This window comes from Pantoea sp. USHLN256 (assembly GCF_037149875.1).
Lineage (GTDB): Bacteria > Pseudomonadota > Gammaproteobacteria > Enterobacterales > Enterobacteriaceae > Pantoea > Pantoea nemavictus.
Window position 1 is genome coordinate 1 of record NZ_JBBCQO010000018.1, and the last position, 47,351, is coordinate 47,351.

Sequence of the window (47,351 nt, forward strand, 5' to 3'; positions counted from 1 at the left end):
ATACTGGCGTATTATGACCAGGCAGAAAAACGTATTATCCGGATAGACTGAGCACAAATGTGTTACCTATGTGCCCGGTCTGATCTGTTACCTATGTGCCCGGTCGTACCTGAATGGCGACCCTAAAAACGGGCATTGCGTAGGGTCGCCATTCATGGCGACCTCTCACCAGACAGCAGAGGACTAAGACACCAGCTCCTGCGCATACAAATACAGCGCCTTCAGCTGCGCCATCTTCTCGCTGTTATCCTCATGCAAACTCGCCAGCGACTCAAGCTCCTGCAGGAACGCCTGCACACGATCGGCATTAAGCACTTCGCGGCGATGTTGCAGCCAGCGCTGCTGCTCTGCGTCATCCAGCGTGCCGGGGAAATTACGTGCACGATAGCGGAACAGCAGTTTGCCAATGCGCTTATCTTCGAAGGTCAAATCCAGGGCCGGTAAGTTCTGCGGCGGCGTCTGGCGCAGAATATTCATGCCCGCGCGATCGGCATCGCTAAAGAATCCGTCATACAGCTGCGCATCCACGTCATCTGTAGGTTTAAACGGCTCCGCTTCGGCAAACAGCGCCACCACTTTTTCCCGTACTTCCGCATGCTCGCGCAGCACCTTGAGGTTCGCCAGGCAGCGTTGGCGATCGATACCTAAGCGCGCAGCATCTTCCGGACGCAGCGTGCTCGCCGGCGCCAGCACCGGACATTTATTGATATGCACCAGCTTAATCGGCACCGCTGCCAGATCGCCTAAATCACTGTGGCGCGTATACAGGCGCTCACGCAGTTCCTCTGATTCCAGCTCAAGCAGCGGCGACATATCACCGGCCAAATCAGCGACAATCAGCGCATTGCGGTTATCCGGATGCCACGCCAGCGGCACAATCCAGCTGGTGTTGCCGCGCGCTGCGCCGAACATGCCGGAAACGTGCACCAGCGGCTTCATCTGCGGGATATCAATCAGCGTCATCAATTTCTGCTTGTTGCGATGGGTAAACAGAAACTCAAACAGCTTCGGCTGCTTCTCTTTCACCAGTTTCGCCATCGCCAGCGTGGCGTAAACGTCGGACATCGCATCATGCGCCTGTTCGTGCGCCACGCCGTTGGCCTTAGTGAGATGCTCTAGCTTAAAGCTCGGGAAGCCATCATCATTCTCTGGCCACACAATCCCTTCCGGACGCAGCGCATAGCAGGCGCGCATCACGTCGAGCAGATCCCAGCGCGAATTGCCGTTCTGCCAGCTCCAGCCATAAGGATCGAAGAAGTTGCGGTAGAAAATATTGCGCGTCACTTCATCATCGAAACGCACATTGTTGTAACCAATCACACAGGTTTGCGGTTCGCTAAACAGGCCATGAATGCGTTCAGCAAATGCCGCTTCTGCAACGCCGCGCGCTTTGGCGGTTTGCGGCGTAATGCCGGTGATCATCACCGCTTCTGGCTGTGGCAGATAATCGTCGGCGGGCTGGCAATAAAAGACCTGCGGTTCACCTACTGCATTGAATTCTTTATCGGTACGCAGGCCGGCAAACTGCGCCGGACGGTCCAGCGACGGACTTTTACCGAAGGTCTCATAATCGTGGAACAAGAAGGTGAACTCAGAGGCGGGCACGGCGTTATCCTGGCTAGATAGAATCAACGCACAGGATAGTCGTCCCTGGTTAGCAGTACAACCTTCATCCTGTTCGCTGCGAGCGGGCGCGCAGCATTTATGCGCAGTTCATACTTTTTTTCAATTTATTCAGATCTGTAAGCGCTATTTGCCGTAAAACGTGCGGCGGTAAATTCATTTTTTGATTTCGAGGAAGAAGTGTTGAAAAGGCGTCTGCTGGTTACTGTATCTGGAATGATTGTTTGGGCATCGTTGGCGCAGGCTGACGACAGCATGCCGTTTCCCCTGACGCCGCCGCCGATTGATGCGGCTTCGTGGGTGTTGATGGACGCCACTACCGGTCAAATTTTGACAGCCGGTAACCCGGACGAAGAGCGCAACCCGGCGAGCCTGACAAAATTGATGACCGGCTACGTCGTTGATCGCGCCATCGATCAGAACAAAGTCAGCCGCGATGACAAAGTCACCATCGGCAAAGATGCATGGGGCGCGGGCAATCCGGTGTTCAAAGGCTCTTCACTGATGTTCCTCAAACCGGGCGATCAGGTCACGGTGCGCGATCTGATGCGCGGCGTGATCATCGATTCCGGTAACGATGCCTGCGTGGCGCTGGCGGATCACGTGGCCGGCAGTGAAGGCAGCTTTGTCACCATGATGAACAACTACGTGCAGAAGCTCGGTCTGACGCATACCCATTTTGAAACCGTGCACGGCCTTGATGCGCCGGGTCAACACACCACGGCACGCGATTTGGCGGTGCTGTCGCGCGCGATTATCAGCGGCGAGCCCGATTTCTACGCCATGTACGGCGAGAAAACCCTCACGTGGAACGGCATCACCCAGAACAACCGTAACGGTTTGCTGTGGGATCAAAATCTGCACGTCGATGGCCTGAAAACTGGTCACACCGAAAGCGCGGGCTTTAACATCATCGCTTCCAGCGTGGTGGGACGTCATCGCCTGATTGCGGTGATCATGGGCGGCAAGAGCCCGAAAGGCCGTGAAGATCAGGCGCGTAAGCTGCTGGTGTGGGGCCAAAACACCTTTGATACCGTGCAACTGTTCCACGCCGGCAAAAAAATCGGCACGGAAAACGTCTGGTACGGCAATCCGCATAAAGTCGATGTTGGCACCACGCAGGATATCTACCTGTCGCTGCCGCGCACCGAAGTCTCTAATGTGATGGCGAAGTACGTGATCGATCGCAAAGACCTGGAAGCGCCGCTCAAAGCGGGTGAGCAGATTGGTGAAATTCAGGTGATGGACAAAGATAAGCAGCTGGCCAGCTATCCGCTTTATACCCTGCAAGCGGTTGAAAAGGCTGGCATCATTACGCGCATCAGCGATTACGTGAAACAGAAACTGTAATCCATCGCGTATTTCAGCGCCGTCACGCGTGCCGTGGCGCGCTGGTGATGGCACAATCGTGCTTTCGGCGGCTGAATTGAGGCAAGGTATGAAAGCATCGATTGTTGAACGTAATCCGCAAAGCTGGCTGGGCTACTCTCTGCAAGGCCCGTGGCAGGAAACCGTGCCGCGCGGCTTTAACCGGCTGAAACGCTGGGTGAGCCAGCACCAGGCAGCAGGCGAATGGCTGGCGATTTATTACGGCAATCCGCAGGAGTTGCCGCCTGAAGCGCTGCGCGTCGAGACGGTGATTACCGCAGCGGAGGACGCAATCCCTGCGGTGGGCGACGATATCGAAAAAGGATTATTGCCCGGCGGACGCTATTTCCATGCGCGCATCGAAGTACTCGAGAATGATTTTTTCAGCGCGTGGCACAGTTTGTTCGACAGCTTAAAAGCGCAGGGCGGCTGGCAAGTGGACAATCGTCCCTGTTTCGAACACTACCTTACTGATGGATCTGACAGCGGCACCTGGCTGGTGGATATGTACATTCCGGTGCGCGCGGCTGAATAAATACGCGGTCACTATAAATGGCGACCGATTCAATCACCGCACAAAACCCGATGCGTTACATCAATGTTTCTATTGAGGAAATTAGATGTAGCGCGCATGTTGAATTTCAGCCAAAGACGAAAATAATTGCGTTCAACCCTAATGGTTCGCGCATCGCCAGGGTAACATAGCGCGCAAATTTGTATCGTTCCCGGACAACCATGTTACGCGCTGACAAGCCCATCTCGCAGATTGAGTTCTGGTTCTACCGCCACTATCGCGCCGTACACGGCGTGCGCATCGCCATCGCCTTTGTACTGTGCTTCCTGTTTGTACGCCTCACCGACATTCCTGAAGGCACCTGGCCGCTGATTACGCTGGTGGTGGTGATGGGGCCGATTTCAACCTGGGGCAATGTGCTGCCGCGCGTGGTGCAGCGCATTAGCGGCACCTTCGCCGGTCTGATCTCCGGTTTGATTGCGCTGAAGCTCGAACTGTTTTCGCTGCCGGTGATGCTGGTGTGGTGCGCCATCGTTATGGTGGTCTGTGGCTATCTGACGCTGGGAAAACATCCCTATATGGCGTTGCTGATTGGCATTACGCTCGGTGTGGTGGTCGGCGCGCCGGCGGGCGATTTCACAATCGCTATGTGGCGCGGCGGCGATGTGATTCTGGGTTCGCTGATGGCGCTGCTGTTTAGCGCTATCTGGGCGCAGCGGGCTTACACCCATTGGCGCATCCAGCTGTCGGACGCGTTTATTGCCATGGCCAAGCTGCATCACACCGGTTTCTCTGCCAACCTGCTGGAAAAACCGCGGCTGAATAAGCCCTTTCAGAAGCTGCTGAGTAGCGTGATTAAAATGCGCTCGCTGCTTGATCCCTCCAGCAAGGAGACGCGTATTCCGAAATCGGTGTTTGAGGCCATTCAGACCATCAACCGGAATATGGTCAACACCATGCAGATGCAGATTGATGCGTGGTGGTCATCGCGCGAGAGTCATCTGATTATGCTCAACGCGCCGACGCTGCGCCGCACCCAGCAGATGACGGAAGACACGCTCAATGCGCTGGCGACGCTGATGGTGAAAGGCGAAACCGAGGAGATAACCGCTAACAGTCACGCGCTGGAAGAGATCACCCAGGAACTGGAGCAGCTGATTGCCAATCGCAGCGGCCGCTCTGAAACCACGGCGATCTACGGCTATGTCTGGCTGAGCCTTGAACAGGCGCGTCAGCTGGAGCGTATGACGGATTTAGTGCGTCTGGCGCTGCGTAAATAGTTTTCTCAGGCAATGACTTAATGTGAATCACGCTTTCTTTGCGCTAAGATAAGCGCCAGTCCGAATTTAGCTGTGAGAATTGCAACCCTTGCGGCCAACCCGCTAAGCTAAACGTTATGACTATTCCGCCTGCCGATGCAGGCCTTAAGAAAGGTGCCAACATGGAAAATGCCAAGCAATCATTTCAGGACGTACTGGAGTTTGTGCGTATGTTCCGTCGTAAAAACAAACTGCAGCGCGAAATCGTGGATAACGAGAAGAAAGTCCGTGATAACCAGAAACGTGTGTTGCTGCTGGACAACCTGAGTGAATACATCAAGCCCGGCATGAGCATTGAGGCGGTTCAGGAAATCATCGCCAGCATGCGTGTCGACTATGAAGACCGCGTGGATGAGTACATCATCAAAAACGCTGACCTCTCTAAAGAGCGTCGCGAGCTGTCGAAGAAATTGAAAGCGATGGGCGAGCCTAAACCGCAGTAATTCTCGTTTTAGCTTCCACACTGAGGTCGTCATTTATGACGACCTTTTTTATTTCTGCATCCCGTTCAACGTAACAGCTGACGCGCCAGCGCCTGCAGCTGCTGTGCAATCTCAGTCACATTCACCCGATCCTGCTGCGGTGCCGCCGTGGTCTCACGCAACACCAGCTCGGTCTCCAGTGTTTTCTCAGCGGCATTGCCGCCTTCCAGCTGCGCCAGTAATCGCTCGACGCTGACCGCGCCTAACTGCTGCAAATCCTGACGCACGGTGGTTAACGGGGGCTGATACCACGCGCTTTCTGCCGTGTCGTCGTAGCCAATCAGCGAAATCTCTGCGGGAATCTTCACGCCGTGCTGATGCAGGGCACGCATCGCGCCGAGCGCCATCTGATCGTTGGCAACCAGCAGCGCCTGTGGCAGCCGATCGGGCAACTGCGTCAGCAGCGCCTGATAACCGGATGCCGCGCTCCAGTCGCCGCTCAGCACGCAGCAGGGCGCCAGCTGGTGTGCGGCCAGCGCCTGCTGCCACGCCGCATAGCGCGCGCGGGCTGAAGCGGAACTGGCGGGGCCATTCAACACGCCTATCTGCCGATGGCCGAGCGCTACCAGATGATCCACCGCCTGCTGCGCGCCAGATTCGCTCTGATATTGACACTGCGCGACTACGGCGTGGCGCTCAACATCAAGAAACAGCACCGGTTTGCGATCGCACTGCAGCTGAATCTGCGCCGCTTGCTCTGCATCCAGCGGCAGATTAATCAGCAGCGCATCAACCCGCTGCGCCAGCAGCTCATTGACCGTATCCTGCGGCGCGCTGCCCGCATTCGCCATGGCGATCACCAGATGATAGCCCTGCGCTGCGGCACGTTGCTGAATTGCCGATGCAATTTGCGCCGGTGCCATCAACGCCAAATCGCTGGTGGCGAGACCCAAAGTGCGGGTGTTTTTCCCCGCCAGCTGCTGCGCTACGCGATTTGGCACATAGTTGAGCTGCTGCATCGCCGCTTCCACTTTGGCGCGGGTACGCGGCGAAACCTGCTCAGAATGGTTAAGTACGCGGGAAACGGTTTGATAGGAAACCCCAGCCAGATGAGCGACATCGTCAAGGGTTACGGAACGCGCAGTCATTGATCTCTCCTGAAGATTGAGCGGCGAGTGTAGCAAATTTTTCCCTGCTGCCGCGCGCTTAAGCCGCTACACTGCCAGAGGAAACGTGAGGAGAATGGGATGCAGCTCAACAACGATCAGATTCAGGATATCAACACCCTGGCGGCCTGGCTGGCACTGGATCACATGCCTGCCGACGGCACGCTCGATATCGATTTAGCGATTTTAGCCGGTCACGCGGTACTGCCGAATGTGGAAGCGGTGATTGCCGTAGCGAAAAAGTATCAGCTGCCGCTGTTAATCAGCGGGGGTATCGGCCACTCAACGCCGCTGTTGACGGAGATGCTGGCGGCACATCCGCTGTATCGGCAAATCGACAGCAACGATAAAAGCGAAGCCGCCTTGCTGGCCGACGTAGCACGCGTATTCGCCGCGCTGCCGGACGATCAGCTGCTGCTGGAAACCGCATCGCGTAACTGTGGCGAAAACGCCGCCTTCAGCCAGGCATTACTGGATGAACATAACTGGCAGCCGCAGCGCGTGCTGCTGGTGCAGGACCCGCTGATGCAGCGTCGCACCTGGGAAACCTTCCGCTACCAATGGCGCGATCGCGCAGATGCACCGGAATTTATCAGCTGGCCGGTGTTTAAGCCGCAGGTGATGATGGATGCGGGCATGCTGCGTATTATCGGCGCGCCGCCGCAGGGCTTGTGGTCGATGGAGCGTTTTCTGTCGCTGCTGATGGGGGAAATCCAGCGACTGCGTGACGACGAAAGCGGTTACGGGCCGCGCGGCAAAGGTTTCCTCGGTCACGTTGAGGTGCCAGAGGAAGTCGAAGCCGGCTGGCAGCGGTTGAAACAGCTGCCGGGCGTGCAGTCACGTTTATGATGTTTCGGTCGCCATTAATGGCGTAATGCTCGTCAGTTAAGCAGCGTACTGGCTCCGCGGGGGTTCCGCCCGCTAAGCGTATGGCAGTTTCAGAATGTGTGAAGCAGGCGGCCGGGCTAAGGTCCGAAGGCGCGGACCTTAGCAATCCGCGCCTGCGCCGTCCTCGCTGTTCCCTCGCTTATCACTCCGGCCTGACGGACCGCGCGGATTCGCCATCCCTGGCTCATGCCGCGCTTTCGCCGACGTCGTGTCGGCTCATCCTGGCCGTCACTCTGCGCTCGGCGCTGCGGATAGCGCCCAACACCGTCGCCTGTCATTACCGCATCTGATTTGAAATTTTGCTGGCTGAAGATTTAGGGCTACCTGGTCGCCATGAATGGCGACCCTACAGGCGTTCCAGCGATGGTGATTCAGGAATAGGCATTGATGCTGCAGCGCGGGTGTTGAGGCGACATCCCAGCCCGCTGAGCGAGAGAGGGATTCCAGGGCGAGCCGCAGGGATGCGGCGAGAGGCGGCGCTGAGCAGGAGCGAATCGCCGCCGGTCCGTCAGGAATCGTGAGGGAGCGAAGGCACCGCGTAGCGGCGGGATGGGCTGGCGCAGGGCCGGGGAGTGAAGAGGGCGTGGCCCAGACGCCCTCTTCTCGGTCGCCGCACGGCATAGATGAAACTGCCTCAGCCGATGGCGAACGAAAGTCGCTCGACGCTTAACTGATCGGCATTACGCCATAAATGGCGACCGTTGTTACCGGTTCTGCACATACACCTGCAAATTGACATACACCGCGTTAAGCAACGGCGTTACGATGCCGCTGCGCGCGCCGCGTACCAGCAAATCACCAATCACCTGATCGGCTTCAATCTCGAAACCCTGGGTTAAATCGCGATACATCGACGAGGTCATCGCCGCCTGAGAATTGTTCAGCGTCTCATAAATCTTTGCCGTTACCGCCGGACGCTGTTGATAACCTTCCGCACTCAGCACCGCCAACACTTCGCCAAAAATCGTTTGCAGCAGCGCTTCGCCGCCGTTTGAGTTCAACACCTGTTGCGTATTACCGCGCGCGATGCAGCACACGGCACCCAGCGTGCTAAGCAGCAGCCATTTTTCCCACAGCTCGCTGTTAATGTTGTCGGAAAAAATGGTATCAAACTGCGCCGCGCGCAGGGTTTCATCTATCCGCTGCAAGCGCGCATCGTTATTGCCGTCCAGCGCGCCGTAATAGAGCCTATGCAGCGGCGTCATCTGCATCACTTCGCCATTCTCACCCAGCGTGGCGTTAATTTTGCACAAGCCGCCAATCACCTTGTCGCTAAAACGTGCGCGCAGCGTATCAATATGCCGCATGCCGTTAAGGATCGGCATGATCAGCGTGTCAGGACCGACTGCGGGCGCGATATCGTTCATCGCCTGATCCAGACCGAAGCTTTTCACCGTCAAGATAATCAGATCAAAGTGACCATTCAGCGTGCTGGCCTGCGCCAGCTGCGGTGATATTACTTCCGTGCCGCCCGGCGTTTTCAGCACCAGACCGGTCTGCTGCAGCTGCTGAAAGCGGCGCTCGCGCACCAGAAAGGTTACATCACGTCCTGCTTGCGCCAGACGCGCGCCGAAATAGCCGCCGGTTGCGCCGGCGCCGACTACCAGAATGCGCATGGTTATTCCTTATCAGAGTGAAAGCCTTACCTTAAAGTGCCGGGCGGCGGCTTTCCAGCCCGTAAATGCTGAATCGGTTACAAGGTTTTAACGATGTTTAAAAAAGGCTCAAACTGTTCGTATTTATTCGTACAATTGGTTTAGGCTGTTACGCAGCGGCGGGCAATGGTGCACGCCGCATTTTCCAGTCGAATGACTAAGGACGCATCATGCCCCGAACCCTCCCCATCGAACGTTATCGCAACATCGGCATCTCCGCGCACATCGATGCCGGTAAAACCACCACCACTGAGCGCATCCTGTTTTACACCGGAATGAGCCACAAGTTAGGTGAAGTGCACGATGGCGCGGCAACCACCGACTGGATGGCGCAGGAGCAAGAGCGTGGTATCACCATTACCTCGGCGGCAGTAAGTTGCTTCTGGCCCGGTATGGACGGCAGCTTCACGCCGCACCGCATCAACATCATCGATACGCCCGGACACGTTGACTTCACCATTGAAGTCGAGCGCTCAATGCGCGTGCTGGATGGCGCGGTGATGGTGTATGACGCGGTTGGCGGCGTACAGCCGCAGTCGGAAACCGTGTGGCGCCAGGCCAACAAATATCATGTGCCGCGCATCGCCTTCGTTAACAAAATGGATCGCCAGGGCGCAGATTTCTTCCGCGTGGTGCAGATGATGAAAGATCGCCTGCACGCCAATCCGGTGCCGATTGTGATTCCCATCGGCGCCGAGGAGCATTTCAGCGGCGTGGTCGATCTCAATAAAATGCGCGCCATCTACTGGGATGACGCCAGTCAGGGCATGAGCTTCAGCTATGCGCCGATTCCAGAGGAGCTGCAGGTGCTGGCGGCCGAATGGCGCGAGAACATGCTGGCAGCGGCAGCCGAAGCCAGCGAAGCGCTGATGGAGCGCTATCTCGAGCAGGGCGATCTCAGCGAAGACGAGGTGATTGCCGGTTTGCGTCAGCGCACGCTGCTGGGTGAAATTCAGCCGATGCTGTGCGGCAGCGCCTTCAAGAACAAGGGCGTGCAGCGCATGCTTGATGCGGTGATTGAGCTGATGCCATCGCCGCTCGATGTTCCGGCGGTGAGCGGCGTTAACGAGCAGGGCGAACATGACGAGCGCCATGCCGATGACAGCGAACCCTTTTCCGCGCTGGCGTTCAAGCTGATGAGCGATCCCTATGTCGGCCAGCTGACGTTTGTGCGCGTCTATTCTGGCGTGTTGCGTAAAGGCGACAGCGTGTGGAATGCGGTGAAAGGGCGCAAAGAGCGCATTGGCCGCATCGTGCAGATGCAGGCGAACGATCGCATCGAAATTGAAGAGATTCGCGCCGGTGATATCGCCGCCTGTGTCGGCCTGAAAGAGGTCACTACCGGCGAAACGCTGTGCGATCCTAATGCGGTGATTACGCTGGAGCGCATGGAATTTCCCGAGCCGGTGATTTCGCTGTCGATTGAGCCGAAAACCAAGAGCGATCAGGAGAAAATGGGGCTGGCGCTGCAGCGTCTGGCGGCAGAAGATCCGTCGTTCCGCCTGCAGACCGATGAGGAGTCGGGTCAGACGATTATTTCCGGCATGGGCGAGCTGCATCTGGAAATTATCGTTGACCGCATGAAGCGCGAGTTTGGCGTGGAAGCCAATATCGGTCGACCGCAGGTCACCTATCGCGAAACCATCCGCAAAACCGTGCGCGAGGTAGAAGGCAAATTTGTGCGCCAGTCCGGCGGGAAAGGGCAGTATGGTCATGTGGTCCTGACGCTGGAACCGCAAGCGGCGGGCGCCGGTTTTGCCTTTGAAGATGCCACCAAAGGTGGCGTGGTGCCGCGCGAGTTCATTCCTTCGGTGGAGAAGGGGATTCGCGAAGCGCTGAACAGCGGCGTGCTGGCCGGTTATCCGGTGGTGGATATCAAAGCCACGCTGACGTTTGGTTCGTATCACGATGTCGATTCATCGGAAATGGCGTTCCGCATGGCAGCGATCTTTGGCTTCAAAGCCGCCGCAAAGTTGGCCGATCCGGTGATCCTCGAACCGCTGATGCAGGTGGAAGTGGAAACGCCGGAAGAGTATGCCGGTGGCGTGATGGGCGATCTCTCATCACGACGCGGTACGCTGCAGGGCATGGATGAGCGTTTTGGTGCGCGCATTATTCGCGCTGAAGTGCCGTTGTCCGAGATGTTTGGCTATGCCACCACGTTGCGATCGATGTCGCAAGGCCGCGCAACCTACAGCATGGAATTTGCGCACTACGCGGAAGCACCACGTAATGTGGCTGAAAGCATCATCGCGGCTCGCGCGTAACTCACTTAGCACCAAAAATGGACAGTTAATTTCCGCCGGTTAGCCGCTACTATTTGCAGGATGAGGGATAATTAGCGGAAATTAATCATGGATGTGTTTTATCTGGATCAGTCCTGCTTTCACCAGCAGGGCTTATCTTCGCTTCTGAAACAGTTAAATATTACCTGCTGTAAAAATATCGCTGAATTGAAAAGTCGACTCAGTGAGCGGGATAAAATCACCTGTCTTTCACCCGTAATTATTTTTGATTTACCTGCAAACTTCCGTACGGCGCTGACTTATATTCATTATCTAACCAGAGTAAAAAACGCTCGCAATGCGACGCTGATTTTCTTTTCTGATTTAGAGAAAAACAAGATTAACTATAGCAGTCATGCCATCAAAGCTGATTGTTTTATCGATAAAAAATCTTCTACCGACATCATCAGTAGCAAACTCGCTATCATGCTTTGCCATCACAAAAACGGCCGGTCATTCGCCTCTCCCGTCGTCAATAATCATTTAACCCGCAAAGAGTTTAACTTCCTCTGTTGTTTATTCACTTACCAATCAATTGAAGGTATAGCGAAAATAACCGGTGAAAACAAAAAAACACTTTACAGTCATCAGAATAAGATTGTTAAAAAGCTGAATCTGAAAAACAGCCTGCATCTCTATCAGCGTTTCACCAATAATTTTTAAACCACCAATCTATACCGTAATGCCGATAATTTGATAACCGCATCAAATTATTGCACATTCCGTAGCGGCGCGATTTATCGCGCAATAAATTGCGCCGCTACCGTGTGTGCGCTCGGTAATTTCGGTTTTTATGACATCACTACTGGCGCTGTTACTGCGTCGTCGGGGTATAAATAATTCTCAACGTACCCTGATAACGGCCCGCTGTTTTTGATGATAACGTGAAGGCCGGTGTAATAAGCTGCATCGGCGCGGGAACGCACAGCACCGAATTGCTCTGGCCCGGCAACACCACACGCCTTAGCACTCCTCTGTTGGTGCCGCTCCAGATAATTTCACTGCCGTTCTCAACTGCCTGGCGCGCTTTAGTCAGCGGATTAATCACTTCAATCGCATAATCGAGACGATTTTGCGCCAGATTTTTGTCCGCGCCATTGAGATATAGCGAAAACAACCCCGTGGCTCTGGCGGGCGCGGCGGCACCTTCATCCTGAAAGATCAGGCTCACCCGGTTACTGTCTGAATTATTGCCGTCGTACAGGCACATATCCAGCGAACGGCTGCCGCTAACGGTGGTAGTGGCGCGCGCACCGGGGAAGGTTTTCAAACCGAGGTCAACGTTGGCGGCCGCATTGCCAAACTCTGGCAAATAGATCTGCTGATTGCCGTAGTCCGTTACCTTAAACGTCATGGTGGCGATCCAGTCACCGAGTTTCGTCACATTGGTACATCCCACGTTCACGTTCTGCGAATTTCCGGTGCAGGAGGTAATTGGCCACTGCATCAGCGACATTTTTAGCGTTGCGCTCCAGCTGCCGGCCGACGGGAATTTACTCAGTTCGGAGGAGGGGAGATAGGCTGAATAATCTGTACCATCCCCACGCGGGGTGACCGCGCCGCCGAAGGCGTTCAGCGGCACTTGGTTAGTTGCTACCACCACATTATTCAGCGAACGCCTTTTGGTGAGGTAGACATTCAGTACCTTCGTCTGCCTGGTGCTGCTTTCAGTAAACAATACCGGCACGGGATAGGGTGACGGAGACGCCTCCAGCCAGACTGGAAACGTCAGGCAGGCACCGTACTGATTGCTGGTGCGCGACTGGCAAACCAGCGTATTTCGCCCCCATTTCGGCGCGTCGTTGGAATCGTAACCGCCGCTTTCATTGGTCCAGATCGGCAATTGCGCCGGCACTGACATGCGATCAAAAGTGACGGCAACGCTGGTGTTGCGCCCTGAAGGTGTGAGCAGGGCGGCCTGCGCCTGCATGGCCACCATCAGCCATAACAGTGTTAATGCGGTGAGAAATCGGGTTTTCATCGAATATCCCTATTGTTGTTGCGGTGAAGTAAGCGCGGTGCGCGCCAGTGGCACCTCTTCTGACCGGCTGCGGACGATCAGCATTTTTGCCCGCTGCTGCACGTCTTGAGGTACTAAGGCAAGTTCGATGGGTTGACAGGCGCTATCGCCGACGTAACGCACCACGTCGTGGGTACTTTTCACCTTTATTTCACAGCGGTACATCTGCATGCCGCGCACCATGTACAAATTTTTGATGCGGTGATCGGTTTCTGCGCTGAATCCGCCCTGACCTAAACCTGACCAGCTGGCGACATTGAGCGGCGTGGCCCCTTCCAGCGGCATCTGTTGATTGATCATTAGCCGTCCGAGCCAGGTGTAGCGCGAGACAATATTCACCTTGCTGACCAGCATGCGCCCCGGTGCGATAAACAGCGTGCGTCGTCCGGCACCCTGGGTGATTTCGCTGCGCATCGCGTGGGAGGATTCGATGGAGTCATTGATGCTGAGCGTGCTCTGGGTATAAGCCGGCAGACTGAACAGCGTGCGGCCAGTACCGTGCAAGCTGGCGCTGCCTGCACCCTCAACGGACACATCCACTCGCGTATCGCGACTCTCATCACTGCTCGCGACCTGTAGACCAACAGCCGCACCGGGCAGCCCGTTCCCCCATTTTCCCCAGTACAAGCCGGAGCGCGCCACGGCCAGCGAAGAGTTGTAGCTACCGCTGCTGCTAAAGCGCTGGCCCGATGAACCCGATGATGCTGAGCTGATCGCCAGGCTACCGCTGCCGTATTCGCCGCCGGTTTTGCCGTAAAGGGAGGCATTCAGGGTATTGTCCTGATTACCGGTGAGATTGACGCCGATTTCCTGCTGATTCTGCGCATCGAAATACCAGTTTTGCGCCACGTTATAACCCACCTGATCTTTACTGTTGCGGTCGGTCTGGTAGGTCATGCCGATTGAACTGTAATTCGAACGTGAATTCATGGTTGGCGTGCTGACACGCGAAAGTGAAACGGAGAGGAAGCCGCCGTTATCGCGCTTGATCCCGCTACTGCTGGTGCGCGTAAAGAGGTTGGCACTGGTATTAACATTGATGCCGTTGAAGCTGAAGCCACGCCCAAGGCCAGCCTGCCATGTGGTGGTCTGCGTTTTGCTGTAGGTGTTACGGCGCGCCCATAGCGGCACGACAGCGTTATCATCCAACTGGACCGGGATCACATTGCGGCCTTCATTCTTGCTGGTGCTGTAACCGGCATTCAGATACCAGCTGTTCACTGGCACGCTAAACATCAGGCTGCTGCTCAGGTAGCAACCGCTGAAACCGTACTGACCGCCGTTGCTGCTGTAGCAATCTTGCGCATACAGGGCGCTGCGGTAAAAACTCAGGGAGAAGCCGTCGTTATAAGAGACTTGCTGGATATTACCGCGCGAGCCTTCACTGCCTTTGAGATAGCTAAAGCGGGTAGTGAGAATGCCGTCGAGCAGTGGGTTGTCGAATCCATGACTCCAGTCGAGTGCATTTTCGATAAAGTGGTTGCGGTTGGTCACGGCAACACCGCCAGTCAACGCGGCGTCCTGCGTGACAGGGACTTTAATACCTGCCTGCATGACGCGGCGGTCGGCACCCTGTTGCGACGCTGCGCCGTTGCCCTGCACTTCGCCATCGGGGATGGCACCGCCTTGCACAAACCACTCCATGTTCTGACTGGTGGTATTGCCGGTGCGGCTGAAAGGAACCTGTTCGGTACGCGACAACTGATTATCTTCATAGATGCGTAACGTCACGCTGTAGCTGCCATTGGGAAAGGCGCTGGTATCAAGGTTTTGCGTACCCGCATTCAGGTAAAATGTGCCCAGTAGTTGTTGAGCGCGGTAGGCATCAACACGTGAAGGACGCGTAATAAACACCGTCACCGGCGTGCCCTGGGCAGCCAGCGCCGTGTTCATCCAGGCGAGCGTTGAGCCGATACGTGCGCCTTCGATAGTACTGAGCGGCAGCTGGCTTAAGGTGATGTTGCCGCCAGCGTTACTGAAAATGTCCCGCGCATCCATGCGCCCGGCCTGCACGTAATAGCGTTTGCCGAGATCGCGGCGCAGGAAGACGTTATTGAAGCGCACTTCCTGATGATTTTGCTGACGGTATTTCTGTGCGAGATAGTCCCAGTCAATACCGGCATAACTGTTTTCAGTTAACCCGAGCGCGCCTGCGCCCTGCAGGGATAGCGTCTGGTCATCGCGGTTGGTGACGAAATTGATATTCTGCTGATGAATAAATGCCGCTTGCGTTTCTGCGGTCTGTTCGTAATAGGGCGAGTGAGATTTTGCGGCCAGTGGCACAAACTCTGGAGCGAGAAACAGCGACACGTTGGCACTGTTTTCGTCATAGATAAGCGCGACCGAATCTGTTTCAAGATAGTCACACCCAGCCGCGCCGCCATTGCTACTGCAGGCCTTATTGCCATGACGTGCCAGAGGTGCACCGATCAGGCTTGCTAACCGCTTTTCCTGCTGCGCATCTTTTTGATAATGCTGCATCACCGCCCGGGCTACGTCTTGCGGCTTAAGGAAGGTGACACTATCAAGCGAGACCGAGGCTTCAAACAGACCGAGCGACTGCCCATAGACAGAAAGGTTAACCCAGAGCGTTTGGCCGGTGACCAGCGATTCAAACCCAGGCGGAACCTGTGTAGTGGCACGGGCTGAAAGAGAGGGGATCAGGGTAATGAAAGAGGCTATTAAAACTACGCGAATATTGACCTTCATTACAGCGTCCTGCTGAAAAAGAATAACAAGGGGGCGAACCGCCCCCCGAAATAATCGATCAGTCAATTACGGCAAATTAACTCTGCGTGGTTGCCTGGGTAATTAACAGGCTAACGACACCGGAATAGGTGCCGGTTGCCAGCACGCCCGGCGTGGTTTGAGAGATTTTCAGCGGCAACACTGAGGAACCGTTCGTTGTGCCTGCTGGGAACAGCGAAGCATACGTCAATGGCGTCACGGTAGTGGTGATCGGTTTTAAATCCGCGCCCAACGTTACCGTTAATGGCACCGCCGTACCGGTGACGGTTTCGTTTAACTGCGCGGCGCTTACCAGCGCCACGTTAATATTGGCCGTTTGGGAGTTCGACCAGATTTTAGTATCCAGCGAATAGGTAGACAAACCACGACCCGGAATATATTGCATATTAATGGTGCCCGGTAACGCGGTGCCGTCCGCCTGCGTCATGTCTACTGTCGCATCGACGTTGGCATTCACCGTAATATCTTTTTGCACAGCCTGTGCGTTAAATGCAGCCGTTAACGCAGCAGCGATGACAAGTGGTTTAATTAATTTTTGCATTTGTAGCTCCATGAAAATCCGTGTACTGGCCTTAAATGACCGTCTCGATGGGAATAAACTGCTTCATAACAACCGGGTTGTTATTCGGTTACAACAGGCCGATCATTTACCGAGAACGTATTCGTTCATATTTCTCGTTTTTTGATCAACATATTTTATTCTGACTTGCTGGGCTAAGTTTAACTCTGCCGGCGTCCATGCCTTGAATTGCAGTGACTCATCGGGATAAACCGTGGCATGTTCTTTTCTCCACTGACAACTGTGGCTGGATTGTGGGTCAGAGCAAAGCGCGACCTCACGAATAACTACGCGCACCGTTCCTGAGTTTTTAATTTCACCCTTTGCTAAACGGCTGAGAGATAACAGCGGCGTTTGCGGTGGAATATGAACCAGCAAGCCCCAGACCAAACTGATGCCTAGCTGATTACTGATTTTATTTTGCTGGTGCATTTTATCTTTCAATTCGTCAGGGGCACCAACCGCCTCGAAGTACACACGCCAGGCGGTCTCTTTTTCCGGCGGTTGTAGTGAAATAAGGCGAATGATGCGTTGCGATCCTGAAGCCAATGCAAACTTATCCGGAGTGGCAATAAGTGAGTGTGAAATGGCATCTTTAACCAGCGTTTCTTTTTCGAACGGTGTTGCGGGACGCTCTATTCGCTTGATGCTGACGCGAATAAATTGCGCTTCACTGCTTTGCGATAACGTCTGAACCTGAGCCGCGCCTTGATTATTTAGCGTGACTTCCATCGGATAGACACTCATATTTGCCCATGCTGATGTGGCGAACATAAAAACTATGCTTATCAGAGGGTAAGTGAGTTTTTTTACGATATGACTATTGGAGAATATGCCAGTCATCACACCGCGACGCAGAGCCTGAAGAAGTGAATCGTCCATGATAAATCCTTATACAATCCATTAAACAATAGAGCGGAAATTCCCCATCCTGTACGGCTTGTCTATAAGCCAGGATGTGAAGATTAAACGGAATAACCGTGCGTTAAGAAAGTTCTCATACGCGCTTTGTTTAGTCACTGTCCATTTTTGTGGTTAATTTTTTTAAGATTTTTTGCAAGGTGAAGTTTTTTGAAAATAAAGTGGCCTAACGTAATGAATTGGCTGTAAAAACAGAAGGCTGTTTTGCCTTTCAGGAATTCATTAATCTTGCCTGAATAAAATCAGGCTTTACAAAAAATAGTCCGTTGATGTTAGGATTATGCTTAGAAGGGCAAAAAGACCCTCGCGGATATTTGAATATTTGCAACGTTTCGAATGTTGCCATATAGCAGGCTGAACGGTTATTCAACAGATCGCGAATAACCCGAAAGGCGTATGGTGATTATTTTTAAGTAAATAACCGGGCACGCAGAACAGCAATATGAAAAGCAAACAACAACTCACGCAGTTGATTTTTCAACGAGCGCAAGAGATAAAGTCGCATAAAAATATAGCGTTAGTCATGCAAAAGCATTACAAACTGCTGTTCAGGCTTTACCTGACTAAGCCACTCTATTTCAAAGCTATTTTTAAAGCGAATCGCTTTATTATTGGTTCGGCAATTATGGCGTACTTTTTCACTACCCATAAGCCAACGCTTTGTCAGGTAAAGGACTTCTGTAAGAAAACCGGACTAATCAGCAATAACACCATTGACTCGTTTTTACTCTTTATTCGGGTAAGTGGACGTATGGAGGTGGAAAAAGATGCGCAGGATAAACGTAAGTTAACCTACAAAGTGACAACGAAAGCGCTGGATGAAACCCGAGCTTTAATTAATACCATGATGATCCCCTATGGCATGTTGTATGAAGATTTTGATGTCTCAGCTTGCTTGAAAATGAAAACCTTCAAAACCGAGTATTTTAAAAAATACGCGGACATTACCCTCAATCATGTCTACTTATTCGATATGGTGCCGGAGAGCAAAGCATTCATTTTCCGCGATGCCGGGCATATGTTGCTGATGGATCTGTACATCGAAACCCTCAAGCAACAGAGTAGCGTGATTGAATACAACTACCTTAAAGCCTCCCTCAAATGCGGAGTGTCACGTTCGCATATAAAACGTTGTCTGCAGGCAGCCGAGGCTGTTGGCTTGCTGACGCTTGATGCAGCGAACAACAGTATTATTTTACATCTCTCGTTCATGCAGATGGCGCTGGATTATTTTGCCGTTTATATGGCCATGGTGGAGTATGGATTACGCGGTTTATCGGGCGTGCCTCCGTTAGCGGCGCGCTGATGCTGTAGCCGCTAAAGCCCAGACAACGCTATTATTGCTGAATTGCCATATTCAACAAATCGATTGCCACTATTGTCGTTTTACTTTTATTTGTCCGAATTTTAATAATTCAGCGGGAATTAAATCAGGCTTGCTGTTGGCCATTAATAAAATTTACCTGCAATCACCAAGGATAATATGAAAATAAATACAATAGCTCTGGCGCTGGGCTTCAGCCTGCTGGGAAGCGCGTTTAGCGTTGTGGCTGCCGATCGGCCCGTTAACGGCGGCAGCCTGACGGTCGGCGTCGAAACCGAACCGACCACCTTTAATCCACAGCTCAACGGCCAGGATAAGGCCGAAATTACGCTGCGTAACTTCTGGGAATCGCTGCTGGCACGCCGTCCGGACGGCAGCTTTGTGCCCTGGCTGGCGGAAAGCTATCAGGCCAGCGAGGATGGCAAAGTGCTTCGCTTTAACCTGCGTCGCGACGTCACCTTCTCTAACGGTGAAAAATTTGATGCCAACGCCGTAGCCGACAATTTCCGCCAAACCCAGGTGGCGCAATACTGCGCCGGCACCAGCTTGTGCCTGATGGGTTCGCACATTGATAAGATTGAAACGCCTGACGATCACACGGTGGTCATCACGCTGAAAGCGGTCTATTCGCCGTTCCTCTCCTTCGCTGCGGGCTTGCAGATTCTGGCACCGGCCAGCTGGAAATCGCCGCAGCTGAAATCGGGTGGCAAAGATCTGGCGGGGACCGGGCCGTTTATTCTCGACAGCTATGAAAAAGGTCAGCAGGTCACTTACGTTAAAAACCCGAAATACAACTGGGCGCCCGCCACCGCTAAACATCAGGGACCGGCGTATCTCGATCGCGTCACCTATCGCTTTCTGCCGGAATCGTCGGTGCGCACCGGGGCGTTGCTCTCCGGCCAGGTGGATGCCATTGAAGGGATTTCGGGCAACGATGCTGGAGAGTTCAAAGACAATGCAGACTTCACCTATCAGCATGCACTGAATACCGGCACGCCCTATTCGCTGTTCCTCAACGTGGAATATGGCCCGACGCAGGATGTCAAAGTGCGCCAGGCGCTGTTGCAGGGATTGGATATTGATCCGCTGCTGAAGTCGGTGTATCGCGGTGAACGCACGCGCGCGTGGGGCATCACTTCGCCTATTGATCCGCTCTACAATAAAGAGCTGGAAGGGAAGTACGGCAACAATCCGGCGGCGGCCAACAAGCTGCTGGATGACGCCGGCTGGCAAACGCGCGATGCCGAAGGCTTCCGCAGCAAAGAGGGCCAGCGTCTGCGCATTGAGCTGATTCAGGCGCAGGCGACAGTGCGCGATCAGCGCGATGTGCTATTGCAGGCGATTCAGGCGCAGGCGCGTCAGCGTCTGGGCGTGGACCTCAAGCTGAACTATGTCGACTCCGGTACCTACGCCGACGTGCGCAAAAGCGGCAAGTTCGGCACCATCGCCAACTCCAACACGCCGACCGATGGCGTGGACATCGAAAACCACTATCGTCCGATTGCGCAAGGCGGCGCAATTAACTACAGCCGTGTCAACGATGCGCAGATCAATGGCCTGCTGGATCAAGCCGCCAGCACGCTGGATCTTAAACAGCGCCGCGATTTCTATAGCCAATTGCAGCAGGTGGCGTTGCCGCAGCTGGCGCTGGCCGTGCCGCTGTATGAACCGGAAGATCAGTTAGCCACCGCCAGCTACGTGCACGGTTACGGTTTCCGCAGCTACAAGCAGATGCCAGAAAGCGTTTACGATGTGTGGCTGAGTAACATTAAATAATCGCACCTATTCGTAGCGGCGCAAATTATTGCGCTCAGTTGATTTTAAAAGTCAAAACAGCGCAATAAATTGCGTCGCTACGATATGGGCATTAATTAACTATTATCATTTCCCGCTAAATAATTGCATTGCCATATTCAACAAATCGATTGCCGTTATTCTCGGTTTACTTTAATCCGCCGGATTTTAATACTTTCCGCAAGATTGATTAAGAGAACGGAAAATATGAGCCAGCTGATTGAAGTCGCTAAATCTGAAGACGCCGAAGAGGTTTTTGCCCTGCTGCAGCGTGCCTATGCCGCGCTGGTGGCGCTGGATGTGCATTTCACCATTTCGCAGGGCAACGTCGAGCAGGTTCGCCGCGTCATTGAACAGGAAACGGTGCTGGTGCTGCGCAAGTGGAAACGCGCGGTCGCCACGGTGACGGTGCGTTTTCCGTGGCAGCAGGATGAACATGCGCCATCAACGTTGCCGTTCATTCACTGGTTCGCCGTCGATCCCGATTACAAAGGTCAGGGTTATGGTCGTGACATCATCACCTACGCCGAAGAAACCTTGCTGAAGCAGATGCTGAAAGCGCCCGGTGTCTATCTGGCCACCGCCACTAAACATCCGTGGCTGAGCGAACTCTATCTGCGCCGTGGCTATCAACCTTTCCATCACCGCACCAATCCCTTAGGCGAAGCGCTGGTATTTCTGAAAAAGGAATTCAACCCGCCAGCCGAGCAACCCATCGCCAAAATCGCCTGAACAACTAAAAAAACACCTGCAACCTTCAAGGATCTTATGAAAGCGAATTCAATCACTCTCGCGCTGGGTGTGGCCTGCCTACTGGGAAGCGCATCATTATTGGCTGCCGAGCAACCCCGCAGCGGCGGCAGTTTGACGTTTGGTGTGGAAACCGAGCCGGTGCCGTTTAACCCGCAGCTGAATGGGCAATCGAAAGCCGAAGTCACGCTGCGTAACGTCTGGGAATCGCTACTGGCGCGACGTACTGACGGCAGCTTCGTGCCGTGGCTGGCGGAGAGTTATGAAGTAAGCCCTGACGGTAAAACCTATCGCTTTAGCCTGCGCCGCGACGTTACCTTCTCCAACGGCGAGAAGCTCGATGCCAACGCGGTAGCCGAGAACTTCCGCCATGTGCAGGACGCAAAATACTGCGCGGGCAGCAGCATCTGCGCCCTGGGCGCGCGTATTGCCAGCGTGGCGACGCCGGACGATCACACCGTGACCATCACGCTGAAGCAGGGCTATTCGCCGTTCCTGTCGTTTGCCGCCAAACTGCAGATTCTGGCACCGGCCAGCTGGAACTCGCCGCAGCTGAAAGCGGGCGGCAAAGAGATTGCGGGCACCGGACCGTTCATTATCGAGAGCTACGAAAAGGGCCAGCAGGTCACCTTCGTGCGTAATCCTCACTACAACTGGGCGCCTGCCACCGCAAAGCACCAGGGCCCGGCCTATCTGGAACGCGTGACTTATCGCTTCCTGCCGGAATCCTCGGTGCGCACCGGCGCGCTACTTTCTGGGCAACTTGACGCGATTGAGGGAATTTCGGGCAACGATGCCGGCGAATTCAAAAACAATCCTGACTTTACCTATCAGCACGCTCTGAATACCGGCACGCCGTATTCGCTGTTTCTCAACGTGGAGTATGGCCCAACGCAGGATGTGCAGGTGCGCCAGGCGCTGCTACAGGGATTGGATATCGATCCGCTGCTCAAGTCGGTGTATCGCGGTGAGCGCACCCGCGCGTGGGGCATCACCTCGCCGGTCGATCCGCTCTACAACAACGATCTTGAAGGTCAGTACGGCAACAATCCGGCGGCGGCCAACAAGCTGCTGGTTGACGCTGGCTGGCAAACGCGCGATGCCGAGGGTTTCCGCAGCAAACAGGGCCAGCGTCTGAGCATTGAGGTGATTCAGGCCCAGGCGACGGTGCGCGATCAGCGTGATGTGCTGCTGCAGGCGATTCAGGCGCAGGCGCGTCAGCGACTCGGCGTGGAGATTAAACTGCGCTACGTCGATTCCGGCACCTACACCGAGGTGCGCAACACCGGCCACTTTGGTTCAATTGCCAACTCGAATACCGAAACCGACGGCATCGATATCGAAAATCACTACCGTCCGGTGACAGCGGGTGGACCGATCAACTACAGCCGCGTCAACAGCCCGCAAATCAACGGCTGGCTCGACCAGGCCGCCGCCACGCTGGACATCAATCAGCGCCGTAAATTCTACAGCCAGCTGCAGCACTATGCGCTGCCACAGCAGGCGCTGGCGATTCCGCTGTATGAACCTGAAGACCAGATCGCCACCGCCAGCTATGTGCACGGTGCCGGTTTCCGCAGTTTTAAACAGATGCCGGAGAACGCGTACGACATCTGGCTCAGCGACCACTGATCAGGAGGCGAAGATGAGTCTGGAAAGCATTGTCACCCGCACGCCACGCGCGCGGCGGCCATCGGTGTGGCGTAGCGATTTAACGCGCCGCATTGTCAGCCGTCTGCTGGGCGGCGTACTGGTGCTGTGGGCGGCGGTATCGCTGGCTTTTCTCGGCGTGCATCTGGCGCCGGGCGATATTGTCAGCCTGCTGATTGGTGAGCAGCTGCGCACCCCGGCAATTGAGGCGGCGATCCGCGCCGAATGGGGCCTGAACGAGCCGCTGTGGTGGCAGTATCTGCACTACATGTGGCGCGTGCTGCACGGCGACTTTGGCCGTTCTTATATGCTCAACACGGAAGTCAGCCATCTGCTGGCAACGCAGTTATGGCCCACCATCAAACTGACGCTGGCAGCGCTGCTGGTCAGCATCCTGTTTGCGGTGGTGATTGCCGTCGGCACAGCGCATCGGCGCATCGGCCGCCGCATCGCTAACGCGTTTGAACTGCTGTTGGCCTCCACGCCCTCGTTCTGGATGGGCATTGTGCTGCTGTTTATTTTCAGCTTTACGCTGCGCTGGTTCCCGGTGGCGGGCGATCGCTCGCTGTCGTCGCTGGTGCTGCCGGCACTGGCGCTTGGCCTGGCGCAGGGCGCCGTGATTGCCCAGCTGCTGCGCCGCGAACTGGAGCGCGCGCTGGATGCGCCGTTCACCTTGACGCTGCGCGCGTGGGGCGTAGGTGAAAGCACCATCCGGCTGCGTCACGCGCTGCGCCATGCGGCGCTGCCGGCAGTGACCTTAACCGGCTGGCTGGTGGGCGGCTTACTCAGCGGTGCGGTGATCACCGAGCAGGTGTTTGGACGTCCCGGGCTCGGTAAATTAACGGTGGATGCGGTGTTGGCGCAGGATCTACCGGTGGTGTTGGCGGTGGCGATTCTGTCGGCGCTGATCTACGTGGTGATGAGCACCTTAGTCGACATCCTGTCGCTGTGGATCGATCCCCGTCTTCGTGGGGAGAGCAAATCATGATTGCCGCGCTGCAACGCCTGCCGGTTGCTCTGCCCGCCGCGGTATGGGCTGCCATTCTGTTTCTGCTGGTGCTGGCTGTCGCGGTGATCGCGCCGCAGTGGCTGGCGCATAGCGATCCACTGCTGGCCGATCCGGTCAACGCCCAGCTGCCGCCGTCGGCGCAGCACTGGCTCGGCACCGATCAGCTCGGACGCGATCTGCTCACGCGCGTGATTTATGGCAGCCGCTATTCGCTGCTGATAAGCGTAGCGGCAATGGCGCTGGCGGTGGTGTTCGGCACCTTGCTCGGGCTGGCGGCCGCGCTGGCGCGTGGCGTGGTTGATGAGCTGCTGAGCCGCGCAGTGGATGTGATTTCCGCCTTTCCCGATCTGCTGCTGGCGCTGATGCTGATCGCCTTTACCGGCCCCGGTACGAATAACCTGATCATCGCGCTCGGTGTGGCATCGGTGCCGCGCTTTGCCCGCGTGGTGCGCGCCCAAACCTACAGCGTGATGACGTCTGGCTACGTCGAACAGGCGCGCACCTTTGGTTTGTCACGCTTTACGCTGATCACCCGCCATATTCTGCCGCACGCCATTGCGCAGGTTCCGGCACTGGCGACGCTCGGGCTTGGCACCGCGATTATCGGCACTGCCGGCTTGAGTTTTCTCGGCATGGGGCCGCAGCCGCCAACCGCTGAATGGGGCCTGATGCTGGCGGAAGGGCGCAACTATCTGCGTAATGCCTGGTGGATTGCGGTGTGGCCGGGCGTGTTCATCACGCTGACGGTGATTGCGGTTAACACGCTGGGCCGTTACTGGCAGGCACGTTTTGAAGGACGCTCAGCATGAGTCAGCCATTTATTGATATCCACAATCTCTCGATTCGCTTCGGTCCACAGCAGGTGGTGAAGAATCTCAGCCTGCAGGTGGCGGCGGGAGAATCGGTGGCGCTGGTGGGGGAGTCCGGATCCGGCAAAACCCTCACCGCGCGCAGCCTGCTCGGCCTGTTGCCGGAAGGGGCCATCGTCACGGCCGACCGATTCACCATCGACGGGCGCGATATGCGCCATGCCAGCCGCAGCGACTGGCGCGCGCTGCGCGGTCGCCGCATTGGCTATGTGCTGCAGGATGCGCTGGTGTCGCTCGATCCGCTGCGCCGCATTGGTCAGCAGCTAAGCGATGCGTTAAGCGCCGTCGGACATCGCGGCAATCTGCAGGATAAAAGCATCGAATTGCTGAAGGCGGCGGGCATTCACGATGCGGAGAGCCGACTGGAACGTTATCCGCATCAGCTTTCGGGCGGCCAGCGTCAGCGTGCGCTGATTGCCACCGCGCTGGCGGGTACGCCGACGTTATTGATTGCCGATGAACCGACCACCGCGCTGGACATGACGGTACAGCGCCAGATTCTGCAGCTGCTGGCGCAGCGGCGGCGTGACGGGCACGGCCTGCTGTTGATCAGCCACGATTTGGCGGTGGTTGCCGAGTTGGCGGATCGCGTGCTGGTGATGCGTGATGGCGAAGTGGTGGAGCAGGGCCACAGCGGCCCGCTGCTGCAACGCCCGCAACACGCCTGGACACAGCGTCTGCTGCGTGCGGTGCCGACGCCCGCCACGCGCGGTTTACGCCTGAGCGCCGCCGAGCCAACGCCGCTGCCGCCACGGCCGCAACGCAGCCACGCGCCGCTGCTGGAAGGCATCGGCCTGCACAAAGCCTACGGCGATCGACTGGTGCTAAATGACATTAACTTCACGCTGCATGCCGGCGAAACGCTTGGCGTAGTCGGTGAATCCGGCTCGGGTAAAACCTCGCTGGTCAAAGTGGTGATGGGCTTAACCGAACCCGACAGCGGCACGCTGCTGCTGGAAGGTGAACGCTGGGATCGTCTGCCGGAGAAAGCGCGCCGCGCCCGGCGTGCGCGCCTACAGCTGATCGCGCAAGACCCGTTCAGCTCCTTCGATCCGCGTTACACGGTGGAAAAAATCATCGGTGAAAGCCTCGACAGCGTCGGTATTTATGGCGATGCGCGACGTCAGCGCGTGCGCCAGCTGCTGGACGAAGTGCAACTCGGCGACCGCTTTCTGCAGCGCTATCCGCAGCAGCTGTCCGGCGGGCAGCGCCAGCGCGTGGCAATAGCGCGCGCTTTTGCACCTAATCCGGCGCTGCTGGTGGCCGATGAGCCGGTAAGCGCGCTGGATGTTTCGGTGCAGGCGCAGGTGCTGGATCTGCTGGCCGATATGCAGGCTGAGCACGGCACCGCGCTGCTGTTTATTTCGCACGATCTCGGCGTGATCCAGCACCTCGCGGATCGCGTGCTGGTGATGCAGAACGGACAAGTGGTGGAGAGCGGGGCGCTGCAGCAGGTATTCGCCGCGCCGCAGCATCCGTGGACGCAAAAACTGTTACAGGCGCTGCCGGTGATTCCCGACTGGCAGCCCGCACACGCATATTAAGGAGAGCAGAATGAGTCAAACACAACGCCAGCTGCGACTGGGCGCGATTATTCAGGGCGTATCCGGCAACATGTCGGCATGGCGTCATCCCGATGCGGTGGCGGATGCCAGCATCAACGTTGATTACGTGCTGGATCTGGCGCGTAAAGCGGAGCAGGCAAAGATCGATTTCCTGTTCGTCGCCGACGGCTTGTACATTACGCCGCAGTCGATTCCGCACTTCCTCAATCGCTTCGAACCCATCACTTTGCTGTCGGCGCTGTCGCTGGTGACGAAAAACATCGGTCTGGTCGCCACGCTCTCCACCTCCTACAGCGAGCCGTTCACCGTGGCGCGCCAGTTCGCCAGCCTTGACCACCTTAGCGGCGGTCGCGTCGGCTGGAACGTGGTGACATCGCCACTGGAAGGTTCGGCGAAAAACTTCTCACGCAGCAGCCATCCGGAGCACGACGAGCGCTATCGCGTGGCCAGCGAATATTTGCAGGTGGTCAAAGGGTTGTGGGATTCGTGGGAGGGCGATGCGTTTGTGCGAGATAAGCACAGCGGCGAGTTCTTCGCCGCCGACAAGCTGCATACGCTGAACCATAAAGGCCAATATTTCTCGGTGCAGGGACCGCTGAACGTCGGGCGTTCGCCGCAGGGACGTCCGATTGTGTTCCAGGCGGGCGCGTCTGAAGCGGGTAAAGCTTTCGCCGCCGAAGCCGCCGATGCCATCTACACGCGCCAGGAAACGCTGGAGCAGGCGCGTGAGTTCCGCGAAGACGTGCGCCGTCGTCTGGTGGCGCGCGGCCGCGATGCGGATGATATTCGTGTGTTTCAGGGCATCAGCGTGATTATCGGTGAAACGGAACAGGATGCCGAAAGCCGCTATCAGCAAACTGCCGAGCTGGTGACCATCGATAAAGCGCTGGAGTATCTTGGCCGCTACTTTGAGCATCACGATTTCAGTCAGTACGCGCTGGATGAACCCTTCCCGGATATTGGCGAATTGGGCGCGAACAGCTTCCGCAGCACCACCGATAAGATTAAACAGAATGCGCATGCTCGCGGCTTAACGCTGCGCCAGACGGCGCTGGAGGAGGCCACGCCGCGCCCGAGTTTCCTTGGTACGGCAGAGCAGGTGGCGGACGGGCTGGCAGACTGGTTCCTGGCCGGCGCCACCGACGGCTTCATCGTGCGCGGCGGCACGCCAACGGCGTTTGATGATTTTGTGGCGCAGGTGATTCCACTGCTGCAGGCGCGCGGTATCTATCGCAATGAGTATGAAGGCGAGACGCTGCGGGAAAATCTCGGGCTGGCCGAGCCAGAGAACCAGTTCGCGGTGCAGCGCGGAAGTCAGCAGGTGGCGTGATGTTTGCCCGGTCGCCATAAATGGCGTAATGCTCGTCAGTTAAGCAGCGTACTGGCATCGCAGGGGTTCCGCCCGCTAAGCATCCGGCAGTTTCAGAATGTGTGAAGCCGGCGGCCGGGCTAAGGTCCGAAGGCGCGGACCTTAGCAATCCGCGCCTGCGCCGTCCTCGCTGTTCCCTCGCTTATCACTCCGGCCTGACGGACCGCGCGGATTCGCCATCCCTGGCTCATACCGCGCTTTCGCCGACGTCGTGTCGGCTCATCCTGGCCGTCACTCTGCGCTCGGCGCTGCGGATAGCGCCCAACACCATCGCCTGTCATTACCGTTTCTGGTTTGAAATTTTGCTGGCTGAAGATTTAGGGCTACCTGGTCGCCATAAATGGCGACCCTACAGGCGGTACAGCGATGATGATTCAGGAATAGGCATTGCTGCTGCAGCGCGCGCGTTGAGGCGACATCCCAACCCGCTGAGCGAGTGAGGGATTCCAGGGCGAGCCGCAGGGATGCGGCGAGAGGCGGCGCTGAGCAGGAGCGAATCGCCGCCGGTCCGTCAGGAATCGTGAAGGAGCGAAGGCACCGCGTAGCGGCGGGATGGGCTGGCGCAGGGCCCGGGAGTGAAGAGGGCGTGGCCCAGACGCCCTCTTCTCGGTCGCCGCACGGCGTAGATGAAACTGCCTCAGCCGATGGCGAACGAAAGTCGCTCAGCGCTTAACTGATCGGCATTACGCCATAAATGGCGACCCTACTGTAGGGTGCGCATTCATGCGCACCTGGACATTACAACGTCGTTACGCCGTGCACCTCGGCGTAATCTTTCCACGCTTTTACTTCAGCATAAAACGCCCGATCGGTGACGCTAAACCCGCCAATCAAACTCTCATCCAGCAGATCCTGATAACGCCGATCGCTGGTCAGTTCCTTCAGCGCACTGCGCAGTTTCACCAGCGTTGCCGCATCGGTTTTGGCGGAGGTAATCAGCGGCAGCGCGGCGCACAGCGGCGTTTCGCCGATAATCTCCAGTCCCGCCAGCTCCTCCGGGAAATTGCGGCGCAGCAGCGCCCAGGTGATGCAGTCGATGGCGGCGATATCCGCCTGGCCGCTACGCAGCGCTGCCAGCGATTGCCGATGGCTGCCGCTAAAGTGGGTTGCGCTAAAGAATCTGCCAGCGTGCGCGAGCGGCGCAATCACGTAGCGCAGCGCATTAAAGCCGGAGTGAGAATCGTTGCTGTTGCACACCGCGCGCCGTCCGCGAAAATCACTCAGCATCAGCTGCTCGTCTTCGCGGCGCGCTACCAGCCAACTGCGATAGCGCAGTCCGTCGCAGCCTTGCGCGCTTGACTGAAAGGTACCAACCAGCTGCACATCCGGCAGCAGTTCGACCAGCGGATAGCCGCAGGTTTGGCTCAGCAACACATTGTCATCACGCCAGTGCGGCAGTAAATCCTGCGGCCACGCGACCTCAGCCGGCACGTCGCGTTGCTGCAGCAGCGTCGTTAGCGCTGCGGTCAGGCCGACGGTAGCCTGATGATTGATGTCGTACATCGGTAACGAAATGATGGGCATCCTGTGCATCCTTTTGCGTGCCCGGATGGGCATTAACCTCGACCGATTTGCGCCAGAAGCGCGTCAACCATTCGCCATAACCGGCGACGCGAAAACCGTGATTACGGACATGGTAGCCATCGCGATACAGCAAATAGACTTTGCGCAGGCCATACCACGGCAAACCGGGCAGATCGTGATGTACAGAATGATAGTTGAGATTGAGGAACAGCAGGCGCCACGGCAGCGCAGCTTCGTTATTCACCGACCGTGCCAGCGGTTCTTCTTCTGCGCGATGTTCGTAGAATGAGCGCACTTTGGTCAGCATCAGCGCCGGATAACTTACTGCCAGCACCAACCACAGCGGCGAGAAGCCCTGCTGCATCATCCAGTAAAACAGTCCGCTCAGCAGTGTGAAATGGCTGATCCACATCGCCATGGCAGGCTTATCACGTTGACTAAAGGCGTTTACGCAGGTTTTGATGGTCGCGGCCATGTCCAGCAGCGGACCCAGCAGCAAACGCCCGGGAAAGGTATTGCGTAGATGAATCACCTGCTGCTGCCACGGCTTGAGCTGCGCCCAGCGTTGCGGCGCAAGGTAATAGGTTTCAGGATCTTCGTCGGGATCGGTCAGGGTGTGATTACGATGATGCGCCAGATGCGAATCACGATATAGACCATAGGGATACCACACCGCCAGCGGCAGCGTGCCGAACAACTGGTTGAGGCGGGGAAAGCGCGTTGGATGGCCGTGAATCAGCTCGTGCTGCAGCGACATATACCAGGTAGTGAAAAGGATCAGCAGCAGCGTGCTGGCGGTTAATCCCAACGTTTGCCAGTAGATGACGCTGGCAAACCAGCCGCTATAGATCACCACCATTAATAGCCATGTCGGCAGCTCGCTGCGCCACAGCCAGCTGCGCGCCAGTTGATGTATCACCTCGCGCTGTTGCGTATTGAGATAAGCCGCTGTCCCTTTACTCATACCTACTGAACCTGCTCAAGTGGGAATATGCCGCCAAAGATGATTGATAACGGTGATCATCACAAAGAATCTCTTTTTCTTACTTATGCAAAAAAGTTGATGAAGCGCGCGAAATCTATTGGCTATCAGTCATCTCGGGTCTGGCGTAACCTTGCTGCATTGAAAACGTTCGGGCCTGCGTGGCTCACGAGGAGAATTTCAGCATGAAAAATATTGGCTTTTTATCCTTCGGTCACTGGACGCCGTCATCGCAGTCCGCCACCCGCTCGGCGCAGGACGTGCTGCTGCAATCGATTGATTTAGCGGTCGCTGCCGAAGAGTTGGGTGCCGATGGCGCCTATTTCCGCGTGCATCACTTTGCCCGGCAGCTTAGCTCGCCGTTCCCGCTGCTGGCGGCGGTGGGTGCGCGTACTAAAAAGATCGAAATTGGTACCGGCGTTATCGATATGCGTTACGAAAATCCGCTGTATATGGCGGAGGATGCGGGCGCGGCGGATCTGATCTCCAACGGTCGTCTGCAGCTTGGTCTGAGCCGTGGTTCACCGGAGCAGGTGATTGAAGGTTATCGTTACTTTGGTTTTGATCCACAGAACGGTGAAAGCGATGCCGATATGGGGCGTCGTCACACCGAAGAGCTGCTGGAAGTGCTACGCGGCGAAGGTTTTGCCAAACCCAATCCGCAGCCGATGTTCCCGAATCCGCCGGGCTTGCTGCGTCTTGAGCCCTTCTCGGCCGGTTTGCGTGAGCGTATCTGGTGGGGATCCGGTTCCAACGCGACATCGATTTGGGCGGCACAGCAGGGCATGAATCTGCAAAGCTCTACCCTGAAAGATGATGAAACCGGCGAGCCGTTCCATGTGCAGCAGGCGAAACAGATTCGCGCCTATCGCGCAGCCTGGGAAGCCGCGGGACATCAACGCACGCCGCGTGTCTCGGTGAGCCGCAGTATCTTTGCGCTGACCAACGACACCGACCGCGCCTACTTTAGCCGCAGCGGACAGGATCAGGATTCGGTTGGTTTCCTCGATGAGAAAACCCGCGCCATCTTTGGCCGCAGCTACGCCGCCGAGCCCGATAAGTTGATCCAACAGCTGGCGCAGGATGAAGGCATTGCCGAAGCCGATACGCTGCTGTTGACCATCCCGAATCAGCTCGGCGTGGATTACTGTGCGCACGTGATTGAAAGCATCCTCACCCACGTCGCGCCCGAGTTAGGCTGGCGTTAAGTCTCCAGGTGCGCAGCAGTGCGCACCTGACCTGAAACTGCGCTGTGTTGCGTAGGGTTGCCATTCATGGCAACCCGATGACGTAAAGTGCCACTATTTATAACCCCAATAACTCTTAACTTGTGTTAAAGAGTTATTGGGGTTATTTTTATGCTTTCAGGACGCAGTAAGGCAAGCGCATGGATAGCAGATCATTAATGGCCGAGATTAAGGCCGATGGTTGGGAACTGATACGCGTCAACGGTAGCCATCACCATTTTGTTCATCCGGTTAAAAAGGGACTGGTGACGATACCGCATCCGAAAAAGGATTTGCCCATCAAGACGGTGAAAAGTATCAGGAAACAAGCCGGCCTGACTGTCCATTAAATTGAAAGAGGTTACGTATGTTTTATCCGATTGCGATTGAAGCTGGCGATCACACGACTGCATTTGGCGTTACCGTACCGGATTTACCCGGCTGTTTTTCTGCGGGTGAAACGTTAGAAGAGGCAGTGAAAAATGCCAAAGAGGCGATTATCGGTCATTTGGAGTTGCTGGTGGAATTAGGCCAGGATATTCCGGCAGTTTCCGATCTTAAATCACTGATGAAAGATGCGGAGTATGCCGGTTATGTTTGGGTGCTGATTGATGTGGACGTCACGCGGATTCTTGGTGGGTCTGAGAAGATCAACGTTACCTTACCGAAGTTGCTAATTGATCGTATTGACCGTTGCGTGGCAACACATCCGGAATTCAAAACCCGTTCCGGTTTTCTGGCGCAGGTGGCGCTGGAACGTATTGCGAAAACTCGCTGAACGTAAACGGCATCGGGTCGCCATTCATAGCGACCCGATGCGCGTCCTACAACAGCAGAATTATTCCGCTGCTAACTCCCACCACAGCTTATCCAGCGCGTAGTAACGGTCGCGCTCAGCTTCGGGTTGATTCAAATCGCGCTTCCACGGTTTGGCCAGAATGAAGTGCAGATTCTTCACATCTTCTTCGCGCCACATCGCGCTGTGCTGGAACGGCAGGGTTTTCAGCGCATTGTAGATGTAGGGCAGCGGCAGCCAGCGATTTTCGAACACTTCATTGAGCAAATCCTGCTCGGAGAAGGGATAACGGCGCAGATCGCTAATCTCCGCCACTTTCTCTTGTAACCACTTAAACACCGACAAATCAGGCTTCAGCACCAGGAAGCCGCCGTTGAGATAGCGATCGAGCGTGGACGGGGCCGGTTCGCCGCGATCCTGCCACGTATAGTGACAATTCTCCGGCTGCCAGCTGGCCGGATAACTGGCGATTTTATTCGGATTGCAACGACAGGCGTGACAGGCCGCCAGCGCATGCTTGCCGAGATCGAGCGTGAACAGCTCGTCCATATTGCGCAGCACCAGCATATCGGCATCCAGAAACACCACGCGCTCGCAGTCGACCAGCTCCCACGCGCGCAGCTTGCTCCACACTTCGCCAAATTGCGCCGAAGCGTAATGCTGCTCTAGCTCGGCATTGGGCATCAGCGGTTCAACCGGATGGATCACGCAGCCAAGCGCCTGTAACGCTTCGCGCGTTGCCAGATCGATAGCATCTGTCACCATCACAATCAGCGGCCAGCGTGTTTCGCTGCGTTTCAGCGAACGATGCAGCGCTTTCACACCAATAAAATAGTCAGGCTGCGTTAACAGCGTTACCCATGCAAACATGGTTTCTCCCCTTCAAACTTAATCAAACAAAGCAGTGACATAGTCATTGCTAAAACGGCGTTGTGGATCGAGCTGGTTACGCACTTCACGGAAAGCGTCCCATTGCGGATAGATATCGCGCCACTGGTAGCGCTGGGGATCGTAATATTTGCCCCAGTGCGGGCGTCCACCTTCGGCCGCCAGCAGCTTCTCCACTTCGGTAAGAAAGTGCAGGCCATCTTCCGACAGCGAGCCATCATCGGCGTAATAGACCACAAAGCCGAAGAAGCAGGTGGCATGCTGGTAAGCCGGGCTGAGCCAGGCTTCAGACGCGCCGGTACAGCGCAGGATAATCGGGTAGTGCATATGCGGATGGTTCTCGGCATACCACGCTTTAATCTTGCTGATAATCTGCGGCGTTTTCTCCAGCGGCACGCCGATCTCCACGTTGATTTGCGGCACGGCAATGCCACGGCAAAACAGCTGATAGATATCGCCGCTGATGTCGGTAAAGTCGCGGAAGCGCGTTACGGTGCGGAATTGTTTGCCGCCTTTGCCGTGAATCTGCGTGTCACGATGCATCTGCGCCAGCGTCTGGTCGATGGTGTCGTTCAGGCTGCTGTCGGTATCGTCGCCGTGCTCAATCACGTCGCGCTGATTGGCATACCAGGCTTGCGTCTCTTCATCGCTGGCCTGCTGTGCATTCCACACATGCATCAGATTGTCATCAACAAACCACCAGGCTTTGCTCATCTCATATTGCTGATTCCACGCGACCAGATCCTGCTCCAGCGTATCGGCAGGAACAGCGAACTTGTGGCAGGTAAACAGGCGGAAAGGGCGCGTACGCAGCGTAACGGCGGTCACGATGCCCAGCGTGCCGAGTGAAACCTGTGCCGCCGCGAAATCAGGCTCGCCGCGTACAAATTCACGCACGCTGCCGTCAGCCAGCACCATACGGATGCGCAACGCTTCATCGGCCAGCGAGCTTTGGCCTAAACCCTGGCCGTGGGTGCCGGTCGCCATTGCGCCCGCCAGCGTTTGCACCGCAATCACACCAGGCGAGGACGCCAGCATGCGATCCATATCGGTCAGCGCGCTATAGACCTGCTCCAGCGGGGTGCCGGCAGCAAAGGTCACGCTATCCGCATCTTGCGCCATCACGCCGTTAAAGGCGCTGAGATCCAGCAACAGATCCTGCTCATCCACGCCCAGCATACGACCGGGTGATAGACGACTGCCCAGCACGCGCACGTTGCCATTGGCGCTACGCAGCAGTTGTTGTAACTCCGCTTCGTTTTGCGGCTGCTGTAACTGACTGCGCTGACCAACCACCGTGTTCTGCGCCCAGTTCCACAGAGCGCTGTCCTGGTCGGTGTTGTGCGTATGGCGTAAGGGATAAAGGTGGGGGTCTTTGTTCACTACGGCGTTCCTTAGTCTGAGGTCTGTGACGGTCCCAAGCTTTTAAGCGTAGACCATCACAGCGAGGCCGCAGACTACGGGGCTTTGCGCACATACCGCAAGGTGGCGGTGACCGCTAACTGCCGATTACGGCGGATGCTGTCCTCCTCGCTATCGTTTGGCGTGAACAGCGTATGAAAGGTGTAGCGATTGGAAACGTGATGCACACAAATGCTGCTGAGCAGGCGGTGCACATCGACGGTATCCAGCTCCTGAATAAACAGCCCCTGCTGCTGACCGCGCGTCAGGATGTCGTCGAGCACATCAAGCGCACTCTTATTCAGCGTTTTAATGCGTTCCGATTGCATGATGTAGCGGCCGCGCAGCAGGTTTTCGGTACACACCAGCCGCATAAAATCCGGATGCGAAACATGATAATCAAAGCTGGCCTCCACCAGTTTGGTCATCGCCAGCTCCGGCTCCATCGCCGCCAGGTTCAGGCCGGTTTCATGCTGACGAATCGCCTGATACACCTGCTCCAGCACCTCGATATAGAGCTGCTCTTTATTGCCGAAGTGATACACCACCATGCGTTTGGTGGTTTGGGCGTGCTCAGCGATCTGCTCCAGCCGCGCGCCCTGCATGCCGAACTCGGCAAACATTTTCAGCGCACCGGCGAGGATGCGTCTCTTGAGCCCTTCAGGGTCATTTTTTCGTTTGGTTATGGTGTCCGACATAGCGCTCAGTAACAGGTCAATCAAAAGGGGAAGGATAACACAGCCATTTTCGCGCTTGTGGCGATGCGAGCGGCGTTATGCCTTTATGCATTTCAGGAATAGCATTCCCGAATAAATCATAATGCAGGAATAAGCAACTGCGTATACTGCGGTCATCTGTCGTTACGACAGCTTATTTTGACTCGCGCAATTATAACGATTGGGAAACATTTTATGCACACACGTTTGGCCTCGGTAAAAAATAAATTCCTGTTAACCGCCAGCGCTTTGCTGCTGGCGAGTGCGGCGCTGTCGCCATTGTCCATCGCGCATGCGGCGGATAAAACCTCAATCAAAGTCGGCATTATGAGCGGCGAAGATGAAGATGTCTGGCGCGAAGTCATCAAGCAGGCAGCCAGCAAAGGCCTGACGGTGAAAACGGTCATCTTCAACGACTACAACCAGCCGAACGAAGCGCTACAAAACGGTGAGGTGGACGCCAACGCCTTCCAGCATCAGCCGTTCCTGAATAACCAAATCAAGGTGAATCACTACGATATCGTACGCGTGGGCGATACAGCCGTCTGGCCGATTGGTCTCTACTCGAAGAAAGTAAAAACGGCCGCCGAGCTGAAAGAGGGCGCGGTCATTGGCGTGCCAAACGATCCCTCCAACGAAGCGCGCGGCCTGGTGCTGCTGGAGCAGCAGGGGCTGATCAAACTGAAACCGGGCGTGGGCATCGCGGCGACCACCGCTGATATCACCGCTAACCCCCATCACCTGCAAATCAAAGAGCTGGATTCCGGCATCATTGGCCGCTCTGTTCCCGATCTGGATGCTGCGGTGGTGAACACCGACTGGGCGCTGAAAAGTGGCCTGACCGCCGCAGACCGCATTGCCCAGGAGCCGGTAAAAGATAACCCGTATAACAACTTCATTGCGGTGAAGAAAGAGAACGTCAGCGCGCCATGGGTGAAAACGCTGGTCTCTTCTTATCAGAACGATGCTGTGAAGACCGTGTTTGACAAGGTCTACAAAGGCACCGGTGAGACAGCCTGGTAAGGAACAGAAAGATGACGCTATTCTCAGCAGCCGAAACGCCCTTTAACGCTTTAACGCGCGGCGTGGCCGACAGTACGCATGATGAGGCGCAGGTGACGTTTCGCAACAGCACCAGCGTGGTGCGCCTGCAAGGTGTGTCGCGGCGCTTCGGACAGACGCAGGCGCTACGCGATATTTCGTTAACGGTGCAGAAAGGCGAAATTCTTGGCCTGATTGGGCGCAGCGGGGCGGGGAAATCCACGCTAATCCGCTGTCTTAACGGGCTGGAGCAACCTGATGAAGGCGTCATCGAAATCGAAGGCCGGAACATCACCGGCCTGTCAGAAAAACAGTTACAAACGGTGCGCAGCCGCGTCGGCATGGTGTTCCAGCACTTCAATCTGCTGTCGGCGAAAACCGTGGCGCAGAACGTGGCGCTGCCGCTGAAAATCGCTGGCATGGATAAAGCGCAACGCCAGCAGCGCGTGGCGGAACTGCTGGAATTGGTGGGATTAGCGGACAAAGCGCAAAGCTATCCGGCGGCGTTATCCGGCGGTCAGAAACAGCGTGTCGGCATTGCGCGTGCGCTGGCGGCCAGTCCGGCGCTGCTGCTGTGTGATGAAGCCACTTCCGCACTCGATCCGGAAACTACGCGCTCAATTCTGGCGCTGCTCAAATCTCTTAATCAAAAACTGGGCATCACTATTCTGCTGATTACCCACGAGATGGAGGTGATCAAATCTGTCGCGCATCGCGTGGCGGTGATTGATGCCGGGCACATTATCGAACAAGGTCCGGTGTGGCAGGTGTTTGCTCATCCGCAATCGGCGCTGACGCGCACGCTGCTGCGTGGCTTGTTGCCGCAGCTACCGGAAAACCTGGCCGCGCGCGTGAGCGATCAACCGCAGGGTGAAGCCATCTACAGCGTGCACTTTGCCGGCGACGATGCGCAGGGCGATCTGCTGACGCGTTTTGCCGCGGCGCTGCCGGGCAAATTCCGCCTGCTGCAAGGCGGTGTCGATCATATCCAGCACTACGCGGTGGTGCGTTTCTTTATCGCGCTCCCGGTGGCGAATACCGCCGATGAGCAACAGATTCTCAGCTGGCTGCACGCGCAGCAGGCACAAGTGGAGTTGGTAGGTTATGTCGCCAGTCATGATTGATTTACTGCTCAATGCGCTGGGCGAAACGGTATTGATGACCGCCATTTCCGGCCTGTTTTCGCTGCTGGCGGGCTTGCCGCTCGGCCTGATTCTGGTGATGACCAGCCCCGGCGGCATTGCAGAACACCGGGCGATCAATCGCGTGCTTGGCCTGGTCATCAACAGCTTCCGCTCGCTGCCGTTCATTATTTTGCTGGTGGCGCTGATTCCCTTTACCCGCTTCCTGGTAGGGACGTCGCTCGGCACCTGGGCGGCGATTGTGCCGTTGTCAATTACCGCAACACCGTACTTCGCACGCGTGGCGGAAGTTTCGCTGCGCGATGTCGATCGCGGCTTGATCGATGCGGTACGCGCCATGGGTGCCAGTAAACTGCGCATCGTCTGGGATGTGCTGATCCCGGAAGCGCTGCCCGGCATTCTTTCCGGCTTTGTGGTCACGCTGGTGGCGCTGATTGGCGCTTCAGCAATGGCCGGTGCGATTGGTGCGGGCGGGCTGGGCGATCTGGCGATCCGTTACGGTTATCAGCGTTTTGAAACCTCGGTGATGATCGCGGTTATCGCGGTGTTGATTGTGCTGGTATGCGGCATTCAATGGATCGGCGACCGCCTGGTGCAGCGCATTGATAAGCGTCATGCGTAGCCAGGTGCGCACCAATGCGCACCCTACAACACCGCTATCTGCCGTCATTCCGCATCGCCCATTCCGCCATCGGCCCCGATTCACCGTAGGGTCGCCATTTATGGCGACCGCATAGCAAAAGGAGAATGACTATGACGCTGAACGCCCTTCAGCTCACGCTTGAAAACAGCCTCGAACAGCACAGCGCCGCCTATCTCAAGGTCTCGCAGGCGATATTTCAAAACCCCGAAACCGGCAACAACGAGTATTTCGCCAGCGAACAGCTGACACAGCTGCTGACGGCGCAGGGTTTCGACGTCACCCGTAACGTCGCCGGACATGAAACCGCCTTCTATGCGGTGAAGCGCAGCAGCAAACCTGGCCCAACCATCGCTTTTCTGGCGGAATATGATGCGCTGATCGGTATCGGACACGCCTGCGGCCACAATCTGATCGGCACGACCAGCGTGGCGGCAGCAATCACACTTTCTCAGGTACTGGAAGAAACCGGTGGCCGCGTAGTGGTGCTGGGTACGCCAGCCGAAGAGGGCGGATTAGCCGGGCCGGGCGGCCCCAAAGGCAACGTGAAGAAACGCTTTGTCGAAGCCGGATTGCTGAAAGAGGTCGACGTGGCGCTGATGGTGCATCCCGCCGGTAAAACCCGCTTGACCGAGTCAACGCTGGCCAACAATCACCTCTATTTTCATTTTTACGGCAAGCCATCGCATGCCGCCAGCGCGCCGCATGAGGGCATTAACGCGCTGGATGCCTTGGTGCTGCTGTACAACGGCATCAGCGTGCTGCGCCAGCAACTGCCCGACGGCGTGCGCGTGCACGGCATTATTACCAACGGCGGTCAAGCCCCGAACGTGATCCCGGAATATGCTTCGGCGCATTACTACATTCGCGCCGACAGCCGTGACGTTGTCGAATCACTCGAACCGCGTCTGCGCGCTATCGCTGAAGGCGTGGCGCTAGCCACCGGCGCGCGCGTCGAGATTGATCATCAAATTGGCCCGCGCGATTTCAAACTCAATCCAGCGCTGGATGCGCTGCTGCTGGATGAGTTTAGCGCCGCAGGCGAACAGGTTGATCTGTCGCCACAGAAGAACAAAGTGTCGACCGATGCCGGTGACATCAGCCATGCGGTGCCGACCGCGCATCCTTGGCTGAAAATCGGTCCTGACGATCTAATTTTCCACACCTTGCCGTTCCGTGAAGCAGCGAACTCAGAACGCGGCTATCAGGCGCTATTGATTGGCGCGCGGGTACTGGCGCGTACCGGCTTACGTCTGCTGACCGATGCGGATGCATTAACCAACGTCAAAGCGGATTTCGCGCGCCAGCCATAAAGGAGAGTGTTGTGTCGCAAACCTATCGCAGAAAATTGAAAACGCTGGTCGGCGCCAGCAGTGTTATCTCCGCCGCCAATGATGCTCAGCCAGGCGTCGGCATGGCACGCGCCATCGAACTGGCGAAGATTGCAGAACGCGAAAAGATTACCGGGCTGTTCACCGCCGATTTACTGCAAGCCGATCCGGCGGGGTTAGCCGGCACCACCGGCACCCAGGATCCGCTGATTGCGCTGGCGGCGTTGAGCCAGGTGACCTCGCACATCGGCTTGATTGCCACCGTCAGCACCAGCTGGCTGCATCCCTACAATCTGGCGCGTCAGGTCGGCACGCTGGATCACATCAGCGGTGGACGTGCGGGCTGGAACGCGGTGACGTCTTCGGTCGGCGAAGAGAACTTTGGTGAGAGCCAACTGCCGCCACCGCAGGAGCGCTACGCGCGCGCCACTGAGTTTATTGAGGTCATGAATGCGCTATATGACGCCAACGAGCGCGCGGCGGTGCAGCGCACTGCCAGCGGCGGCATCCGTCTCGATCACCGCAAGCTGCATCCGATCAACTATCGCGGCGACTATTTCCAGGTGGCGGGCCCGCTCAACGTGCCACCACCACCGCAGCGCCGTCCGGTGCAGTTCCAGGCGGGCCAGTCTGAAGCGGGCGTGACGCTTGGCGCACGTTACGCCGAAGTGATTTACACCTCGCAGCCAACCTTTGAGGCCGCGCAGGCGTTTGTCGCCGATGTGCAGCAGCGCGCACGACGTTTTGGTCGCGAACACAATCCGCCGCTGATCATGAATTCGTTCCACGCCATCATTGGTGACAGCGACGCCGATGTGGCGCGTCGTTTACGCGATAAGCATGAGCGCATCAACTTTGAACAAGGCAGATTACGCGTGGCAGATATGCTGGGCGGAGAGGTCGATCTGCGCGATGCGCCGCTTGACCAACCGCTTGCGGCAGCATTGATTCCCGAGTTGTCACAGGTGCATCGCCGCCAGGGGCGCGCGGCCATCTTCCGTGGCTATGCGCTGGAAGGATTGACGTTGCGCGAGCTGATCATTAAAGCCGAAGAGACCGGCCACTGGTTTGTCGCTGGCACGCCGGAAACGCTGGCGGATGCCATTGAACAGCGCTATCGGGCCGGCGTGCTGGATGTGATTTCACTGCACGGCCTCGGGCAGCCGGACCAGCAGGATTTACTGCTTAACGGCCTGCTGCCGGAACTGCGTCGCCGCCAACTGATAGATACGGATTATGTGGGTAATGATTTCCGCAGCAGTCTGGAGCTGGCGGATTTACCACGCGACATCGATTAATCAGTGCTGTTTATCGTGCGGTGCGCATTAATGCAATGCGCATCTTGCTATTGGTCGCCATAAACAGCGACCTTTCATTTTGGAATCTATCTCCACACTTCTATTCACCCCTAATGCATCTGTTGTCTAATCACGCCACACTACGATTATCGCTTTACACCTATATAGTATTTAACCTATATTGATGAGAGGTAATTGTGTGGAGGATTGAAACAACCGACAGATTTGATCGCTGGCTGATGTCGCTTGATGATACTGACCGAGCTTGTGTGCTGGCAGGGCTTATCGTTTTGCGAGAGAAAGGTCCGGGTCTATGCAGACCTTACGCAGATACGATTAAAGGTTCTCGTTATAGCAACATGAAAGAACTGCGAGTACAGAGTAAAGGCGATCCTATTCGGGCATTCTTCGCGTTCGACCGTTGGCGGACAGGTATTGTCCTTTGTGCTGGCTGCAAAGTAGGCAATGAAAAGCGCTTTTATGCTGAGATGATTCCATTGGCCGACCGAGAGTTTACCGAGTACTTAGATAACAAGAGATGAAAAGGAGAGAGGCGATGGGCAGAACGCTAGAACAGATCCTTGCAGATGAAAAGCCTGAAGTGGTTGCCGAAGCTAAGGCTGTGGCGGAAGAGACCTTACTCAACATTCATTTGGCGGAGCTGCGGGAGAAAGTGCAGAAAACCCAGGTGGAAATGGCACAGGTGCTTAATATCAAGCAACCCACCGTTGCTGGCATGGAAAAGCCGGGCCGCGACCTTAAGCTTTCAACGCTGAAGCGCTATATCGAAGCGGCAGGAGGGAAACTGCGTCTGGATATCGAATTGCCGGATGGTTCACATTACGAATTTGTGGTGTAACGTCAAATGATCTTAGCAATCATACAGCGGTTATAAATAAGGTCGCTCAGATCTACCAGAGCGGCCTTTGCAGTAATAAGACATTGCGTATTTGGCCTGTAAATCTACGAGGCAATAACATCATTTAAGATTTATGGATTGTGACCAAATTCGTTAAGAAGGATAAGCCTGAGCAATATTGGCATCTTTCATCATCGTTAACTGAGCAGTGATATCCGTTAATACGTATAAATCTCGTCTACGTGTCCAGGGCTGGTCGGAAAGTTCGTCGTACCATACCGGTAGTTTAATTTCCTGCGGGGCAAAAGCGGATATCTGACGGGCCTTGCACGTCATTATACAACGCTTAACATGGTCGCGATGACCAATGACGACCGTTTGCTTTAGAGCCGAGGGGGTGCCATTAAAATGCTTATTAATAATGTCTGCCGCAACGCCATCGGTACTCAAATAAACGAGTTTTCCATTATCGATAATCGGTTCAACAGAGATAATATCAGTAGATGTAATATCTGCGTAAGCTGGCGTATTAAGGTGACGTGCAATTTCCCATTGTACGTACATTGGCATGGGCTTTTTACGCCAGACTTCCGCACAGCAGCGCGCTAGCTCCGCATTCATTGGTCCCGGCTCGGCAAGCTGATTAGGATCACCTGATGCATTTGGACGATTACCAAATGCGAAAGCAATAAGGGTGCTGGCTTTAGATATCGGTCGGGTCGGCGGTGTCATATTAAAGTTAGCCTCCATAATATAGGGGGCTAATATTCTGGCGGTAGACTCATCATTTAATTCTTCGCTGAGCTTATCACTAACGATTTTGTTCATTCGTTTACTGGAAGTTTGATTGCTGGCAACCGATTGACAACCAGTTAAAGCCATTGTCGCTGGCAAAGTTAATAATCCCATAGCCATCTTACGTCTGGTTATATCCATTCCCTTCGCTCCAGGTACATAATCAAAGAGCGAAAACTATACGATGATTTTCTTTTTTTAGAAATAGCTGATTAAATTAATGCGATTTATGACACATTTAAGGCATTGTGATTTTTATTGTCTGAGGAATTTCTTTCAGAAATAACCTGGATTAATACGGGTGACCAGACGAGATTATTGAATAACGATCAGATTAGAATTTTAGAATGACAGAAAACACAAAAGCCCGCTCAGGTTTCCCTGAGCGGGCTTTATGAATTTGGCTCCTCTGACTGGACTCGAACCAGTGACATACGGATTAACAGTCCGCCGTTCTACCGACTGAACTACAGAGGAATCGTGTGAACGAGGCGCATATTATCGATGCCGATCCCCATTGTCAAAGCCCGACTGCACACTTTTGGTTTAAGTGCGCGTAAAAGCAGCGGAATGCTGCTTTTCTGGCTTGAATGATCAGATTCTAAACTGCCAGCAAGATCTCACTTTAAACGCAATTCTGGTGAGATGTTAGATGCGTGTCAAAGTTTTGTTATTTGCCGATTTTAAAACAATCATTTCAGTGCTTTTATGATGAAAGTTTCAAATGTCAGTTAGATGAAATAAATGAACTGCTTATCATCACCTGCGAAACCACTTGCGGTAACTGAAACAGGATTTCGAAAATAAGTAGCTGATAAAGATTAAGTTGTAAGAAACGACGATAGCAAACCGATAGCGTTAGACCAGAAGCCTTACCTCTACAACCACAAAAAAAACGCCAGCGATGTTGAGTGAATGTAAAAGATATTTTTCATTCGTGGTATCAGCCAACCTGAGCTTATTAACGAAAAAGAAGGGTTACCTATGAAATTCAAAAAAGCGTTAGTGACTTCCCTGTTAGCTTGCATGTTACCTGCCGCAGTGATGGCAAAAGACCTTCAGGTGGGCGTTTCTATGGCGCTATTTGATGACAACTTCCTCACCATTCTGCGCACCGCAATGCAAAAAGAGATGACCAAAGATGGCATTAAAGGTCAGGTCGAAGATGCAAAGGGTGACGTTTCACAACAGCTGCAGCAGGTGCAGAACTTCATCGGTCAGGGCGTTGACGCCATCATCGTTAACCCGGTCGATACCAACGCGGTGAAACCACTGGTGGACGCGGCAGCAAAAGCCGGCGTGCCGCTGGTATTTGTGAACCGTAAACCGGCGGGTGAGCTGAAAGATAAAATGGCGTTTGTCGGTTCAGACTCTGAACTGGCAGGCCGTCTGCAGATGGAAGCGTTAGCCAAGAAGATGAACGGCAAAGGTAACGTGGCGATTCTGTTAGGCGATTTGGCCAATGAATCCACCCGCGAACGCACCAAAGGTGTTGAAGCGGTAGTGGCGAAATATCCGGACATCAAAGTGGTGCAGAAACAGACCGCGAAATTCACCCGTAACGATGCGGTTGACGTGGTGAGTAACTGGCTGACCGCCGGTGACGACATCCAGGCCATTGCCTCAAACAACGATGAAATGGCGATTGGTGCGCTGCAGGCGCTGGGTAAAAACCCAAATCACATCCTGGTTGCGGGTGTCGATGGCACGCCCGATGCGCTGCAAATGATCAAGAACGACAAAATGGTCGCTAGCGTGTTCCAGGACGCTAAGGGCCAGGGTGAAGGTGCGGTGCAAACTGCGGTCAAACTGATTAACGGCGAGAAAGTGCAAAAAGTGGTCGATATCCCGTTCCAGCTGATCACCAAAGAAAACTACGAAAAATTCGCCAGCCAGAATCAGAAATAACCCGTTCCCGACTTAGCCGTACGGAGGTGATGTATGACCGCTTTTGCGCTTGAAGCCGAAGGCATCAGCAAGTTCTTCCCCGGAGTGAAGGCACTCGACAATGTCTCACTGCGTATTAAACCGGGGTCGGTACATGCCCTGATGGGTGAAAATGGCGCGGGCAAATCCACTTTAATGAAATGCCTTATCGGGATGTATCGTCCCGATAAGGGCACCATTCGCATTAAAGGGGAGCCAGTGCAGTTTCAGGACACCATGGATGCGTTACGTTCCGGCATCTCCATGATTCACCAGGAGCTCAATCTGGTGCCTCACATGACCGTGGCTGAAAACATTTGGCTCGGTCGCGAACCGATGAAGTACGGCTTTGTTGATCACGGCAAGCTGAATAAGCAGACGCAGGAGTTACTCAATAGACTGAATATCCGTCTGAAAGCCGATCGTATGGTCGGCGAGCTGAGTATCGCTTCACAGCAGATGGTGGAAATTGCGAAAGCGGTGTCGTGGAATTCGGACATCGTGATTATGGATGAACCGACGTCGGCCCTGACGGAAACCGAAGTGGCGCATCTGTTCACCATCATCCGCGACCTGCGTGAGCAGGGCAAAGCCATCATCTATATCAGCCATAAGATGGACGAGATTTTCGCCATCACCGATGAGATCAGTATTTTCCGCGACGGTGCGTGGGTCGGCAGCAATAACACCAGCGAGTATACCCGCCAATCGCTGATTACTCAGATGGTAGGACGCGAACTGACCCAGCTGTTCCCGAAATTCAACGGTGAAATTGGCGAAGATGTGCTGACGGTGCGCAACCTGACTTGCAAAGATCGCTTCACCGACATCAACTTCACGGTGCGTAAAGGCGAAATCCTCGGCGTGGCCGGACTGGTTGGCGCCGGACGCAGCGAAGTGATGGAAAGCCTGTTCGGCATGGAGAGTTTCGATAGCGGTGAAATTCTGATTGATGGTGTGCCGGTCAAGATCGATTCGCCGTCCACGGCGATTGAGAAGGGCATGGCGTTCCTGACGGAAGATCGTAAAAAGTCGGGGCTGTTCCTGGTGTTGTCGGTGATGGAGAACATGAGCATCGTCAACATGCCTGATTACACCCATAAAAGCGGTTTTGTTAGCCACATCAAAATGGCGCAGGACTGCATGGATCAGATTCGCAAGCTGAATATCAAAACCCCGACCATGGATCAGATCATCAATAACCTCAGCGGCGGTAACCAGCAGAAGGTGCTGATTGCCCGCTGGCTGCTGGCGCAACCGAAGATCCTGATTCTCGACGAGCCAACGCGCGGTATTGACGTTGGTGCAAAAGCAGAGATTTATCGCTTAATCAGTGAACTGGCAAACCGCGGCGTGGCCATCATCATGGTGTCGTCCGAACTGCCAGAAATTCTCGGCATGAGCGACCGCGTGATGGTTATGCACGGCGGACGTATAACCGGCATCCTCGATAAAGAAGAGGCCAATCAGGAATCCATTTTGTCGTTGGCATCCGAGTGAGGCGTGAGACACCTATGAGTAACGTAAAAATTACGGCCCCGCAGGCCGCAGAACAGAGTTCTTTTTTTGGCAACCTGCGTCATAAGTTGCCAAAAGATACCGGGATTTTTGTTGTCATGTTGGGCATTGCCCTGATCTTTGAAATTGCCGGTTGGTACGTGCGTGACCAATCTTTCCTGATGAACACTAACCGCCTGGTGCTGATTATTCTGCAGGTTGCGATTATCGGTATTATTGCGGTCGGCGTGACGCAAGTCATTATCACCACCGGTATCGACCTGTCGTCTGGTTCGGTTATTGCCTTAACGGCCGTGGTCGCGGCCAGTCTGGCGCAAACCTCTGACAGCTTATCGCCGATGTATCCATCGCTGGTTAACCTGCCTGCAGTGATCCCGATTGTCGCCGGGATTGGCGTGGGGCTGTTGTGTGGCGTGATGAACGGCGTGCTGATTACCAAAACCGGTATTCCACCGTTTATCGCCACGCTCGGTATGATGGTGTCGGCGCGCGGTCTGGCGCAGTACTACACGCAGGGTAACCCAATTAGTTTCCTGTCAGATGGCTTCACCTCCATCGGCCAGGGCGGCATGCCGGTGATTATCTTCCTGGTCGTCGCGTTCCTGTTCCACATTGCGCTGAAACACACCCGCTACGGCAAATATGTCTACGCGATTGGCGGCAACATGACCTCCGCCAAAGTCTCGGGTATCAATGTTAATAAGTACCTGATCATCGTCTACACCATTGCGGGTGCACTCTCAGGCCTGGCCGGTGTCGTGCTGGCGGCACGTGTCAGTAGCGGCCAGTCAAGTATGGGAATGGCCTACGAGCTAGACGCCATCGCCGCAGCGGTTATCGGCGGCAGCAGCCTGATGGGCGGCGTCGGACGCATCACCGGTACGCTGATTGGTGCGGTGATTCTTGGCCTGATTAAGAGCGGCTTCACCTTTGTTGGGGTGGATGCTTATGTGCAGGACATTATTAAAGGCATCATCATCGTCGCCGCAGTGTCCATTGATATGCACCGCAACCGCAAAAAACGCTGATACGCTTCATACTTCGCGCTGTAGCGGCGTTGGCTGCGAAAATTCACCCCGGTCACATAGTGAACTATGCTCCCGGGGCTGAATTTTCTGGCCGCCTTGCTACAGCGCGAATTATTTTGCGTATCAAGAATGTGCACAATCGGTTCCCTCTCCCGCGAGCGGGAGAGGGTTAGGGTGAGGGACAGCGCGCACATAACGCATTATTCCCGTTCGGTCGGTTCCCTCTCCCGCGAGCGGGAGAGGGTTAGGGTGAGGGACAGCGCGCACATAACGTAATATTCCCGTTCGGTCGGTTCCCTCTCCCGCGTGCGGGTGTACAGTCCGGGGACATGGTAAACGGGTGTTCAGGGACATGGTGAACACTTTTTAACATTCTTACCCATGGTGATCGACTTATTCTTCAGGTCGATCACCCCCACCTT

Annotated in this window: 41 protein-coding genes and 1 tRNA gene; 28 read left to right on the forward strand and 14 right to left on the reverse strand. The window is 55.5% G+C overall.

Translation table 11 applies throughout. The features are described 5' to 3' along the window. Nucleotides 1–183 precede the first annotated feature (183 nt). On the reverse strand, nt 184–1,605 hold the full coding sequence (gene sbcB / locus WFL93_RS23300) for an exodeoxyribonuclease I (protein ID WP_336779135.1): 1,422 nt from the start codon (nt 1,603–1,605) through the stop codon (nt 184–186). Between the two features lie 201 nt (nt 1,606–1,806). On the opposite strand from sbcB, the gene dacD reads away from it, so the two are divergent. The 4 genes from dacD (at nt 1,807) to tmaR (ending at nt 5,267) form a co-directional block, all read left to right on the forward strand. Beyond that, nucleotides 1,807–2,973 (forward strand): serine-type D-Ala-D-Ala carboxypeptidase DacD, encoded by a 1,167-nt coding sequence (dacD, locus tag WFL93_RS23305; RefSeq protein WP_336779161.1) that lies wholly within the window; start codon nt 1,807–1,809, stop codon nt 2,971–2,973. Nucleotides 2,974–3,061: 88 nt separating this feature from the next. Then, nucleotides 3,062–3,526 (forward strand): GyrI-like domain-containing protein, encoded by a 465-nt coding sequence (locus WFL93_RS23310; protein ID WP_336779136.1) that lies wholly within the window; start codon nt 3,062–3,064, stop codon nt 3,524–3,526. Nucleotides 3,527–3,726: 200 nt separating this feature from the next. Then, nucleotides 3,727–4,785 carry an FUSC family protein gene (locus WFL93_RS23315; protein ID WP_007888846.1) on the forward strand — a complete coding sequence of 353 codons (1,059 nt, stop codon included), beginning with the start codon at nt 3,727–3,729 and terminating at the stop codon, nt 4,783–4,785. 161 nt (nt 4,786–4,946) lie between these two features. After that, nucleotides 4,947–5,267, forward strand: a complete 321-nt coding sequence (gene tmaR, locus WFL93_RS23320; RefSeq protein ID WP_007888845.1) for a PTS system regulator TmaR — start codon at nt 4,947–4,949, stop codon at nt 5,265–5,267. A gap of 65 nt (nt 5,268–5,332) precedes the next feature. On the opposite strand, the gene WFL93_RS23325 is transcribed toward tmaR, so the two are convergent. Beyond that, nucleotides 5,333–6,394, reverse strand: coding sequence for a LacI family DNA-binding transcriptional regulator (locus tag WFL93_RS23325; protein WP_336779137.1), 1,062 nt, complete (start codon nt 6,392–6,394; stop codon nt 5,333–5,335). A gap of 99 nt (nt 6,395–6,493) precedes the next feature. Between WFL93_RS23325 and WFL93_RS23330 the strand changes: the two genes are divergently transcribed. Continuing rightward, nucleotides 6,494–7,261, forward strand: a complete 768-nt coding sequence (locus tag WFL93_RS23330) for a YdcF family protein (protein ID WP_336779138.1) — start codon at nt 6,494–6,496, stop codon at nt 7,259–7,261. Between the two features lie 743 nt (nt 7,262–8,004). Here WFL93_RS23330 and WFL93_RS23335 read toward each other — a convergent pair. Continuing rightward, nucleotides 8,005–8,916 (reverse strand): ketopantoate reductase family protein, encoded by a 912-nt coding sequence (locus WFL93_RS23335; RefSeq protein ID WP_336779139.1) that lies wholly within the window; start codon nt 8,914–8,916, stop codon nt 8,005–8,007. 209 nt (nt 8,917–9,125) lie between these two features. Here WFL93_RS23335 and fusA point away from each other — a divergent pair, with 209 nt between their 5' ends. Next, entirely contained in the window at nt 9,126–11,222 is a 2,097-nt protein-coding gene (gene fusA / locus WFL93_RS23340; protein WP_336779140.1) for an elongation factor G, read from the forward strand. Nucleotides 11,223–11,309: 87 nt separating this feature from the next. Then, complete coding sequence (locus WFL93_RS23345) at nt 11,310–11,903, forward strand: LuxR family transcriptional regulator (RefSeq protein WP_049852498.1); 594 nt, start codon at nt 11,310–11,312, stop codon at nt 11,901–11,903. Between the two features lie 151 nt (nt 11,904–12,054). On the opposite strand, the gene WFL93_RS23350 is transcribed toward WFL93_RS23345, so the two are convergent. The 4 genes from WFL93_RS23350 to WFL93_RS23365 form a co-directional block, all read right to left on the reverse strand. Further along, complete coding sequence (locus WFL93_RS23350) at nt 12,055–13,221, reverse strand: CfaE/CblD family pilus tip adhesin (RefSeq protein ID WP_336779141.1); 1,167 nt, start codon at nt 13,219–13,221, stop codon at nt 12,055–12,057. A gap of 9 nt (nt 13,222–13,230) precedes the next feature. Beyond that, complete coding sequence (locus WFL93_RS23355; RefSeq protein ID WP_336779142.1) at nt 13,231–15,969, reverse strand: TcfC E-set like domain-containing protein; 2,739 nt, start codon at nt 15,967–15,969, stop codon at nt 13,231–13,233. Nucleotides 15,970–16,045: 76 nt separating this feature from the next. Next, the gene (locus tag WFL93_RS23360) at nt 16,046–16,549 is read right to left on the reverse strand and encodes a CS1 type fimbrial major subunit (protein ID WP_007891030.1); all 504 of its coding nucleotides are present in this window, start codon (nt 16,547–16,549) and stop codon (nt 16,046–16,048) included. A gap of 102 nt (nt 16,550–16,651) precedes the next feature. After that, a complete protein-coding gene (locus WFL93_RS23365; RefSeq protein ID WP_336779143.1) occupies nt 16,652–17,449 on the reverse strand; it encodes a fimbrial protein in 798 nt (265 codons plus the stop codon). A 481-nt stretch (nt 17,450–17,930) separates the two neighbouring features. Between WFL93_RS23365 and WFL93_RS23370 the strand changes: the two genes are divergently transcribed. The 8 genes from WFL93_RS23370 to WFL93_RS23405 all read left to right on the forward strand — a co-directional run bounded on the left by WFL93_RS23370 (nt 17,931) and on the right by WFL93_RS23405 (nt 27,779). Further along, the gene (locus tag WFL93_RS23370; RefSeq protein ID WP_049852502.1) at nt 17,931–18,794 is read left to right on the forward strand and encodes a hypothetical protein; all 864 of its coding nucleotides are present in this window, start codon (nt 17,931–17,933) and stop codon (nt 18,792–18,794) included. 177 nt (nt 18,795–18,971) lie between these two features. Next, complete coding sequence (locus WFL93_RS23375; RefSeq protein WP_336779144.1) at nt 18,972–20,588, forward strand: ABC transporter substrate-binding protein; 1,617 nt, start codon at nt 18,972–18,974, stop codon at nt 20,586–20,588. 225 nt (nt 20,589–20,813) lie between these two features. Continuing rightward, on the forward strand, nt 20,814–21,338 hold the full coding sequence (locus tag WFL93_RS23380) for a GNAT family N-acetyltransferase (RefSeq protein WP_336779145.1): 525 nt from the start codon (nt 20,814–20,816) through the stop codon (nt 21,336–21,338). A gap of 36 nt (nt 21,339–21,374) precedes the next feature. Then, a complete protein-coding gene (locus WFL93_RS23385; protein WP_336779146.1) occupies nt 21,375–22,988 on the forward strand; it encodes an ABC transporter substrate-binding protein in 1,614 nt (537 codons plus the stop codon). Between the two features lie 13 nt (nt 22,989–23,001). Next, nucleotides 23,002–23,994 carry an ABC transporter permease gene (locus tag WFL93_RS23390; protein ID WP_336779147.1) on the forward strand — a complete coding sequence of 331 codons (993 nt, stop codon included), beginning with the start codon at nt 23,002–23,004 and terminating at the stop codon, nt 23,992–23,994. Further along, nucleotides 23,991–24,824, forward strand: coding sequence for an ABC transporter permease (locus WFL93_RS23395; RefSeq protein ID WP_007891014.1), 834 nt, complete (start codon nt 23,991–23,993; stop codon nt 24,822–24,824). Before WFL93_RS23390 ends, WFL93_RS23395 begins: the two co-directional genes overlap by 4 nt. Next, on the forward strand, nt 24,821–26,428 hold the full coding sequence (locus WFL93_RS23400; protein WP_336779148.1) for an ABC transporter ATP-binding protein: 1,608 nt from the start codon (nt 24,821–24,823) through the stop codon (nt 26,426–26,428). The genes WFL93_RS23395 and WFL93_RS23400 overlap by 4 nt, the downstream gene beginning before the upstream one ends. 10 nt (nt 26,429–26,438) lie before the next feature. Next, nucleotides 26,439–27,779: an LLM class flavin-dependent oxidoreductase gene (locus tag WFL93_RS23405; RefSeq protein ID WP_336779149.1), complete on the forward strand. Its 1,341-nt coding sequence runs from the start codon at nt 26,439–26,441 to the stop codon at nt 27,777–27,779. Nucleotides 27,780–28,556: 777 nt separating this feature from the next. On the opposite strand, the gene WFL93_RS23410 is transcribed toward WFL93_RS23405, so the two are convergent. Together WFL93_RS23410 and WFL93_RS23415 are read right to left on the reverse strand one after the other, a co-directional pair. Further along, nucleotides 28,557–29,342: a phosphate/phosphite/phosphonate ABC transporter substrate-binding protein gene (locus WFL93_RS23410; RefSeq protein WP_152929139.1), complete on the reverse strand. Its 786-nt coding sequence runs from the start codon at nt 29,340–29,342 to the stop codon at nt 28,557–28,559. After that, nucleotides 29,239–30,306 carry a fatty acid desaturase gene (locus WFL93_RS23415; RefSeq protein ID WP_336779150.1) on the reverse strand — a complete coding sequence of 356 codons (1,068 nt, stop codon included), beginning with the start codon at nt 30,304–30,306 and terminating at the stop codon, nt 29,239–29,241. The genes WFL93_RS23410 and WFL93_RS23415 overlap by 104 nt, the downstream gene beginning before the upstream one ends. A gap of 203 nt (nt 30,307–30,509) precedes the next feature. Here WFL93_RS23415 and WFL93_RS23420 point away from each other — a divergent pair, with 203 nt between their 5' ends. From WFL93_RS23420 to WFL93_RS23430, 3 genes are all read left to right on the forward strand, one after another. After that, on the forward strand, nt 30,510–31,532 hold the full coding sequence (locus tag WFL93_RS23420) for an LLM class flavin-dependent oxidoreductase (protein ID WP_336779151.1): 1,023 nt from the start codon (nt 30,510–30,512) through the stop codon (nt 31,530–31,532). Nucleotides 31,533–31,711: 179 nt separating this feature from the next. Further along, a complete protein-coding gene (locus tag WFL93_RS23425; RefSeq protein ID WP_007891008.1) occupies nt 31,712–31,900 on the forward strand; it encodes a type II toxin-antitoxin system HicA family toxin in 189 nt (62 codons plus the stop codon). 17 nt (nt 31,901–31,917) lie between these two features. Further along, nucleotides 31,918–32,328: a type II toxin-antitoxin system HicB family antitoxin gene (locus WFL93_RS23430; protein WP_336779152.1), complete on the forward strand. Its 411-nt coding sequence runs from the start codon at nt 31,918–31,920 to the stop codon at nt 32,326–32,328. A 60-nt stretch (nt 32,329–32,388) separates the two neighbouring features. On the opposite strand, the gene WFL93_RS23435 is transcribed toward WFL93_RS23430, so the two are convergent. From WFL93_RS23435 to WFL93_RS23445, 3 genes are all read right to left on the reverse strand, one after another. Further along, entirely contained in the window at nt 32,389–33,216 is an 828-nt protein-coding gene (locus WFL93_RS23435; RefSeq protein ID WP_336779153.1) for a glycosyltransferase family 8 protein, read from the reverse strand. A gap of 18 nt (nt 33,217–33,234) precedes the next feature. After that, the gene (locus WFL93_RS23440) at nt 33,235–34,617 is read right to left on the reverse strand and encodes a D-arabinono-1,4-lactone oxidase (RefSeq protein WP_336779154.1); all 1,383 of its coding nucleotides are present in this window, start codon (nt 34,615–34,617) and stop codon (nt 33,235–33,237) included. Between the two features lie 74 nt (nt 34,618–34,691). After that, nucleotides 34,692–35,333, reverse strand: a complete 642-nt coding sequence (locus tag WFL93_RS23445; RefSeq protein ID WP_036621675.1) for a TetR family transcriptional regulator — start codon at nt 35,331–35,333, stop codon at nt 34,692–34,694. 213 nt (nt 35,334–35,546) lie between these two features. On the opposite strand from WFL93_RS23445, the gene WFL93_RS23450 reads away from it, so the two are divergent. From WFL93_RS23450 to WFL93_RS23480, 7 genes are all read left to right on the forward strand, one after another. After that, a complete protein-coding gene (locus WFL93_RS23450) occupies nt 35,547–36,374 on the forward strand; it encodes a MetQ/NlpA family ABC transporter substrate-binding protein (protein ID WP_336779155.1) in 828 nt (275 codons plus the stop codon). Nucleotides 36,375–36,385: 11 nt separating this feature from the next. Further along, nucleotides 36,386–37,516: a methionine ABC transporter ATP-binding protein gene (locus WFL93_RS23455; protein ID WP_336779156.1), complete on the forward strand. Its 1,131-nt coding sequence runs from the start codon at nt 36,386–36,388 to the stop codon at nt 37,514–37,516. Continuing rightward, on the forward strand, nt 37,497–38,156 hold the full coding sequence (locus tag WFL93_RS23460) for a methionine ABC transporter permease (protein ID WP_007890997.1): 660 nt from the start codon (nt 37,497–37,499) through the stop codon (nt 38,154–38,156). Before WFL93_RS23455 ends, WFL93_RS23460 begins: the two co-directional genes overlap by 20 nt. A gap of 131 nt (nt 38,157–38,287) precedes the next feature. After that, the gene (locus WFL93_RS23465; protein ID WP_336779157.1) at nt 38,288–39,487 is read left to right on the forward strand and encodes a M20 family metallopeptidase; all 1,200 of its coding nucleotides are present in this window, start codon (nt 38,288–38,290) and stop codon (nt 39,485–39,487) included. A gap of 11 nt (nt 39,488–39,498) precedes the next feature. Further along, nucleotides 39,499–40,803 (forward strand): NtaA/DmoA family FMN-dependent monooxygenase, encoded by a 1,305-nt coding sequence (locus WFL93_RS23470; protein ID WP_336779158.1) that lies wholly within the window; start codon nt 39,499–39,501, stop codon nt 40,801–40,803. 197 nt (nt 40,804–41,000) lie between these two features. After that, the gene (locus WFL93_RS23475; RefSeq protein ID WP_336779159.1) at nt 41,001–41,345 is read left to right on the forward strand and encodes a type II toxin-antitoxin system RelE/ParE family toxin; all 345 of its coding nucleotides are present in this window, start codon (nt 41,001–41,003) and stop codon (nt 41,343–41,345) included. Between the two features lie 14 nt (nt 41,346–41,359). Further along, the gene (locus tag WFL93_RS23480; RefSeq protein WP_007890992.1) at nt 41,360–41,662 is read left to right on the forward strand and encodes a helix-turn-helix domain-containing protein; all 303 of its coding nucleotides are present in this window, start codon (nt 41,360–41,362) and stop codon (nt 41,660–41,662) included. Nucleotides 41,663–41,815: 153 nt separating this feature from the next. Here the strand turns inward: WFL93_RS23480 and WFL93_RS23485 are convergent, their stop codons facing one another. Both WFL93_RS23485 and WFL93_RS23490 read right to left on the reverse strand, forming a co-directional pair. Further along, entirely contained in the window at nt 41,816–42,598 is a 783-nt protein-coding gene (locus WFL93_RS23485; protein WP_336779160.1) for a hypothetical protein, read from the reverse strand. A gap of 260 nt (nt 42,599–42,858) precedes the next feature. Then, nucleotides 42,859–42,934 (reverse strand) — tRNA-Asn (locus WFL93_RS23490). A 507-nt stretch (nt 42,935–43,441) separates the two neighbouring features. Between WFL93_RS23490 and WFL93_RS23495 the strand changes: the two genes are divergently transcribed. From WFL93_RS23495 to WFL93_RS23505, 3 genes are read left to right on the forward strand one after another with little or no spacing between them, the layout of a single operon-like run. After that, the gene (locus WFL93_RS23495) at nt 43,442–44,365 is read left to right on the forward strand and encodes a sugar ABC transporter substrate-binding protein (protein WP_049852517.1); all 924 of its coding nucleotides are present in this window, start codon (nt 43,442–43,444) and stop codon (nt 44,363–44,365) included. 33 nt (nt 44,366–44,398) lie between these two features. After that, nucleotides 44,399–45,883 (forward strand): sugar ABC transporter ATP-binding protein, encoded by a 1,485-nt coding sequence (locus tag WFL93_RS23500; RefSeq protein ID WP_007890987.1) that lies wholly within the window; start codon nt 44,399–44,401, stop codon nt 45,881–45,883. Nucleotides 45,884–45,897: 14 nt separating this feature from the next. Further along, nucleotides 45,898–46,929, forward strand: coding sequence for an ABC transporter permease (locus WFL93_RS23505; protein ID WP_049852518.1), 1,032 nt, complete (start codon nt 45,898–45,900; stop codon nt 46,927–46,929). Nucleotides 46,930–47,351 lie beyond the last annotated feature (422 nt).

Coding starts and splice junctions, on each gene's coding strand:
- WFL93_RS23310 (WP_336779136.1), top strand. CDS start 3,062: ATGAAAGCATCGATTGTTGAACGTAATCCGCAAAGCTGGCTGGGCTAC.
- WFL93_RS23315 (WP_007888846.1), top strand. CDS start 3,727: ATGTTACGCGCTGACAAGCCCATCTCGCAGATTGAGTTCTGGTTCTAC.
- tmaR (WP_007888845.1), top strand. CDS start 4,947: ATGGAAAATGCCAAGCAATCATTTCAGGACGTACTGGAGTTTGTGCGT.
- WFL93_RS23325 (WP_336779137.1), bottom strand. CDS start 6,394: ATGACTGCGCGTTCCGTAACCCTTGACGATGTCGCTCATCTGGCTGGG.
- WFL93_RS23330 (WP_336779138.1), top strand. CDS start 6,494: ATGCAGCTCAACAACGATCAGATTCAGGATATCAACACCCTGGCGGCC.
- WFL93_RS23335 (WP_336779139.1), bottom strand. CDS start 8,916: ATGCGCATTCTGGTAGTCGGCGCCGGCGCAACCGGCGGCTATTTCGGC.
- fusA (WP_336779140.1), top strand. CDS start 9,126: ATGCCCCGAACCCTCCCCATCGAACGTTATCGCAACATCGGCATCTCC.
- WFL93_RS23345 (WP_049852498.1), top strand. CDS start 11,310: ATGGATGTGTTTTATCTGGATCAGTCCTGCTTTCACCAGCAGGGCTTA.
- WFL93_RS23350 (WP_336779141.1), bottom strand. CDS start 13,221: ATGAAAACCCGATTTCTCACCGCATTAACACTGTTATGGCTGATGGTG.
- WFL93_RS23355 (WP_336779142.1), bottom strand. CDS start 15,969: ATGAAGGTCAATATTCGCGTAGTTTTAATAGCCTCTTTCATTACCCTG.
- WFL93_RS23360 (WP_007891030.1), bottom strand. CDS start 16,549: ATGCAAAAATTAATTAAACCACTTGTCATCGCTGCTGCGTTAACGGCT.
- WFL93_RS23365 (WP_336779143.1), bottom strand. CDS start 17,449: ATGGACGATTCACTTCTTCAGGCTCTGCGTCGCGGTGTGATGACTGGC.
- WFL93_RS23370 (WP_049852502.1), top strand. CDS start 17,931: ATGAAAAGCAAACAACAACTCACGCAGTTGATTTTTCAACGAGCGCAA.
- WFL93_RS23375 (WP_336779144.1), top strand. CDS start 18,972: ATGAAAATAAATACAATAGCTCTGGCGCTGGGCTTCAGCCTGCTGGGA.
- WFL93_RS23380 (WP_336779145.1), top strand. CDS start 20,814: ATGAGCCAGCTGATTGAAGTCGCTAAATCTGAAGACGCCGAAGAGGTT.
- WFL93_RS23385 (WP_336779146.1), top strand. CDS start 21,375: ATGAAAGCGAATTCAATCACTCTCGCGCTGGGTGTGGCCTGCCTACTG.
- WFL93_RS23390 (WP_336779147.1), top strand. CDS start 23,002: ATGAGTCTGGAAAGCATTGTCACCCGCACGCCACGCGCGCGGCGGCCA.
- WFL93_RS23395 (WP_007891014.1), top strand. CDS start 23,991: ATGATTGCCGCGCTGCAACGCCTGCCGGTTGCTCTGCCCGCCGCGGTA.
- WFL93_RS23400 (WP_336779148.1), top strand. CDS start 24,821: ATGAGTCAGCCATTTATTGATATCCACAATCTCTCGATTCGCTTCGGT.
- WFL93_RS23405 (WP_336779149.1), top strand. CDS start 26,439: ATGAGTCAAACACAACGCCAGCTGCGACTGGGCGCGATTATTCAGGGC.
- WFL93_RS23410 (WP_152929139.1), bottom strand. CDS start 29,342: ATGCCCATCATTTCGTTACCGATGTACGACATCAATCATCAGGCTACC.
- WFL93_RS23415 (WP_336779150.1), bottom strand. CDS start 30,306: ATGAGTAAAGGGACAGCGGCTTATCTCAATACGCAACAGCGCGAGGTG.
- WFL93_RS23420 (WP_336779151.1), top strand. CDS start 30,510: ATGAAAAATATTGGCTTTTTATCCTTCGGTCACTGGACGCCGTCATCG.
- WFL93_RS23425 (WP_007891008.1), top strand. CDS start 31,712: ATGGATAGCAGATCATTAATGGCCGAGATTAAGGCCGATGGTTGGGAA.
- WFL93_RS23430 (WP_336779152.1), top strand. CDS start 31,918: ATGTTTTATCCGATTGCGATTGAAGCTGGCGATCACACGACTGCATTT.
- WFL93_RS23435 (WP_336779153.1), bottom strand. CDS start 33,216: ATGTTTGCATGGGTAACGCTGTTAACGCAGCCTGACTATTTTATTGGT.
- WFL93_RS23445 (WP_036621675.1), bottom strand. CDS start 35,333: ATGTCGGACACCATAACCAAACGAAAAAATGACCCTGAAGGGCTCAAG.
- WFL93_RS23450 (WP_336779155.1), top strand. CDS start 35,547: ATGCACACACGTTTGGCCTCGGTAAAAAATAAATTCCTGTTAACCGCC.
- WFL93_RS23455 (WP_336779156.1), top strand. CDS start 36,386: ATGACGCTATTCTCAGCAGCCGAAACGCCCTTTAACGCTTTAACGCGC.
- WFL93_RS23460 (WP_007890997.1), top strand. CDS start 37,497: ATGTCGCCAGTCATGATTGATTTACTGCTCAATGCGCTGGGCGAAACG.
- WFL93_RS23465 (WP_336779157.1), top strand. CDS start 38,288: ATGACGCTGAACGCCCTTCAGCTCACGCTTGAAAACAGCCTCGAACAG.
- WFL93_RS23480 (WP_007890992.1), top strand. CDS start 41,360: ATGGGCAGAACGCTAGAACAGATCCTTGCAGATGAAAAGCCTGAAGTG.
- WFL93_RS23485 (WP_336779160.1), bottom strand. CDS start 42,598: ATGGATATAACCAGACGTAAGATGGCTATGGGATTATTAACTTTGCCA.
- WFL93_RS23495 (WP_049852517.1), top strand. CDS start 43,442: ATGAAATTCAAAAAAGCGTTAGTGACTTCCCTGTTAGCTTGCATGTTA.
- WFL93_RS23500 (WP_007890987.1), top strand. CDS start 44,399: ATGACCGCTTTTGCGCTTGAAGCCGAAGGCATCAGCAAGTTCTTCCCC.
- WFL93_RS23505 (WP_049852518.1), top strand. CDS start 45,898: ATGAGTAACGTAAAAATTACGGCCCCGCAGGCCGCAGAACAGAGTTCT.